Source organism: Acidovorax sp. K2F (assembly GCF_025246485.1).
In the GTDB taxonomy this organism is placed as follows: domain Bacteria; phylum Pseudomonadota; class Gammaproteobacteria; order Burkholderiales; family Burkholderiaceae_C; genus Acidovorax; species Acidovorax delafieldii.
This window is the reverse complement of the sequence record NZ_JAOBSQ010000048.1, coordinates 1-55,479: the sequence shown is the minus strand read 5'-3', so window position 1 is coordinate 55,479 and position 55,479 is coordinate 1. Positions and strand designations below refer to the sequence as shown.

Annotated in this window: 49 protein-coding genes and 1 pseudogene (1 of these 50 only partly in view); 21 read left to right on the top strand and 29 right to left on the bottom strand. The window is 65.9% G+C overall.

The annotated features are described in order from the left end of the window. Positions 1-762 carry the 5' portion of a sterol desaturase family protein gene (locus tag N4G42_RS17815; protein ID WP_056743951.1) on the bottom strand. Its footprint begins 372 nt before the window's first position, so the window shows 762 of its 1,134 coding nt (coding positions 1-762); its start codon is at positions 760-762; its stop codon lies beyond the left edge, outside the window. A 118-nt stretch (positions 763-880) separates the two neighbouring features. Between N4G42_RS17815 and N4G42_RS17810 the strand changes: the two genes are divergently transcribed. After that, positions 881-1,369, top strand: a complete 489-nt coding sequence (locus N4G42_RS17810; RefSeq protein ID WP_056058237.1) for an acyl-CoA thioesterase — start codon at positions 881-883, stop codon at positions 1,367-1,369. An 88-nt stretch (positions 1,370-1,457) separates the two neighbouring features. Here N4G42_RS17810 and N4G42_RS17805 read toward each other — a convergent pair whose 3' ends face one another. The 7 genes from N4G42_RS17805 to nirB form a co-directional block, all read right to left on the bottom strand. Beyond that, on the bottom strand, positions 1,458-2,162 hold the full coding sequence (locus N4G42_RS17805; protein ID WP_056743954.1) for a type IV pili methyl-accepting chemotaxis transducer N-terminal domain-containing protein: 705 nt from the start codon (positions 2,160-2,162) through the stop codon (positions 1,458-1,460). Between the two features lie 241 nt (positions 2,163-2,403). Next, on the bottom strand, positions 2,404-3,237 hold the full coding sequence (cobA, locus tag N4G42_RS17800; RefSeq protein WP_260668112.1) for a uroporphyrinogen-III C-methyltransferase: 834 nt from the start codon (positions 3,235-3,237) through the stop codon (positions 2,404-2,406). Continuing rightward, positions 3,234-4,157 (bottom strand): DNA-binding protein YbiB, encoded by a 924-nt coding sequence (gene ybiB / locus N4G42_RS17795; RefSeq protein WP_260668111.1) that lies wholly within the window; start codon positions 4,155-4,157, stop codon positions 3,234-3,236. Before ybiB ends, cobA begins: the two co-directional genes overlap by 4 nt. Positions 4,158-4,325: 168 nt before the next feature. Then, positions 4,326-7,172, bottom strand: coding sequence for a nitrate reductase (locus N4G42_RS17790; protein WP_260668110.1), 2,847 nt, complete (start codon positions 7,170-7,172; stop codon positions 4,326-4,328). A gap of 127 nt (positions 7,173-7,299) precedes the next feature. Further along, the gene (gene nirD, locus N4G42_RS17785) at positions 7,300-7,701 is read right to left on the bottom strand and encodes a nitrite reductase small subunit NirD (RefSeq protein ID WP_260668109.1); all 402 of its coding nucleotides are present in this window, start codon (positions 7,699-7,701) and stop codon (positions 7,300-7,302) included. Between the two features lie 69 nt (positions 7,702-7,770). Further along, positions 7,771-8,583, bottom strand: coding sequence for a type IV pili methyl-accepting chemotaxis transducer N-terminal domain-containing protein (locus tag N4G42_RS17780; protein ID WP_260668108.1), 813 nt, complete (start codon positions 8,581-8,583; stop codon positions 7,771-7,773). A gap of 20 nt (positions 8,584-8,603) precedes the next feature. Continuing rightward, positions 8,604-11,051: a nitrite reductase large subunit NirB gene (gene nirB, locus N4G42_RS17775; RefSeq protein ID WP_260668107.1), complete on the bottom strand. Its 2,448-nt coding sequence runs from the start codon at positions 11,049-11,051 to the stop codon at positions 8,604-8,606. Between the two features lie 332 nt (positions 11,052-11,383). On the opposite strand from nirB, the gene N4G42_RS17770 reads away from it, so the two are divergent. Continuing rightward, the gene (locus N4G42_RS17770; RefSeq protein ID WP_260668106.1) at positions 11,384-13,165 is read left to right on the top strand and encodes a bifunctional protein-serine/threonine kinase/phosphatase; all 1,782 of its coding nucleotides are present in this window, start codon (positions 11,384-11,386) and stop codon (positions 13,163-13,165) included. A gap of 170 nt (positions 13,166-13,335) precedes the next feature. Here the strand turns inward: N4G42_RS17770 and N4G42_RS17765 are convergent, their stop codons facing one another. Continuing rightward, entirely contained in the window at positions 13,336-14,550 is a 1,215-nt protein-coding gene (locus N4G42_RS17765) for an MFS transporter (protein ID WP_260668105.1), read from the bottom strand. Positions 14,551-15,038: 488 nt separating this feature from the next. On the opposite strand from N4G42_RS17765, the gene N4G42_RS17760 reads away from it, so the two are divergent. After that, on the top strand, positions 15,039-16,688 hold the full coding sequence (locus N4G42_RS17760; protein ID WP_260668104.1) for a methyl-accepting chemotaxis protein: 1,650 nt from the start codon (positions 15,039-15,041) through the stop codon (positions 16,686-16,688). A gap of 130 nt (positions 16,689-16,818) precedes the next feature. Here the strand turns inward: N4G42_RS17760 and N4G42_RS17755 are convergent, their stop codons facing one another. Next, entirely contained in the window at positions 16,819-17,856 is a 1,038-nt protein-coding gene (locus N4G42_RS17755; protein ID WP_260668103.1) for a LacI family DNA-binding transcriptional regulator, read from the bottom strand. A gap of 168 nt (positions 17,857-18,024) precedes the next feature. Between N4G42_RS17755 and N4G42_RS17750 the strand changes: the two genes are divergently transcribed. Genes N4G42_RS17750 through N4G42_RS17735 form a run of 4 tightly spaced genes read left to right on the top strand, consistent with a single transcriptional unit; the run spans position 18,025 to position 21,418 of the window. Further along, a complete protein-coding gene (locus tag N4G42_RS17750) occupies positions 18,025-18,546 on the top strand; it encodes a gluconokinase (protein WP_260668102.1) in 522 nt (173 codons plus the stop codon). Further along, positions 18,543-19,055 (top strand): TRAP transporter small permease, encoded by a 513-nt coding sequence (locus N4G42_RS17745; RefSeq protein WP_260668101.1) that lies wholly within the window; start codon positions 18,543-18,545, stop codon positions 19,053-19,055. Before N4G42_RS17750 ends, N4G42_RS17745 begins: the two co-directional genes overlap by 4 nt. Before the next feature lie 2 nt (positions 19,056-19,057). Further along, positions 19,058-20,350 carry a TRAP transporter large permease gene (locus N4G42_RS17740; RefSeq protein WP_260668100.1) on the top strand — a complete coding sequence of 431 codons (1,293 nt, stop codon included), beginning with the start codon at positions 19,058-19,060 and terminating at the stop codon, positions 20,348-20,350. A 48-nt stretch (positions 20,351-20,398) separates the two neighbouring features. Continuing rightward, entirely contained in the window at positions 20,399-21,418 is a 1,020-nt protein-coding gene (locus N4G42_RS17735) for a TRAP transporter substrate-binding protein (RefSeq protein ID WP_015015151.1), read from the top strand. A gap of 159 nt (positions 21,419-21,577) precedes the next feature. On the opposite strand, the gene N4G42_RS17730 is transcribed toward N4G42_RS17735, so the two are convergent. Both N4G42_RS17730 and N4G42_RS17725 read right to left on the bottom strand, forming a co-directional pair. Then, positions 21,578-21,871, bottom strand: a complete 294-nt coding sequence (locus N4G42_RS17730) for a DUF4148 domain-containing protein (RefSeq protein WP_260668099.1) — start codon at positions 21,869-21,871, stop codon at positions 21,578-21,580. An 83-nt stretch (positions 21,872-21,954) separates the two neighbouring features. Then, positions 21,955-22,245 (bottom strand): DUF4148 domain-containing protein, encoded by a 291-nt coding sequence (locus N4G42_RS17725; RefSeq protein WP_056058312.1) that lies wholly within the window; start codon positions 22,243-22,245, stop codon positions 21,955-21,957. 239 nt (positions 22,246-22,484) lie between these two features. Between N4G42_RS17725 and N4G42_RS17720 the strand changes: the two genes are divergently transcribed. Together N4G42_RS17720 and N4G42_RS17715 are read left to right on the top strand one after the other, a co-directional pair. Beyond that, positions 22,485-22,739: a hypothetical protein gene (locus tag N4G42_RS17720; protein WP_260668097.1), complete on the top strand. Its 255-nt coding sequence runs from the start codon at positions 22,485-22,487 to the stop codon at positions 22,737-22,739. A gap of 42 nt (positions 22,740-22,781) precedes the next feature. Further along, positions 22,782-23,219: a CBS domain-containing protein gene (locus tag N4G42_RS17715; RefSeq protein ID WP_015015148.1), complete on the top strand. Its 438-nt coding sequence runs from the start codon at positions 22,782-22,784 to the stop codon at positions 23,217-23,219. Positions 23,220-23,446: 227 nt separating this feature from the next. Here the strand turns inward: N4G42_RS17715 and N4G42_RS17710 are convergent, their stop codons facing one another. The 4 genes from N4G42_RS17710 to N4G42_RS17695 form a co-directional block, all read right to left on the bottom strand. Further along, entirely contained in the window at positions 23,447-24,280 is an 834-nt protein-coding gene (locus tag N4G42_RS17710; RefSeq protein ID WP_260668096.1) for an ABC transporter ATP-binding protein, read from the bottom strand. After that, a complete protein-coding gene (ntrB, locus tag N4G42_RS17705; protein WP_260668095.1) occupies positions 24,277-25,239 on the bottom strand; it encodes a nitrate ABC transporter permease in 963 nt (320 codons plus the stop codon). Before ntrB ends, N4G42_RS17710 begins: the two co-directional genes overlap by 4 nt. A gap of 63 nt (positions 25,240-25,302) precedes the next feature. Next, positions 25,303-26,547, bottom strand: coding sequence for a CmpA/NrtA family ABC transporter substrate-binding protein (locus N4G42_RS17700; protein WP_056743994.1), 1,245 nt, complete (start codon positions 26,545-26,547; stop codon positions 25,303-25,305). A gap of 518 nt (positions 26,548-27,065) precedes the next feature. Beyond that, entirely contained in the window at positions 27,066-27,692 is a 627-nt protein-coding gene (locus N4G42_RS17695) for an ANTAR domain-containing response regulator (RefSeq protein ID WP_056058325.1), read from the bottom strand. 257 nt (positions 27,693-27,949) lie between these two features. Here N4G42_RS17695 and N4G42_RS17690 point away from each other — a divergent pair, with 257 nt between their 5' ends. Together N4G42_RS17690 and tsaD are read left to right on the top strand one after the other, a co-directional pair. Further along, positions 27,950-29,110: a branched-chain amino acid ABC transporter substrate-binding protein gene (locus tag N4G42_RS17690; protein WP_056743995.1), complete on the top strand. Its 1,161-nt coding sequence runs from the start codon at positions 27,950-27,952 to the stop codon at positions 29,108-29,110. Positions 29,111-29,154: 44 nt separating this feature from the next. After that, the gene (tsaD, locus tag N4G42_RS17685) at positions 29,155-30,195 is read left to right on the top strand and encodes a tRNA (adenosine(37)-N6)-threonylcarbamoyltransferase complex transferase subunit TsaD (protein ID WP_099730818.1); all 1,041 of its coding nucleotides are present in this window, start codon (positions 29,155-29,157) and stop codon (positions 30,193-30,195) included. Between the two features lie 63 nt (positions 30,196-30,258). Here tsaD and N4G42_RS17680 read toward each other — a convergent pair whose 3' ends face one another. From N4G42_RS17680 to N4G42_RS17655, 6 genes are read right to left on the bottom strand one after another with little or no spacing between them, the layout of a single operon-like run. Further along, entirely contained in the window at positions 30,259-31,710 is a 1,452-nt protein-coding gene (locus N4G42_RS17680; protein WP_260668094.1) for an aldehyde dehydrogenase, read from the bottom strand. Positions 31,711-31,757: 47 nt separating this feature from the next. Then, positions 31,758-32,468 (bottom strand): ABC transporter ATP-binding protein, encoded by a 711-nt coding sequence (locus N4G42_RS17675; protein WP_260668093.1) that lies wholly within the window; start codon positions 32,466-32,468, stop codon positions 31,758-31,760. Next, entirely contained in the window at positions 32,465-33,223 is a 759-nt protein-coding gene (locus tag N4G42_RS17670) for an ABC transporter ATP-binding protein (RefSeq protein ID WP_260668092.1), read from the bottom strand. The genes N4G42_RS17675 and N4G42_RS17670 overlap by 4 nt, the downstream gene beginning before the upstream one ends. Then, positions 33,216-34,148 carry a branched-chain amino acid ABC transporter permease gene (locus tag N4G42_RS17665; RefSeq protein WP_260668091.1) on the bottom strand — a complete coding sequence of 311 codons (933 nt, stop codon included), beginning with the start codon at positions 34,146-34,148 and terminating at the stop codon, positions 33,216-33,218. The genes N4G42_RS17670 and N4G42_RS17665 overlap by 8 nt, the downstream gene beginning before the upstream one ends. After that, positions 34,145-35,023 (bottom strand): branched-chain amino acid ABC transporter permease, encoded by an 879-nt coding sequence (locus N4G42_RS17660; RefSeq protein WP_099730813.1) that lies wholly within the window; start codon positions 35,021-35,023, stop codon positions 34,145-34,147. The genes N4G42_RS17665 and N4G42_RS17660 overlap by 4 nt, the downstream gene beginning before the upstream one ends. Before the next feature lie 4 nt (positions 35,024-35,027). Continuing rightward, on the bottom strand, positions 35,028-36,236 hold the full coding sequence (locus tag N4G42_RS17655) for an amino acid ABC transporter substrate-binding protein (protein ID WP_260668090.1): 1,209 nt from the start codon (positions 36,234-36,236) through the stop codon (positions 35,028-35,030). Positions 36,237-36,455: 219 nt separating this feature from the next. On the opposite strand from N4G42_RS17655, the gene N4G42_RS17650 reads away from it, so the two are divergent. From N4G42_RS17650 to N4G42_RS17630, 5 genes are all read left to right on the top strand, one after another. After that, positions 36,456-37,451: a helix-turn-helix domain-containing protein gene (locus N4G42_RS17650; protein ID WP_260668089.1), complete on the top strand. Its 996-nt coding sequence runs from the start codon at positions 36,456-36,458 to the stop codon at positions 37,449-37,451. 296 nt (positions 37,452-37,747) lie between these two features. Continuing rightward, entirely contained in the window at positions 37,748-39,106 is a 1,359-nt protein-coding gene (locus N4G42_RS17645; protein WP_260668088.1) for an efflux transporter outer membrane subunit, read from the top strand. 68 nt (positions 39,107-39,174) lie between these two features. Beyond that, entirely contained in the window at positions 39,175-40,563 is a 1,389-nt protein-coding gene (locus N4G42_RS17640) for an efflux RND transporter periplasmic adaptor subunit (RefSeq protein ID WP_260668087.1), read from the top strand. Further along, positions 40,560-41,342, top strand: a complete 783-nt coding sequence (locus tag N4G42_RS17635) for an ABC transporter ATP-binding protein (protein WP_260668086.1) — start codon at positions 40,560-40,562, stop codon at positions 41,340-41,342. The genes N4G42_RS17640 and N4G42_RS17635 overlap by 4 nt, the downstream gene beginning before the upstream one ends. Continuing rightward, positions 41,342-42,547, top strand: a complete 1,206-nt coding sequence (locus N4G42_RS17630; protein ID WP_116747602.1) for an ABC transporter permease — start codon at positions 41,342-41,344, stop codon at positions 42,545-42,547. The genes N4G42_RS17635 and N4G42_RS17630 overlap by 1 nt, the downstream gene beginning before the upstream one ends. Positions 42,548-42,703: 156 nt before the next feature. Here the strand turns inward: N4G42_RS17630 and N4G42_RS17625 are convergent, their stop codons facing one another. Continuing rightward, entirely contained in the window at positions 42,704-43,093 is a 390-nt protein-coding gene (locus tag N4G42_RS17625; RefSeq protein WP_099730807.1) for an Hsp20/alpha crystallin family protein, read from the bottom strand. 92 nt (positions 43,094-43,185) lie between these two features. Here N4G42_RS17625 and N4G42_RS17620 point away from each other — a divergent pair, with 92 nt between their 5' ends. Then, positions 43,186-44,529, top strand: a complete 1,344-nt coding sequence (locus tag N4G42_RS17620) for a branched-chain amino acid ABC transporter substrate-binding protein (protein ID WP_099730806.1) — start codon at positions 43,186-43,188, stop codon at positions 44,527-44,529. Positions 44,530-44,575: 46 nt separating this feature from the next. Here N4G42_RS17620 and N4G42_RS17615 read toward each other — a convergent pair whose 3' ends face one another. From N4G42_RS17615 to N4G42_RS17590, 6 genes are all read right to left on the bottom strand, one after another. Further along, complete coding sequence (locus N4G42_RS17615; protein ID WP_056744038.1) at positions 44,576-45,337, bottom strand: ABC transporter permease; 762 nt, start codon at positions 45,335-45,337, stop codon at positions 44,576-44,578. Between the two features lie 5 nt (positions 45,338-45,342). Further along, positions 45,343-46,335 (bottom strand): ABC transporter ATP-binding protein, encoded by a 993-nt coding sequence (locus N4G42_RS17610; RefSeq protein WP_260668084.1) that lies wholly within the window; start codon positions 46,333-46,335, stop codon positions 45,343-45,345. Positions 46,336-46,510: 175 nt separating this feature from the next. After that, positions 46,511-47,623, bottom strand: coding sequence for a lytic murein transglycosylase B (gene mltB, locus N4G42_RS17605; RefSeq protein WP_260668083.1), 1,113 nt, complete (start codon positions 47,621-47,623; stop codon positions 46,511-46,513). 141 nt (positions 47,624-47,764) lie between these two features. After that, complete coding sequence (locus N4G42_RS17600) at positions 47,765-49,804, bottom strand: DUF3488 and transglutaminase-like domain-containing protein (protein WP_260668082.1); 2,040 nt, start codon at positions 49,802-49,804, stop codon at positions 47,765-47,767. A 125-nt stretch (positions 49,805-49,929) separates the two neighbouring features. Further along, positions 49,930-50,973: a DUF58 domain-containing protein gene (locus N4G42_RS17595; protein WP_056058379.1), complete on the bottom strand. Its 1,044-nt coding sequence runs from the start codon at positions 50,971-50,973 to the stop codon at positions 49,930-49,932. 3 nt (positions 50,974-50,976) lie between these two features. Then, positions 50,977-51,897 (bottom strand): AAA family ATPase, encoded by a 921-nt coding sequence (locus N4G42_RS17590; protein WP_260668081.1) that lies wholly within the window; start codon positions 51,895-51,897, stop codon positions 50,977-50,979. Positions 51,898-51,998: 101 nt separating this feature from the next. Here N4G42_RS17590 and N4G42_RS17585 point away from each other — a divergent pair, with 101 nt between their 5' ends. The 4 genes and pseudogenes from N4G42_RS17585 to N4G42_RS17570 form a co-directional block, all read left to right on the top strand. After that, positions 51,999-52,904: a histone deacetylase family protein gene (locus tag N4G42_RS17585; protein WP_056058384.1), complete on the top strand. Its 906-nt coding sequence runs from the start codon at positions 51,999-52,001 to the stop codon at positions 52,902-52,904. A 140-nt stretch (positions 52,905-53,044) separates the two neighbouring features. Beyond that, positions 53,045-53,836 (top strand): enoyl-CoA hydratase, encoded by a 792-nt coding sequence (locus N4G42_RS17580; protein ID WP_192419819.1) that lies wholly within the window; start codon positions 53,045-53,047, stop codon positions 53,834-53,836. A gap of 11 nt (positions 53,837-53,847) precedes the next feature. After that, positions 53,848-55,176 (top strand): mechanosensitive ion channel family protein, encoded by a 1,329-nt coding sequence (locus N4G42_RS17575; RefSeq protein WP_260668080.1) that lies wholly within the window; start codon positions 53,848-53,850, stop codon positions 55,174-55,176. 225 nt (positions 55,177-55,401) lie between these two features. Further along, positions 55,402-55,479: pseudogene (locus tag N4G42_RS17570) on the top strand (electron transfer flavoprotein subunit beta/FixA family protein); the annotation flags it as partial.

Below are 55,479 nucleotides of genomic sequence, written 5' to 3'. Positions count from 1 at the left end.
GTGCTGGCGCGAGCCCGCCATCCAGTCCATGCTTTTGACGCTGTGGTGCACGGCGTGCAGGCGCCACAGCAGGGGCACCTCGTGGTAGGCGCGGTGGGTCCAGTACTGCACCAGGTCGGCCACCAGGATGATGAGGAACAGTGCCACCCAGAAGTTCAGCCCCTGCACCCAGCCGCGGATGCCGTCGCTCGCCGCCCAGCCAAAGAACTTGTGCACGATGAGGTTGGTGGCCAGCAGCACAAAACCCACCACCATGTGGTTGACGATGAAGTGGTGAAAGTCCGTCTGCCACTCGGCGCGGAAGATGGGCTGGTCCTTGCGCAGCGCAAACAGCTTCTCGATGAAGATGAAGATCAGCGAGCTGCCCAGCAGGTCCAGGATGAACCAGTCGAGGCCGATGTAGGGTGTGTTGTCGGGGAAGTTGGGGTCCACCTCCACCTTGTGTCCGCCCAGCAGCGCGGCAATCGCCACGATGGCAAACGCGAAGGTGGCCAGCCAGCGGGCGCGGTTGAACAGGATGTTGACCAACGAGATGCCGCCCGCAATTGCCATGGCCACCAGCATGATGTTGCGTATCACCGCCACGTCGTAGCTCTTGCGCAGCTGCGGCGTGGTGAGGTACTCGGGAAAGTGAAAGGCCAACACGCCCAGAAGGCACAGGATGGCCAGCGTGAGTGCAATCACGCCCGACACCAGCCCCTTGCCGGTGCGCAATGCGCCGTGGCTTTCGGTGAATTCGTTGAGTTTTTCTAGTTCGATCATCGGTTCCTCCTCGCACCCGGTCAGCAGGTGCTGCGCGAGTGTAGCGAAGCCGCCACCCGCTGTGCACGGGGCTCAACTTGCACGCGACGCAGCACACGCAGCTTTCTAAAATCGCTGCATGAACATCCCTTCACACCAACTCAGCATGACCGTGCTCATGTCGCCCGACATGGCCAACTTTTCGGGCAACGTGCACGGCGGCGCCATTCTCAAGCTGCTGGACCAGGTGGCGTACTCGTGCGCCAGCCGCTATTCGGGCTGCTACACCGTGACGCTGAGCGTGGACCAAGTGATGTTTTTGCAGCCCATCCATGTGGGCGAGCTGGTGACCTTTCTGGCCAGCGTGAACTACACGGGCAGCTCGTCGATGGAAGTCGGCATCAAGGTCGTGGCCGAAGAGATCCGTTCGCAGGTGGTACGGCACGTCAACAGCTGCTTCTTCACCATGGTGGCCGTGGACGAGGCGCGCAAGCCCGTGCAGGTGCCGCCACTGTCGCCTTCCACCCCCGACGAACGCCGCCGCTGGGACGCTGCGGTGATCCGCAAGACGCTGCGCAAGGAACTGGCACAGCGGTTTCAGCAAGTGCGAGAAACCGCCGGGCAGTAAGCCGTTGAGTGGGCGCCTTGAATGGACGCCTTCGAAGGCCCTGGGCGCATCGCCCCGGGCCTTTTCTCTGTCCCTCACGCTGTGCTGCTCAGGCCGCGTTGCGGCTGCGTCCGGCCAATGACACCGCCTGCAGGGACAGGCCGTCAATTTCGTTGGTGATGCCTGACAGCACATTGGCCACCACCGCAAACTCGCGCCCGTGCTGCCCGGCACGCGCTGCCATCACCTGGGCGTTGAAGCTGACCACCTTGGCCTCGCGGGCCACGGTCTGGATCGAGGCCACGATGCCGGCCAGCTCTTTCATCAGGGTTTCGGACTGCGCCTTGCTCACCTGGTCGAACGCGGTGGTGGCTGTGTTGAGGGCGTCGAGCACACCGTCGGTGGTTTCCACCAAGCGGGCCAGCGCGTCTTCCACGCGCGGGCTCTGGCGCTCGGCCAGGTCCAGCGCTGTGCCGACCTGCTGCGCAAACGCGTCGATGGTGGCGCCCACGCCCTGGGGGCCGTGGTAGGCCTTGCGGATGATTTCGCCGCTGGCGGCATCGAGGTGGCGGGGCGTGTCGACCAGCCGGGCCTGGCTGTCGGTGAACAGCGTGAGCGAGCTGCGCGCGGCCTTCAGGTGCAGGTCGCTGCCGCGCGCGGCCAGCACGGTTTGCAGCACCATGCGCTGCGACAGCATGCGCTGGCGCGCTGCAAGATTGACGAGCGACATGCCCCCATCGCGCGATGGAGCCTGTGCAGGGGACGACAGCGTGGGCATGCTGGAAGTGCGTGCGGGGAGGGGGAAGGCTGCCATGGTGTTCCTTGTGCGTGTTGCATTCAGATGCATGTCTTCAAGCAATACCCGGGCCAATGTGTGTACAGCTGCATGACCCAATGCGGTGCTGTGGAGCGGGAGGCCAGGCTTGATGAAACACGCGGCTGCGCAGCGCGTGGGCGTGCCCTGAAGCACATTGGTTTGCGCTCGCGCACGGTGCATCCCCGACCTGCGCAGCGCGCACTCGGGCCTGTGGAATTGTGGGGGTCGTTGTGTGTGCTCAGCCCGCGCGCCGGGCCTGCAACGGCACTGCGCCAGCGTCCTGCACGGCCAGTGCGACACCGCGCACCACATCGCCCACCACAATCACCGAGGGGCTGGCCAGCCCTTCGCGGGTAATGGTGGCGTGCAGCGCTCCCAGGGTGGTGATGGCATGCCGCTGGTGGGGCAGGCTGGCGTGCTGGATGACGGCGACCGGTGTGTCTGCGGGCAGGCCGGTGAGCAGTTCTTGCTCGATGGTGGCGGCGCCGCTTACGCCCATGTAGATGACCAGCGTGAGCTTGGCGTCGCGCGCCGTGGCGGCCAGTTGGCGCCAGTCGGTGCCAGCGTCACCGGGCTTGGCGTGGCCGGTGACAAACACCACGCCGTGGGCATGCTCACGGTGCGTGAGCGGTGCGCCCAGCGAGGTCAGGCCCGCCAGGCCTGCGGTGATGCCGTTGATGACGGTGACCTGCACGCCGGCGGCACGCAGGTGCTCCACCTCTTCGCCACCCCGGCCGAAGATGAAGGGGTCGCCGCCCTTGAGGCGCACCACGTTCTCGCCTTCGTTCACCGCCATCAGCATCAGCTTTTCGATGAAGGCCTGTGGCGTGCTTTTGCAGCCGCCGCGCTTGCCCACGTAGACGATGCGCGCTGTGGGCGATGCGTGCTCCACGATGGCATCGCTCACCAGGTCATCCACCAGCAGCACGGTGGCCGCCTGGATGGCCTTGAGCGCCTTGAGGGTGAGCAACTCCGGGTCGCCCGGGCCTGCGCCCACCAACGTGCAGCTGCCGCCGGTGCCAAAGTGGGGTGGGGCTGTGGGCGATGTGGTGGAAGGCGTGGGGCGGCTCATGGGGATGTCTCCGAAACGGTTTGATCGACCAGTCGCAAGATATGTTCCACCTGCCGTTCGATGGCGTGTGGAATGGGCAAATCGCCCGCCAGCACCTGGCGCGTGTAGGTGGCTGTGGTGGCCACATCGATCTCGGCGGGCAGACCGGGCACCTCGCTGGCCGTGCCCGGTTGTTGTGCCTCCAGCACCGTATGCACGCCGTGCACAAAGCCGTCGTAGCGGGGTGTGCGGCGTGGGTCCGTGGCGACCTCGCCCTCCAGCCCGCGCGAGAGCAAGGCGTTCATCCCCAGGGTGCGGAAGGTGCTCTGCAGCATCTCGAAGTATTCGGGGTGTGTGTACGCCGTGACCACCACCGACGGCCCCGCGCACGGGCTCATCAGCTTGACCACACTGTGCCCTGGGTTGCGCAGGCCTACCACCTCGCGCACGGCCAGCAGGCGTGCCAGCCCTGCGTGCAGGTGCTGGGTGTGGATATGGCGGACCGTGCCATTTGCTATCTTTTCAGGAGCTGTTAGGGTAGGTACTTCTAGCGCATTGAGCACATCCGATGCCAAAACGCGCCGCGCCTCGGTGCGCATGCCGTGCAGCAGCACGGGCAACCCTTCACGGGCCAGCAGCAGCGCCAGCAGCGGCGTCAGCACCGGCAGCTTGCGCGCGCCGTTGTAGCTGGGCAGCACGATCAGCGGGCGGTCGGTGGCGGGCAGCAGCGCCAGGCGGCTGTGCGTGGCATCCAGAAAGCCGCACATCTCCTCGGACGTCTCGCCCTTGATACGCATGGCCAGGCAGAAGGCGCCAATCTCCAGGTCGGTCACGGCACCGTCCAGCACTTGGCCGAACAGGTCCGTCGCCTGCTCGCGCGTCAGCGGCTTGGCGCCGCGCGCGCCGCGGCCGATTTCCTTGATGTACTGGCTAATGCCCATGGCTTTTGTTGGCGGGACTTGTGAAACAGGGCGCCAGCGTCGTTGTTTCGGCTTGCCGTACAGGCGTACTGTCTGCGCCGAAAGCGCCTAGCTGGAGCCCTGTTGCACAAGTCCTGGTGGGGTTTGTTGGTTCGAGGGCTATTTTCCTGCAAGCAAGAGAACTTTTGGTTATATGACGGCCTGCGCGAGCGGTTTGGATGCCAGCGGTCCCGTATTGCGCACCATGCGCTTGAGTTCGGGCACGCACGAGCCGCAGTTGGTGCCGCAGCGCAGTTGGCCTTGCAGTTGCGCCAGGCGGTCGTCGTCGGTGCCATGGCAGTGCGCCAGTTGGGCGGTGATGGCGGCGTCTGTCACGTTGAAGCAGGTGCACACCGGTTTGCCGCGCGACTGCACGGCCACGGGGGCCTTGGCGCCGGGCACCAGCAGCAGGCGGCCGTAGGTCTGTGCAGGAAGCTCTTCCTGCAGCAGGGTCTTGAGCCAGCCTTCGGCGCTGGTGTCGCCAGCGAGCACGATGCCTTCGAGCGTGGTGTTGTCGCCCTGGCGGGCCAGCCGTGCGGCGCGGCGCTGGCCGCGTTTTTTGTCGGCATAACGCAGCGTGTCGGCGCCTGCCATGCCCAGCAGGGCTTCGATCTGTGCGATCAACGCATCGGGCGGTGCCTCGTGGGCGGCGGCGCGCAGCAGCACGCCAGTGCGCTCGCGGCCGGGCTCATCCAGCGGGGTGTTGTTGCTGAAGGGGACGCAACTCGTGTACTGAAAATAGGGAAACTGCGCCATCAGCGCAGACAAGGCTTCGCGCGCTGCCAGTGCACCTTCGGCAGGCAGCCAGGCCATGGCCAGCAGCGTCCACGGCAGTTCGGCCTTGAGCACCTTGACGGCCGCGTGTTTCAGCTCAGGCTGTTTGGAGGTGGGGCAGAACGCTGAGGTGGTGAGCGCATTCACACCCGCCAGCCGCTCGCCGGTGGAGGACACGCCGCTCAAAAATTCGCTGCCCCAGTGCATCGCCATGAACACCTGCGACAGGCCCAGCGTGGTGTCGGCCTGCACGGGCACCACGATGGAGCCGCGCTTGCTGGTCACATGCACCAGGTCGCCGCTGGCCAGCTTGCGCCGCACCATGTCCTGTGGGTGCATCTGCAGGCTGGGTTCGGCCACATGGCCAAACAGGCGGCCCAGCGTGCCGGTGCGGGTCATGCCGTGCCACTGGTCGCGCAGCCGGCCCGTGGTCAGGCTGAAGGGGTAGCGCGATTCGCGGGGCTCGGCGGTGGGTTGCCATGCATGCGCAGCAAAACGCGCGCGGCCGTCGGCGGTGGGGAAGACGCCATCTTCATACAGGCGGGCCTTGCCGGTGGTGGTGCCATCCTCCAGTGGCCACTGCTGCGGGCCTTGGGCTTCAAGCATCTCCCAGGACAGCCCCGTGATGTCCAGGTCACGCCCGCGTGTGCTCTCGCGGTGCTCCTTCCACACGGCTTCTGCGCCCATATCGGCAGCGTCTGTGGCGTAGGGGAACAGCGTGGGTGCACCAGGCCGCAGGCGTGCCTCCAGCTGGTGCGCAAACTGCACCGCAATGGCCCAGTCGTGGCGCGCCAGGCCGGGTGTGGGCACGGCAGTGCGCACGCGCGAGATGCGGCGCTCGCTGTTGGTCACCGTGCCGGTCTTTTCACCCCAGGTGGTGGCGGGCAGCAGCAGGTCGGCAAAGGCGCAGGTGGCGGCAGTGGCAAAGGCTTCTTGCACCACCACAAACTCGGCGCGCTGCAGGGCGCGGCGCACGGTGGCCTGGTCGGGCATGCTTTGCGCGGGGTTGGTGCAGGCAATCCACAGGGCCTTGATCTCGCCGTCGGCAGCGGCCTGGAACATCTCCACCGCCGTCTTACCGGGCTTGGATGGCACATCCGCCACGCCCCACAGCGCGGCGACTTCGGCGCGGTGCTGCGGGTTGGCCAGGTCGCGGTGGGCGCTGAGCAAATTGGCCAGCCCACCCACTTCGCGCCCGCCCATGGCGTTGGGCTGGCCCGTCAGGCTGAAGGGGCCCGCGCCGGGTTTGCCGATCTGCGCGGTGGCCAGGTGCAGGTTGATGAGTGTGGCGTTCTTGGCGGTGCCGCTGCTGCTCTGGTTCAGGCCCTGGCAGTAGAGGCTCAGGGTCGCTTTGGAGGTGGCGAACCATTTGGCGGCGGTGGTCAGGTCGGCCACGCTGATGCCGCAGGTCTGCGCCACGCGCTCGGGCGTGGCGTCGCGCACCAGGGCCTTGAGGTCGTCAAAGCCCGTGGTGTGGGCGGCGATGTAGGCGGTGTCGACCCAGCCCTCCCACAGCATGATGTGCAGCATGCCGTTGAACAGCATCACGTCGCTGCCGGGCTGGATGGGCAGGAACAGGTCGGCCATGCCCGCCGTGTCGGTGCGGCGCGGGTCGGCCACGATGACCTTCATGCCCGGGTTGGCGGCGCGTGCGTCTTCGATGCGGCGGAACAGGATGGGGTGGGCCCAGGCCGCATTGCTGCCCACGATGAACAGGCACTGCGCGTGGTTCACGTCGTCGTAGCAGGCGGGCGGCGCGTCGGCACCCAGCGTTTGCTTGTAGCCGGCCACAGCGCTGCTCATGCACAGGCGCGAGTTGGTGTCGATGTTGTTGGTGCCGATCAGGCCCTTGGCGAGCTTGTTGAAGACGTAGTAGTCCTCGGTGAGCAACTGGCCGCTGACGTAGAAGCCCACGGCATCAGGGCCGTGCTGGGCGATGGTGTGGGCGAACCGGTCGGCCGCCAGCGTCAGTGCGGCATCCCAGGTCACGGGCAGGGCGGCTTCGTTGCGCTGTGCGCGTTGCAGGGGGTGCAGCAGGCGGGTTTGCAGGGTGACCGGGCTGGTGGCTGTGAGGTGCAGGGTCGAGCCCTTGGTGCACAGGCGGCCAAAGTTGGCGGGGTGGGTGGGGTCGCCGCGCACACCGGTGATCTGGGTGCCTGTGCTTTCGATGATCACGCCGCAGCCTACGCCGCAGTAGGGGCAGGTGGATTTGGTTTCTTGCATGGCGTGGTTGGGGTTGTTTTGGCCTCAGGCGCTAGTGCATGTTGCGCTGTCAGCTATTGTTTTGATAGTGTTGTCGTGTCCTCGCCGGGTACGCATGCGGCGCCTGGGGCGCAACACCCTGCCCGGCTCACACGCCCACCGCCCTGCGCGCAGGCCCTGCGATGGGGCGCGTCAAATCCGTGGCCACCGTCGCCAGCTCGCTCGCGTCCAGGTACACCGCGCCGTCTTCCACCTTCACGGCAAACTTCGGCGTGCAGCCCTCATCGGGCGCCGAGGCCTGGCCGTCGCACAGGCCAATGGTCCAGTTGTGCAGGGGACACGCCACATGGGTGCCAAACACGATGCCCTGGCTCAGCGGGCCGCCCTTGTGCGGGCAGCGGTCCAGCAGCGCGAACACGCCACCGGCGTCGTTGCGGAAGATGGCCACGTCCAGGCCCTGGGGGCGCGCCACGCGGCGTGAGCCCAGCACGGGGATGTCGTCCACCCGGCAGATCAGCTTCCATTCAGGGGTTGGGTTGTTGGTGGTCATGGGAATCGTCCTTGGTGTTGTTCGGTGGGATGTCGGGGGCGTGCAGGGGGGCCGTTGCAGGGCAGGCCTTCAGCTGCTGCCCAGCGCTGCATACAGGCCGGTCACGCGGTCCATGCTGGCGAGCAGGTTTTCGCTGCTCACAAACACTTCAGACACCTGGCGGAAGGTGTTGTTGCTGGTGCCCAGGCGTTGCAACGCGGCGTCAAAAAACACCCACTGGCCATCGGCCAGCAGCAGCTCTTGCCGGATGCGTGCGGTGGCTTGCGGTGCATTGCGCAGCAGCTCGGTGGCGCTGATGAACTCGTCACGCGCCTTGGCGATCTCGGTGGTGGCGGTGGAGGTGTCCACCCCCAGCATGGCCGACAGGCAGAACTTGGCCATGCGCTGGCTCAGCATGCGCTGGCGGCCTGCCACGTTGACCAGCTTGCCCACGGGCTTGCCCGAGGCGGCTTCGTACTGCACGGTGCCCTGGTGGGCCAGGGCCAGCACCTTGGCGTCGGCCTGCAGCAAGGCGGCAGCGCCGTCGCGCGACGGGCTGGTGCCCAGCAGCGTGGCCTTGTGGTCGGTCCAGGCCGATTCCAGCTTGGTGTAGGTGTCGCGGATGGTGGGCGAGGGCGCGTAGGCCTTGAGTTCGCCCAGCTGGCGCTCGAACAGCGCCAGCGACTGGTCCAGCACGGCGCGTGCAGCCGGCGTGTCGGATTTGTGCGCCAACGCCAGCCAGGCCTTGCCCAGGCGCTGGCTCAGCATGCGCTGGCGACCTGCCTTGTTGATGGCGTCGTTCAGGTCAGTGACCTGGGCCTGGGCGGTGCCCAGCGACATGATGCCCAGGGTGCTCCAGGCCGTCGTGTAGCCGGCGGCGGTCAGCAAGGTGCGGCGTTGCATGGTGTGCGGCTCCGGGCGCTTCAGGCGGCGGTCAGCGGGGCAAACTGGCGCGTGTCCACCGCTGCCTTGTCGAACTCGAACCAGGGGTCAGGCTCGCCGTCCAGCGCAAACTGCAGCTGCTCCCACAGCGCCTTGCGGCCTTCGTGGTCTTCCAGAATGCGCTTTTTCACATAGTCCAGGCCCACGCGGCTCACGTAGTGCACGGTGCGCTCCAGGTACCAGCCTTCCTGGCGGTACAGCTCGCAGAACGCGCCGGTGTACTCCAGCACTTCCTCGGCCGTTTTCAGCTTGGTGAAGAAGTGCGCCACCTCGGTCTTGATGCCGCCGTTGCCGGCCACGTACATCTCCCAGCCGCTGTCCACGCCGATGATGCCCACGTCCTTGATGCCGGCTTCTGCGCAGTTGCGCGGGCAGCCCGACACGGCGAACTTGACCTTGTGCGGTGCGTACATGCGCCACATGGCGCGCTCCAGGTCCTTGCCCATCTGGGTGCTGTCCTGGGTGCCCATGCGGCACCACTCGCTGCCCACGCAGGTCTTCACGGTGCGCAGTGCCTTGGCATAGGCATGGCCGCTGGGCATGCCGATGTCCTTCCACACGTTAACCAGGTCTTCCTTCTTCACGCCCAGCAAATCGATGCGCTGGCCCCCTGTGACCTTGATGGTGGGGATGTTGTACTTGTCGGCCGCATCGGCAATGCGGCGCAGCTCGTCGGCCGTGGTTTCGCCGCCCCACATGCGGGGGATGACGCTGTAGGTGCCGTCTTTCTGGATGTTGGCGTGGCTGCGCTCGTTGATGGCGCGGCTTTGCGGGTCGTCCTTCGCGTCCTTGGGCCAGGTGCTGATGAGGTAGTAGTTGACGGCGGGGCGGCAGGATGCACAGCCGTTGGGCGTCTTCCACTCCATGAACTTGAACACATCGCCAATGCTCAGCAGCTTGTTGGCGCGGATCGCGTCGCGCACCGCCTGGTGGCCGTGGTCGGTGCAGCCGCACATGGCCTTGGTCTTGGGCGTGGCGCTGTAGTCGCCACCGGCAGTGAACATGATGATCTGCTCGACTAGGCCCGTGCACGATCCGCACGATGCGCTGGCCTTGGTGTGCTTGCGCACTTCATCCAGCGTGAACAGGCCCTTGTCCTTGATGGCCTTGCAGATGGCGCCCTTGGTCACGCCGTTGCAGCCGCAGACCTCGTCGCTGTCCTGCATGGCGGCGGCCTTGCTCTGGCCCTGGTGGCCGGTGTCGCCCAGGTGCGATTCGCCAAACATCAGCTTGTCGCGAATGTCGGTCACGCTGCGGCCATCGCGCAGCAGCTTGAAGTACCAGCTGCCGTCCACCGTATCGCCATAGAGGCAGGCGCCCACCAGCTTGTCGTCCTTGATGACCAGCTTTTTGTACACGCCGCCAAAGGGGTCGCTCATCACGATCTCTTCGGTGTTGTCGCCACCCTGGAAGTCGCCCGCGCTGAACAGGTCGATGCCCGTGACCTTGAGCTTGGTGGAGGTGAGCGAGCCCTGGTAGCGGCCGATGCCGAACTCGGCCAGGTGGTTGGCCAGCACTTTGCCCTGCTCGAACAGCGGGGCCACCAGGCCATAGGCAATGCCCCGGTGTGCCGCGCATTCGCCCACGGCATAGATGCGGGCGTCGGTGGTGGTCTGCAGCGTGTCGCTCACGACAATGCCGCGGTTCACGTGCAGGCGCATCTTTTCGGCGAGCTGCGTGTTGGGGCGGATGCCCACGGCCATTACCACCAGGTCGGCAGGCACTTCGGTGCCGTCCTTGAACTTGACGCTGGCCACCCGGCCTTCGGTATTGCCCACCAGCTCCTGGGTCTGCGCACCCATCAAAAAGCGCATGCCACGGTCTTCCAGCGACTTCTGCAGCATCTTGCCCGCCACGTCATCGAGCTGGCGCTCCATCAGCGAGGGCATCACGTGCACCACGCTCACGGTCATGCCTCGCTTCATGAGGCCATTGGCGGCTTCCAGGCCCAGCAGGCCGCCGCCGATGACCACCGCGTGCTTGTACGTGGCGGCTGCGTCGATCATGGCCTGTGTGTCGGCGATGTCGCGGTAGGCCAGCACGCCTTTCAGGTCCTTGCCGGGCACGGGCAGGATGAAGGGGTTGGAGCCCGTGGCCATGATGAGGCGGTCGTACTCGGCGGTGATCACATCGCCGTCCTTGCTGCTTGCACTCACCACACGGCGCACGCGGTCCACATCGGTCACGGTGAAACCAGTGTGCAGCGTGATGTGGTTGTCGGCGTACCACTGCCAGTCGTTGAGGATGATCTCGTCGATGGTCTGCTCGCCAGCCAGCACCGGCGACAGCAGAATGCGGTTGTAGTTGGGGTGCGGCTCGGCCCCGAAGACCGTGATGTCATACAGATCGGGGGCAATCTTGAGCAGCTCTTCCAGCGTGCGCACACCGGCCATGCCGTTCCCCACCATCACCAGTTTGAGCTTTTTCATCGTGACTCCGTCGGTTCCATCGCCTGGGCGATGCAAAAAACAAAAAAGGCGTCCACACGATGCAGCTCCGACATTCCATCGAAACCGCATGTGGGGACGCCTTCGTCCATACAACCCCTTGGTGCGCCGTTGCACCGCTGAATTGCGTGGCCCAGCTGGGCCGTTGCTTCGGGTAAGCAATGCCCGTGCCAGAGTTTGTGCACTGATGTGGGGTGATCCGGTGTTGTCCGCCCTGCAGAGGGCGGAGTTTCGGGTGTTGACGGGTGGCTCGGCTGCGCGGTGCGGTGCGTGTATGCACCACCTTGGGCATGGAACCTGCATGGAGGTGGTGCATGAGTTTTGAACTGGACATCGGCCACACCTCGCAGGCCGGGCGCAACGAAGTCAATGAAGACTTTGCCGCCCTGGTGCAGGGGCAGGGGCGCGACCGCGAACGCGGCGCCATCGCTGCCATTGCCGATGGTGTAAGCACCGGAGGCAAGGGCCGCGAAGCCGCACAGACCACGGTGAACACGCTGGTGAACGACTACTTCGCCACACCCGACACCTGGGACACCACCGTGGCGCTGGACCGCATCCTGAGCGCGCACAACGGCTGGCTTGCGTCGATGAACCGGCGCCGCCAGCCCGCCGTGGGCCTGACCACGCTCACCGCTGTGGTGCTGCGCGGCCAGTCGTACACGCTGGCCCATGTGGGCGATACGCGCGCCTATCTGCTGCGGGGCGGCCGGCTGCAACTGCTGACGACCGACCATGTGATGGCGCAGCGTGACCTAGCGCACCAGCTCACCCGCGCCATGGGCCTGGACGACCATGTGGTGGTGGATTACAGCCAGGGCGAACTGCACAGCGGCGACCTGCTGGTGCTGCTGTCCGATGGCGTGCACGGCAGCCTGCCCGAGCGTGAACTGCGCCAGTTGCTGCTGCAGCCGCAGGATGCCAACATCGCCAGTGCCGCCAGCGCCCAGGCGCTGAGCGAGGAGATCACGCGCGCAGCCTTGCGCCGGGGCAGCACCGACAACGTGACCGCGCTGGTGGTGCGGGTGCAGGGGGCGCTGGAAGCCACCTTGCAGGATGAGTCCCGCCGGGCGCAGCACTTGCCAGTGTTACCGTTGCTCAAGGTGGGCGAGCCGGTGGATGGCCTGGTGGTGACCGCGCTGGTGGCCGACAGCGGCGTGCACCGCATCTACCAGGCGCGCGACCCGGCCACGCAGCGGCTGTACGCGCTCAAGACACTGGTGCCCGCCCGCGGGCACGATGCGCAGGAGCGCGCCACTTTGGCGCATGAGGCCTGGGTGGCCCGGCGCATGCAGTCCGGCCATGCGGCGGTGCACCTTGCGCGCCTGAACACCTGGCCGCCAGAGCAGGGCGGTGCAAGCCCTGGCGCCAGTGCGTTTTATCTGCTCTATGACTGGCATGCCGGCCAGACCCTGGGCCAGCGCCTGCGCGGCCGCCAGCACCTGGGCGTGCCGCAGGCCGTGTCGGTGGTGATGCAGGCGGCGCAGGTGCTGGGCTGGCTGCATCGGCAAGGGGTGGTGCACCGCGACATCAAGCCCGACAACCTGCACCTGGGCGACGACGGTGTGCTGCGGGTGCTGGACCTGGGCGTGGCCCTGTCGGGCCGCGAGCCCGAGGCCACGCGCCGCCTGCACGCAGGTACCCCCAGCTACATGAACCCCGAGCAGTGGCCGGGCTATGAAAAGAACGGAGACCCGGCCGGCCAGTTGCCCGATGCGGGCAGCGATCTGTTTGCCCTGGGCGTCACGCTGTACCAGCTGCTGAGCCATGGGCGCCTGCCCTATGGCGAGGTGGTGCAGTACCAGCTGGGCCGCTACCACCGCGACCCCCTGGCCCCCAGCCGCCACAACCCCAGCGTCCCCATCTGGCTCGACCAGATCGCCTTGAAGGCCGTGGCCCGCCAGCGCACACAACGCTTTGAAACCGCCGAGGAACTGCTGCTGGCCCTGGAGCGGGGGGCTTCGCGCCCCTTGTCCGCCCCTGGCCCGCAGCCGCTGATGCAGCGCGATGCCACGGCACTGTGGAAGATCGCGCTGGCGGTGAGTGTGCTGGTGAACCTGTTGCTGGTGTATTGGCTGCTGTTTTTGCCGCGATGAGATCGATGGATTTGCTATTGACGCATATGAGAAATGCGCTTGGTGGGGATTGGGCTTGAAATGTGGGGTGGTCGGCGCGTTGACTGACTACGGACGTTCACGCGCCCCTGGAGCGGCCACCCTTCTGGCGAAAACGCGGGCAATGCTGCGCATTGGCTGGCTACGCCAGCTCAGGCACTGCGTGCCCGACCGCCCTTTTCCGCCCACGTACGGGTCCAGCGGATCTGCATGACCCGCAACAGCACCAGCATGGCACCGGCGCACACCGCAATGCCCACAAAGCCCCACAGGTAGGTGCCGGTGTACTGGCGCGAAAAGCCCATGCCGTTGGGGATGAGGCCGCCACCCAGCGCGCCGATCTCGCCAATCATCGAGCCGGCGACGGCCGTGGACAGCGGCCAGCGCAGCGGCACCAGCTGGAACAGCGCGCCGTTGCCCGCGCCCAGTGCCGCAAAACACACCAGGAACAGCAGCATCGTCACCGGCAGCGAGTTCTCGGCCAGGCCGCACAGCACCATGCTCACGGCGGTGATGGCCAGCACACCCGTGAGCGTGTTGACGCCACCCCAATGGTCGGACAGCCAGCCGCCCATCACCCGCAGTGCCGCACCCAGAAAGGCGGCCAGCATGGTCAGTTGCCCTGCCTGCACCTTGCTCACGCCAAACTGGTCGTAGAAGTAGCTGGGCAGGAAGGCCGTCAGACCGATGAAGCCGCCAAAGGTCACGGCGTAGATCAGGCTGAACGCCCAGCCATCTTTTTCAAAGAGACAGGCAATGTGTTCGCGAAACGTGGCGTGGGGCGCGAGGTCCGGCGGTTCCTTCGCATACACCGCCATCACCACGGCGGGCACGGCCACGCTCACGGCGGCAAAGCCATACACCGCCTGCCAGCCAAACTTCTGCGCCAGGGCAGGCGCCAGCAGCGCTGCCACGGCAGTGCCCACATTGCCTGCGCCCACGATGCCCATGGCCAGGCCCTTGTAGCGCGGTGGAAACGAGCCCGAGCCCAGCGACAGCGCCACGCCAAAGCTCGCCCCCGCCACGCCCAGCAGGATGCCGAGCGCCAGCAGGTCGTTGAAGGTGTGCACGAACAGGTAGCCATAGCCCATGGCCAAAAAGATGCCGGCCATCTCGACCAGGGTGGCGCGCTTGCGGCCGATGTACTGCGCCAGGATGCCCAGCGGAAACCGCATCAGCGCTCCCGCAAAAATCGGGATGGACAGCATCATGCCCATCTGGGTGGGTGAGAGCTGGAAGCTCTCGCGGATGAACGGCGCCATCGCACCGTTGATGACCCACACCGCGCAGGAAAAGCCGAAGTACAGAAACGACGCCCACAGCGTGGGTGCGTGGCCGGATTTGAGGAACTCTCTGAAGTAATGCATGGGTGTGAGTGCAAAGGGCTGAGGGGGTGACCCCTTCGCCCGGCCAGAAAACAAAAAGGCGTCCACACGGACCGCGCGGGCTGACAAGCCCCAACGCACTCCATGAAGACGCCAACGTCCTGTTCGCCCAATCCGCCATTGCACCGGGCTGACACGCGGCCAGCGTTGGCCGCGCCTTATGGCAAGCAATGGCTATGCCAGTGTCGGTATGGGGGAGGGATTGTGAGGAAAATGCCAGAAAGCGCTTGTGAGTTAAGCACTGCCAGCTATCAAAAATGAAGCGTATTTTCTGCCGGATGCTCACTTTGGTGCATTGCAGCGGAGTGCGACGCACAGTGTTGGTGTTGCGCACTGAGTTGGTGAGTTGGCGATAGAGGCGCTATTTATCTGTTTCAAATCCATGGCCTTCGTCATAGGATGTGTTCGGCTTTTCCACTGCCGTGTTGCCCGGTCAGGGAGCGACAAGGCGTCTACGAAATGGGGTTCCCATGCGCGTCAATCTGCCGGTCAGCCAGCACGAATATGCGTTTCCCAAGGGCCAGACTCTGGTGTCCACCACGGACCTCAAGGGCCGCATCCTGTACTGCAACCCGATGTTCATCGAGGTCAGCGGCTACGAAAAGGAAGAGTTGCTGGGCCAGCCCCACAACATCGTGCGACACCCCGACATGCCCGAGGAGGCCTACCGCGACATGTGGGAGACCATCGCCAAAGGCATCCCCTGGTCGGCCCCGGTCAAGAACCGGCGCAAGGACGGTACGTTTTACTGGGTGATGGCCAATGTCACCCCGCTCATGCAGGGCGACCAGCCCACGGGTTATATGTCGGTGCGCACTGAAGCCACGCGCGAACAGATCCAGGCGGCCGAGTCGCTGTACAAGCAGATGCAGGCCGAAAAGCAGGCGGGCACGCTGGTGCACCGGCTGTCGGCCGGGCAACTGGTCAAAGACACCTTGTGGGGCCGTGTGGCCCGGGCTCTGGCGCTGGGGCCCATGGGCAAGATGATGGTGTGTACCTTGCTGCTGGTGGTGGCCTCGTGGTGCGCCGCCTTGCTGGGCGGGCACACGCTGTCGCTGGCCTCGGGGGCGGCGTGGCTGGGGGTGGTGATGTTGGCGCTGGGCATGGCGGTCTACCTGCACCAGGTCACGGTGGCGCCGTTGTCGCAGATGCTGCTGTGGGCCAACCGCATGGCCGCGGGCGACCTTACCCAGAAGATATCGGCGTCGCGCAGCGACACGGTGGGCCAGCTGCAAAAGGCGCTGGCGCAGCTCAACGTGAACCTGCTGTCCATCGTGCGCGACGCGCGGCAGGAGAGCGAGCACATGCAGGTCTCCACCCGCGAGATTGCCCAGGGCAACCAGGACCTGTCGTCGCGCACCGAGGCGCAGGCCAGCAACCTGCAGCAGACAGCCGCGTCGATGGAGGAAATCACCGGCACCGTCAAGCAAACCGCCGAATCCGCGCGCCAGGCCACGGTGTTGGCGACCCAGGCCACCCAGGTCACCGAGCGCAGCAGTGCCGCTGTGGACGGTGTGGCCAGCACCATGAAGCAGATCCAGGTTGCATCCGGCCGCATCAGCGAGATCACGCAGCTGATCGACTCCATTGCCTTCCAGACCAACATCCTTGCCCTCAACGCCGCAGTGGAGGCTGCGCGCGCCGGGGACCAGGGGCGGGGCTTTGCGGTGGTGGCCTCCGAGGTGCGCAGCCTGTCGCACCGCACGCTCTCGGCCGCCAAGGAGATCCGTCAGCTCATCGACGACTCGGCCACCAAGGTGACCGAGGGCCATGAAAAAACCGACGCTGCGCAGAAAACCATGACCGAGTCGCTGGAGCTGGTGCGTCGGGTCAACACCCTGATCGGCGAGATCCACAGCGCCTCCAACGAGCAGCTCAGCGGCATCTCGCAGGTCAACTCGGCCGTGGCGCAGCTCGATACCATCACGCAGCAAAACGCCGCGCTGGTGGAAGAGAACGCCGCATCGGCCATGCAGCTCAACGGCCAGGCGCAGACCATGACCGAGACGGTGCAGGTGTTCCGCATCGACGCGTCGGCACCCACCCAGTCGCGCGATGCGGTGGCGCTGCGCAAGGAGATGAAGGCCTCATCCAGCAGCAGGGCGCTGGCGGCGGCCTGAGTTCCTGCGGAGCCGCGCCGCACGGTGCTGCCCCGAGCCGGCACGGTGCCTCAGTGCCCCCCTGCAACGGATGTCGCCAAGCCGGAGCCAGCGTGTTGCCGGGGGCGGGCGCGCAGCGCACCAGGAGGTATCAGGTGCTCTCGCGCACTGTCAGCTCAAACCCCAGATTCACCGAGTTGTGCTCGGGCACCTCGCCGCGCATCAGCGCAAGCAGCATGCGTGCGCTGGCCTCGCCCACGGCGGCGCGGGGTGTACGCACCGTGGTCAGCGGCGGCAGCATCTGGTCGCTGCCTGCCAGGTCGTTGAAGCCCGCAATGGCCACCTGGCCGGGCACCGAAAGACCCAGGCGCTGCGCTGCCAGCAAGCCGCCCTGGGCCAAGTCGTCATTGCAGAAGAACACGGCATTGACACCCGGGCGTGTGCGCAGCAGCTCTTCCAGCAGTTCGCCACCCAGGCGCATCGACGAGGGCTGAGGGCTCAGCAGTTCCAGCTTGGGGTCGTACAGGCCTGCGTCGCGCAGACAGCGGCGGTAGCCCTCGGCGCGCTGCATGGTGCGTGGGTCCAGCTGGGCGGCCACAAAAGCGATCTTTCGGTAGCCTCGCGCCAGCAGGTGGTCCGTCATGCTGTGGCCTGCATCCTGCTGCGAAAACCCCACGCAGAAAACGCCCGGCGCCGTGGTCATTTCCATCAGGTGCACGCAGGGCACGCCGCTGGCGGCAATCAGGTGGCGCGAGGCCTCGGTGCGGTCAAAGCCGGTGACCAGCAGCCCGGCCGGACGGTGCGCGAGGTAGGTGCGCAGCAGCTGCTCCTCCTCTTGCGGGTCGTAGTGCGTGACGCCGATCAGCGCCTGGTAGCCCTGCGGGAACAGCGTGCGGTGCACGGCCTCCAGCACGTCCACAAACAGCGCGTTGGACAGCAGCGGCACCAGCACCGGCACCTGCACGCTGCGCTGTGACGCGAGTGCCCGGGCGGCAGGGTCGGGCACATAGCCCAGTCGCTCTGCGGCGGCCTTCACGCGCTGCACCAGTTCTTGCGCCACGCCGCGTTCTCCCCGCAGGGCGCGGGAGGCAGTGATGGGGCTGACCTCAGCGGCCTTGGCCACGTCGCTCAGCGTGATGCGGCCGCTGGAACGGCGTTTGGCGTCGGGTTTTGTCTCGGGTTTGTTCAAGGGTTAACCCTCATGGGGCTGGGGATCGATCTGGTTAGGATAGCGCTGTCCAAACTCTTGGGCAAGGCAACGCCAGCCATTTTGAATCAAGTTGCCCAGCTTGCCAAAGTTTGTGCGGCATCCAGACCGGGTGCCTTTTTTATGGATTGTTTGGATAGCGCTACCAATATGAGTTTTCAAGCGTCACCCGCTTTTGTGGTCGTCATGGGCGTGGCGGGCTGCGGCAAGTCCAGCCTGGGTTCTGCCCTGGCACAGGCCGAGGGCCTGCCCCTGATCGAAGGGGACGACCACCACAGCCCTGCCAGCCGCGAAAAGATGCGCCAGGGCATTGCACTGACCGATGCAGACCGGGAAGGCTGGCTGACCACCTTGGGGCAACTGCTGCAAGCCAAGCCCCAGGGCGCGGTGCTGACCTGCTCGGCGCTCAAGAAGGTCTACCGGGACCGCTTGCGCAACGCCTGCCCCGGGCTGCGGTTCGTCTTTCTGGAGATCGACCGCGCGAGCGCAGGCCAACGCGTGGCCGCCCGTGCAGGCACCCATTTTTTCTCCAGTGCCTTGGTGGACAGCCAGTTCGCCACGCTGGAATCCCCCGTGGGCGAAACGGGCGTGCTGCGCCTGGATGCATTGCTGGACCTGCCCACGCTGCAACAACAGGCCTCGGCCTGGCTGGCAACGAAGGAGACCGCATGAGTTCCCCTGCACAACATGCCGTGCCACAGAGCCGCTTTGCGCGGATCTCCCAGGTGCTCATGGCCAGCTGCCTGGGCGTGATGGCCGTGGCCGTGTTCATCAACGTGGTGCTGCGTTACGGCTTTGGCAGCGGCGTGGCAGCCAGTGAAGAACTGTCGCGCCTGTTGTTCGTCTGGATGGTGTTCATCGGTGCCGCAGCGGCCTATCCGGCAGGCGAACACATGGCCTTCACCAGCCTGGCAGGCCTGCTGGCTAAGCGCCCGGTGGCCTTTGGCCTGCTGACCGCCGTGATCCGGCTGCTGGTGATCACCGCCAGCGCGATGCTGGCCTGGGGTGCCTGGCAGCAGGTGGTGGTGGGCATGGGCAGCCGCTCGGTCGTCATGGCCTACCCCGCTGCGCTGCTGCCGCTGCCGGCCTTTTTGTGCGCGGTGGCCATTGGTGTGATGGCAACCGTCGAATTGATTCAACGCAAGCCGCTGGACCTCGGTCATGGCGCTGAGGTGGAGTGACCATGGGACCCGAAGCGCAGGCTTTTCTTGTTTTTTCGCTGGGCATGCTGGTGCTGATGGGCACCGGCATGAACATGGGCCTCGCCCTGGTGCTCACGGGCGCAGGCATGGCCTGGGTGCTCGACTTCTGGGATGCGCAGTTGCTCGCACAGAACCTGGTGGCCGGGGTGGACAGCTTTCCGCTCCTGGCCGTGCCCTTCTTCATCCTGGCGGGTGAGTTGATGAACTCAGGCGGCATCAGCCGCCGCATCATCGACATGGCGCAGGCCTGGGTGGGGCACATCCGGGGTGGGCTGGGCTATGTGGCCATTGGCGCTGCGGTGCTGATGGCGAGCATGAGCGGGTCGGCCCTGGCCGACACCGCCGCGCTGGCCACCATCCTGCTGCCCATGATGCGCCAGCAGGGCTACCCCATGAACACATCCGCCGGGCTGATTGCCTCGGGCGGCATCATCGCGCCGATCATTCCGCCGTCCATGCCCTTTGTGATCTACGGTGTGACGACCAACACCTCGATCTCGGCGCTGTTCGTGTCGGGCATCGTGCCGGGACTGATGATGGGCGTGGGCCTCATCTTTGCCTGGCGCTGGGTGCTGCGCGGCATGGACCTGCCCCAGGGCGAGCCCTTGCCTGTCAAAGATCGTCTGCGCGCCACGGTGCGCGCCTTCTGGGCCATGCTGATGCCGCTCATCATCATCGGCGGCATGAAGACCGGCGTGTTCACGCCCACTGAGGCCGCCGTGGTGGCCGCGTTCTACGCGCTGGTGGTAGCGCTGTTCGTGCACCGCGAGATGAAGCTGGCCGACATCTATGGCGTGCTGGTGCGCGCCGCCAAGACGACCTCCATCGTGATGTTCTTGTGTGCTGGCGCCCAGGTGGCCAGCTACATGATCACGCTGGCCGACTTGCCCAACGTGCTGACCAGCTGGCTGGGCCCGCTGGTGGAGAACCCGCGCCTCTTGATGGCCGTGATGATGATTGTGCTGGTGCTCATCGGCACGGCGCTGGACCTCACGCCCACCATCCTGATCTTTGCGCCCGTGATGCTGCCCATCGCCGTCAAGGCGGGAATTGACCCGGTGTATTTCGGCCTGATGTTCGTGCTCAACGGCGCCATCGGCCTCATCACCCCGCCGGTGGGCACGGTGCTCAACGTGGTGGCCGGGGTGGGGCGCATCTCGATGCACAGCGTCATCAAGGGCGTGAACCCGTTTCTTATCACCTACGTGCTGATCCTGGCGCTGCTGGTGGTCTTCCCGCAGATCGTGACTGCGCCCGTCGTCTGGCTGCGCTAGCCGTTTGCCTGCTCCTCTTCCCCGTTTTTCTTGCCAATGGAGACAACCATGAAAACTTTCCGTCGCACCCTGCTGGCCGCCCTGTCGGTCGCTGCCATCACCTGCTCGTTCCAGGCCGCAGCCCAAGACTTCAAGCCGCGCATCATCCGTTTTGGCTACGGCCTCAACGAGGACTCCAACCAGGGCCGGGCCACCAAACTGTTTGCCCAGGAAGTGGAAAAGGCCTCGGGCGGCAAGATGAAGATTCGCGCCATCGGTGCTGCTGCGCTGGGCTCTGACGTGCAGATGCAGCAGGCCCTGATCGGCGGCGCGCAGGAGATGATGGTGGGATCCACGGCCACGCTGGTGGGCATCACCAAGGAAATGGCGATCTGGGACACGCCGTTCCTGTTCAACAACGCCAAGGAAGCCGACGTGGTGCTGGATGGCCCCGTGGGCCAGAAGGTGATGGACAAGCTGCAGGAAAAAGGCCTGGTGGGCCTGGTGTACTGGGAGAACGGCTTTCGCAACCTCACCAACAGCAAGCGCCCCGTCAACAAGCTGGAAGACATGGACGGCATCAAGCTGCGCGTGATGCAGAACAACGTGTTCCTCGACAGCTTCAAGACCCTGGGCGCCAATGCGGTGCCGCTGCCGTTCTCGGAACTCTTCACTGCCCTCGAAACCAAGACGGTGGACGGCCAGGAGAACCCCTACAACACCATCCTGTCGAGCAAGTTCTATGAGGTGCAGAAGTACCTCACGGTGACGAACCACGTCTACAGCCCCTGGATCGTGCTGGTCAGCAAGAAGTACTGGGATGGCCTGTCGAAGGCTGAGCAGAAGGTGCTGCTCGACGCCGCCAAGAAGAGCCGCGACTTCGAGCGCCAGGACACGCGTGCCGAGGCCGACAAGGCGCTGGCCGACCTCAAGGGCAAGGGCATGCAGGTCAACGAACTGCCCGCCGCCGAAGCCAACCGCATGCGCGAAAAGCTCAGCGCCGTGAACGCCAGCATTGCCGCCAACGTGGGCGAGGGCTTGTGGAAGGAAGTGCAAGGGGCCGTGGCCCAGGCGCGCGCTGGCAAGTAAATCGGGGTGGACGCCATTGGCAGCCTTTGAGCTGTCGATGGCAGGCTTCGAACCTCTCCGTGTCGCGAAGCGCCATGAAAAAGGCCGAGGCCCCTGTTGGGGCCTCGGCCTTTTGGCATTTGCAATCTTTCATCTGCACCGAAGTGCAGGCCGGTCCAATTACAGGGAGCCGATTTCGCCGGAAGAGATCTGGCCAGTGCGCACAGCTTCAGCAGCCTGGGCACGCACAGCAGCACGGTCAGCGGTGGACTTGTAGGTCACCACACGCGAACCAGCGGGTTCAATGCTGCGTGTTTGAGCCACGGTAGCGGCTTCGGCAGCCACTTCAGCGCGGGTGCGGTTGGTTTCGAACTTGGTGGCGAACTGAGAAGCATCGGCTTCGTCAGCCTGGGCACCAAAAGAAGCGAAAGCAGCAACAGCAGCGATAGAGAGGAAACGGGCAGTCTTGTTCATGATGAAACTCCTGTGAAATCGAAAAATGGGGACGAGGTATCTGGAATACGCGGTGGGTGAAGCTGTGGATTCAAAAAATTGAATCAACCGCCTTCAGCAGGGCCCACGCGGCCAGTGCGCATGGCTTGTGCGGCAGCTTCGGCACGCACGGCAGCGCGGTCAGCCGTGGACTTGTAGGTCACCACGCGGGAGCCTGCGGGCTCTTGGCTGCGCATTTGCACAGCCGTAGCGGCTTCGGCGATCACTTCGGCGCGGGTGCGGCTGGTTTCGAACTGGGTGGCGAACTGCGAAGCGTCGGCTTCGTCGGCCTGGGCACCGAAAGAAGCGAAAGCAGCAACAGCGGCGATAGACAGGAAACGTGCGGTGTTGTTCATGATGGAAATCCTTGAAGTTAAAAAAGCGTCTCAAAAAACCGGGTGAAGATCAGAAACGACTCGCTTCGCACCGGGTTCGGTGAGTCGCCTTGCGGGTTCGGCTCATCGATGGGATGAACTGTACGCCGGTGCTGTTCAGAGAAAAACCACTGAGTCGCGAACTAACTGTTCCAGTATTGGAAACAATCTTCCGTGCTGGCTGCCGTGTCTGCCTGCCCTCGGAACCCTGGCGGTTTGCCATGGAAACCGCCGGGCGCTGGCAGGCAACAGATGCCGCTGAGGTGAGCGTGGTCGGTGCGGTGAACATGGGCTCCATCGTGCCGGGGCAGGCGGGGGGCGTCGTCTCGCCGCGGTTTCGCTTCTTTTCAGTTTGTTTCGCGCAAGGCGGTATGCAACGGCGCAGAAACATCCATTGCATTCGCCGTGCAACAGATGATCAAAAAGCGCTGCACATGGGGCTTGCGTGGGTTGCGCGCACGGGCCTTATGGGCTGAAATCTCCCTGTGCCCGTTTCCGTTTTCACGAGGGAGGTTTCCATGACCGCAGTCGCCAAGATTCTTCAGTCCAAACCCGATGCCACCGTCCATACCATCAGCCCTGCTGCTTCCGTGCTGGACGCCCTCCAGCTCATGGCCGACAAGGGCATTGGCGCGCTCATCGTGACCGAGGGCGCGTCCATCGTCGGCATCTTTACCGAGCGGGACTACGCCCGAAAAATCGCCCTCATGGGGCGCACTTCGGCCGTCACCCAGGTCAAGGATGTGATGACCTCGGCCGTGATGTTTGTGCGCCCGGATCAGACCAGCGAGCAGTGCATGCAGCTCATGAGCAACAACCGCCTGCGCCACCTGCCCGTGGTGGATGGCGGCAAGCTGGTGGGCATGATTTCCATTGGCGACCTGGTCAAGGACATCATCTCCGAGCAGAAATTCATCATTGAACAGTTGGAGAACTACATCACCGGGAGTCACTAGGAGCAACCCCCTGAGGCGCTGCGCGCCTTCCCCCTACGCTCGAAGGTCTGCGCCATGCGGGAAGGGGGACGCACCCAGAGCGGCGGGGCAGCCCTTGCGCGGGTGCGCTGGTCTGGAGCTGCGCGCGTGCGGCACCTCTGCCACGGGGACACAACGAAAAAGAGCTCTGACCGATCTGGTCAGAGCCCTTTTGTTTTGGGTGGCCGGGTGCGCTGCCGACCGGCCGCTCAAGCGGCTTTTTCGACGTGCCCCTGACGCGTGTACAGAAAGTCGATCACCGCCTTGCGGTAGTGCACATACTGCGGGTCCTCGGCCAGCTCCACGCGCTTGCGGGGGCGGGGCAAGTCCACGGTCAGCACCTCGCCAATCGTGGCGGCCGGGCCGTTGGTCATCATCACGATCTTGTCGGACAGCAGCACGGCTTCGTCCACGTCGTGGGTCACCATCACCACGGTGCTTTGGGTGCGCGCCACGATCTCCAGCAGCTCATCCTGCAGCTTGGCGCGGGTCAGGGCGTCGAGCGCGCCGAAGGGCTCGTCCATCAGCAGTACCTGGGGCTCCATGCTCAGGGCCCGGGCGATGCCCACGCGCTGTTTCATGCCGCCCGAGATCTCACCCGGACGTTTTTGCCCCGCGTGGGTCAGGCCCACCAGCGCCAATGCGGCGTCGGTGCGGGCTTTGAGCTGGGCTTTGGTTTCCTTGGCGCCAAACACGCGCTCCACGGCCAGGTAGATGTTGTCAAAGCAGGTGAGCCAGGGCAGCAGCGAGTGGTTCTGGAACACCACCGCGCGCTCCGGCCCCGGGCCCTTGATCTCCTTGTTGGCGCACAGCAGCGCGCCGTTGGTGGGCGTGGTCAGGCCGGCAATCAGGTTGAGCAAGGTGGACTTGCCGCAGCCCGAGTGGCCGATGAGCGCCACGAACTCGCCCTTGGCAATCGTCAGGTGAATGTCGCGCAGCGCCGGGAACAGGCCCTTGGCCGTCTTGAAGGTCTGCTCGACACCGTGGATCTCGATGAACTTGGTGCTCATGGAAGGGTGGGTGGATGGAGCTGTCGTGTTCATGCTTTCACCTCTTCAAACGTAAATGCGGTGGCCAGCTTGATGAGTGCAAACTCCAGCAGCAGCCCGACGATGCCGATCACGAAGATCGCGATGATGATGTTCTTGACGTTGAGGTTGTTCCACTCGTCCCACACCCAAAAGCCGATGCCCACGCCGCCGGTCAGCATCTCGGCCGCCACGATCACCAGCCACGCGGTGCCCACGGCCAGGCGCACGCCGGTCAGCATGTAGGGCAGCACGGCGGGGAACAGGATCTTGGTGGCGATCTTCCACTCGCTCAGGTTGAGCACGCGGGCCACGTTCATGTAGTCCTGCGGTACGCGCTGCACACCCACGGCGGTGTTGATGATCATGGGCCAGATGGAGCAGATGAAGATGGTCCAGATGGCCGCCGGGTTGGCGCCCTTGAAGACCAGCAGACCGATCGGCAGCCATGCCAGGGGCGACACGGGGCGCAGCAGGCTGATGAGCGGATTGAACATGCGCGACAGGAAGTTGAAGCGTCCGATCACAAACCCCGCCGGAATGCCCACCAGCGCCGCCATGCCGAAGCCGATGGCCACGCGCTGCAGGCTCATCAGCACGTTCCAGCCCACGCCCTGGTCGTTGGGGCCGTTGCGGTAGAAGGGGTTGCTGAACACTTCCAGCGCCTGCAGCCAGGTGTCCTTGGGGCTGGGGATGCTTCCGCCCGTGGTGGTGGAGACCACCGCCCACAGGCCGATGAGCAGGCCCAGGCCACACAGCGGCGGCAGCACGGCCAGCCAGAAGCTGCGCGAGAGCGCGGACCAGTCGCGGCCAGTGGCCACGCTGGAGGGCGTTGCAGGTGCCTTGGGGGCAGATATCGCAGCCTTTTGGCTTCTTGCGCTAGTGGATGTTGCGCTTGCAGCTACAGTATTCATAGCATTCTGTGCGGCCACGGGGGCTGCATCCAACGGGGAATGAAAGACGGCACTGACCATGGTGTTCTCCTGTGCAGGGCTTGCTTGCGGGGTGGCCGGGAGGGCGCTGGGGCAGGGTTGCCGTCAGGCCTTGATCTTGAAGCCGTCGGCGTACTTGGCGGGGTCCTTGCCATCCCACACCACGCCGTCGATGAACTTGCTGGTGCGCAGCACATCCTTGGGCACGCTGATCTTCATGGCGCTGGCGACCGACTTGTACAGGTCCACCTGGTTCACTTCCTTGGCCACGGCCAGGTAGTCGGGGTGGCTCTTGAGCAGGCCCCAGCGCTTGTGCTGGGTCAGGAACCACATGCCGTCCGACAGGTAGGGGAAGTTCACCGCGCCGTCGTTGAAGAACTTCATGTGGTTGGGGTCGTCCCAGGTCTTGCCCAGACCGTTCTGGTAGCGGCCCAGAATGCGCTGGTTGATGGCATCCACGCCTGTGTTCACATACGCCTTGCCGGCCACGGTCTCGGCCATCTTCATCTTGTTGGACAGGCTGGCGTCGATCCACTGGCTGGCTTCGAGCACGGCCATCATCACGGCGCGCGTGGTGTTGGGGTACTTCTTGACGAACTCGGCCGTGGTGCCCAGCACCTTCTCGGGGTGGTCCTTCCAGATGTCCTGCGTGGTGTTGGCCGTGATGCCGATGCCATCCATGATGGCGCGGTGGTTCCAGGGCTCGCCCACACAAAAGCCGTCCATGTTGCCCACGCGCATGTTGGCCACCATCTGCGGCGGGGGCACGGTGATGAGCTTGGCACCCGACAGCGGGTTGATGCCCGCCGCTGCCAGCCAGTAGTGCATCCACATCGCGTGGGTGCCTGTGGGGAAGGTGCCCGCAAATGTGTATTCCCGCTTCTCGCTGGCCATGAGCTTGGCCAGGGACGGACCATCCACCGCACCCTTGTCGGCCAGGGCCTTGGAGAGGGTGATGGCCTGACCGTTGTTGTTCAGGTTCATGAGCACGGCCATGTCCTTCTTGGGGCCAGCGGTGCCCAGGTGCACGCCATAGACCAGGCCGTAGAGCACATGGGCAAAGTCCAGTTCGCCGTTCACCAGCTTGTCACGCACGCCGGCCCAACTGGCTTCCTTGTTGGGGACGATGGTCACGCCATATTTCTTGTCAAAGCCCAGCACCGAAGCCATGACCACGCTGGCGCAGTCGGTCAGCGGGATGAAGCCGATCTTGACCTCCTTCTTCTCGGGGGCGTCGGAGCCCGCTGCGTGGACGAGTGCGCGCAGCGCGGGGCTCACACCCACAGCGCCCACGGTGGCGGCCTGCAGCACGGTGCGGCGGTTGAGGCTGGTTTTCAACAGATCGGTCATAGGGCATCCCTGGTGGCGTGAAAAACAAAAAAGGCGTCCTCACACCGCGCCCGGCTGCATCAAAGCAACGCCGGGAGCGGGTGGGGACGCCTTTGTCCTGGGTGGAGCCTGGAACGGGTCCGGGGCTCCTTGCCAGCACCGGCCCGCCGTTGGGTCAGTGCTGTCAGTGGTCAGACCTGCATTGGTCTTGCACTGTGCAATGCAAAGCGCGTGCCAGCGTGCGCTGCGCCATGTTGGAGCGTTGGTTGCTATGGAATAGATAGCTGTCTGCGCTTGATCAATAAGCGCTACACGCCTGCGGGGCTTGCAGCAGGGATGTTCTTGTGGTGATCAGTGTGTTCGCACTGCCTTTGTGCGGCGCACCATTTGGGAGGGGCCTTGGAATTGGGCGCGGCCCAGGCGAGGGATGCCAAGCAAGGGCCGCACCGCAGCGAGGGCATCGTCCCCCTTCCCGAATGACGCAATCATTCGAGAGAAGGGGGAAGCGGCGCAGCCGCTCAGGGGGTTGTTCTCTGGTTTTACCCCAGCAGATCCATCACGTCCAGCATGCGCTGAGCCACGTCCACGAGCTTCAGGCCCTTGTCCATGGCGGTCTTGCGCAGCTTTTCGTAGGCGGCCTGTTCGGTCAGGCCCTGGCGCTGCATCAACAGGCCCTTGGCGCGGTCGATGGTCTTGCGGTCTTTGAGCTCGGTCTTGGCGTCGGCCAGCTCGGCGCGCAAAGCCTGTTCGTGCTGGAAGCGGGCCATGGCCACGTCCAGAATGGGGCGGATGCGCTGCGGTGCCAGGCCCGCCACGATGTAGGCAGACACACCGGCCGCCACCGCGTCCTTCACGTGCGAGGTGTCTTCATCGTTGGTGAACATCACGATGGGGCGGCGTTCGTCGCGTGTGGCCATCACCACATGCTCTAGCGCGTCGCGGGCCTCGCTCTCGGCGTCCACGATGATCAGGTCGGGCTGCAGCTGGGCAATGCGCTCGCTCAGAAACACGTCGGCGGGCAGCGTGGCCACCAGGTTGAAGTTGTTCTCCAGCAGCCCGATGCGCAGCGCCCGCGATCGCTCCGCCTGCTCCACGGCGTGTTCGTCGTCAGGGTCGGCGACTGCCAGATCCGGGGCAACCACCACGATGCGCAAAGCCTCATTCATACCCGTAAGCATAAGCAATTTTTACGCCACAAATTGGTGCGCCGGGGTGGTGCACGGCCCCAGAGCGCCGTTGCGATGGGCTTTCACGCAAGGCCCATACCGGCCCCAGGCCCGCCAGGCCTGGGTGCCCTGGCCCCCGTTGTGGGGCCTGAAAGTTGCTAATACTGACACCGTGGGAGGGCATACCCGGTAGCTCACCCAGCAGGGCGTCGCATATACATCTGGTCACACAGACACACTGAAATGGAGTTTTTTGCATGAACAAGCACATGAACCGGCGCCGCTTCTCGGCCAGCCTGGCCTTGACCGCAGTGGCGACTGCTGCACTCCTGACCGGATGCGGCAAGGTGCCGGACACCATCAAAATTGGTGTTGCACAGCCTTTGAGCGGCCCGCTGGGTGCCTTGGGGCAGGATCTGCTCAATGGCGTGAAGCTGGCGGTTGAGGAACTCAACAAGTCCGGCTACACCGTGGACGGCAAGCGCGTGACCTTGGAGGTCGTGTCCGTGGATGACAAGGCCGACGCCACCACCGGCAAGGCGGTCGCCCAGCAGCTGGTGGATGCGGGTGTGGTAGCCGTGGTGGGCCACCTCAACTCGGGCGTGAGCATTGAGACCGCCCCCATCTACGCCGCCAAGGACATTCCACAGATCGCCATCTCCACCAATCCCAAGTTCACGCAGCTCGGGTTCCCCACCACGTTCCGTATGGTGGCCAACGACACCTTGCAGGCGCGCGCCATCGGCTCCTTTGCGGCCACGCAGCTGGGCGCCAACCGCTACGCCGCGCTGGACGACGGCACCCCCTACGGCAAGGGCCTGGCCGATGGCGCGGCCGAACAGCTCAAGGCCGAGAAAAAGGAAGTCGTGGTGCGCAAGTCGTTCGACGACAAGACCGTGGCCTTCGACGAGCTGGCCGGTGAACTCAAGGCCGCCAACGTGGAAGTGATTGTTTCTACCCTCAACGACTTCCAGGCCCTGGCGCTGCTCGAAGCGCTCAAGAAGGTAGACCACACCAAGGTCAGCCTGCTGGGTGGCGACACCATCAAGACCACCGACATGACCAAGGGCGCAGGCATCGTGCAGGGGCTGTACGCCACCTCGCCAGTGCTGGAAGCCAAGGAGTTCACCACCGGCAAGCCCTTCCTTGAAAAGTACATCGCCGCCTTCAAGAAGCCTCCGGCCTACGGTGGTCACTACAGCTACGACAGCACGTATGTGCTCTCTGCAGCCATCCAGAAAGCCAAGTCCGCCGACCCCAAGGAAATCACCAAGGCCCTGCACAGCATCAACGGCTATGCCCCGGTGATTGGCACCATGACCTGGGATGAGAAGGGAGAGCAACGCTACGGTGCCGTGGGTGTGTACGAGCTGCGCAGCGGCAACTGGGAGTTGCGCATGCGGTCAGACCGCTGGTAAACAGCCCTCCGGGACGGATCGGCCCCGGGTTTTACACTCGGGGCATGAGCTTGCTGATCCTGGGTATTGAATCTTCGTGCGACGAGACGGGCGTGGCATTGGTCCGTTCCACGGGCAATGCCGTGCCTACGCTGCTGTCGCATGCGCTGCACAGCCAGATCGAGATGCACCAGGCCTATGGCGGCGTGGTCCCCGAACTGGCCAGCCGTGACCACATCCGCCGCGTGCTGCCGCTGGCCACGCAGGTGCTTACCGAGTCTGGCCAGTCGCTGGCCGATGTGGACGTGGTGGCCTACACGCGCGGCCCGGGCCTGGCGGGTGCGCTGCTGGTAGGCGCTGGCGTGGCCTGCGCGCTGGGCGCAGCGCTCAACAAGCCGGTGCTGGGCGTGCACCACCTGGAGGGGCACCTGCTGTCGCCCTTCCTCAGCGCCGACCCGCCAGAGTTCCCCTTTGTGGCCCTGCTCGTCTCGGGCGGCCACACGCAGCTGATGCGGGTGGATGGCGTGGGTCGCTACGAGATCCTGGGTGAGACCATTGACGATGCGGCTGGCGAGGCGTTCGACAAGTCCGCCAAACTCATGGGCCTGGGCTACCCCGGTGGCCCTGCGCTGTCGCGCTTGGCTGAGCAGGGCGATGCCACGGCCTTCAAGCTGCCACGCCCGCTGCTGCACAGCGGCAATCTCGACTTCTCTTTTGCCGGGCTCAAGACGGCCGTGCTCACGCAGGCCAAGAAGTTGGGCGATGAGCTGGAAGCACGCAAGGCCGACCTGGCGGCGAGCACCGAGGCTGCGATTGTCGAAGTGCTGGTGAAGAAGACGCTGGCCGCGCTCAAGCAGACCGGCCTGAAACGTGTGGTGGTCGCCGGTGGCGTAGGGGCCAACCGGCACCTGCGTGCGCAACTCAATGCGGCCTGCGCTGCGGCCAAGGTGCGCGTGCACTACCCTGAGCTGCACCTGTGCACCGACAACGGCGCCATGATTGCCATGGCAGCGGCCATGCGGCTGCAGGTAGGGCAGCAGCAGGCCAACACCGACTACGCCTTTGACGTGAAGCCGCGCTGGCCGTTGGATGCCATCACCGTGTGATTTTGAAGAAAAGTGGCACTTGGCGCAGGTAAATCATGCGCTAGGTGCTATCTTTTTTGATGCTCAGAACGGATAGTGGCGTGGCGTGGTCTGCACCGTGATCCAGCGCAGTTCGGTGAATTCACGTACACCGGCCATGCCGCCAAAGCGGCCATAGCCCGAACTTTTCACGCCGCCAAAAGGCATCTGGCCTTCGTCATGCACCGTGGGGCCGTTCACATGGCAAATGCCCGACTCGATGCGTGCGGCCACATTCCACGCCTTGGCTACATCGCGGCTGAACACGGCGGATGACAGGCCGAACTCGTTGTCATTGGCGCAGGCAATGGCTTCTTCCACGCCATTCACGCGCACCACGGGCTTGACAGGGCCGAACGATTCTTCGCGGTAGATGTCCATCTCTGCCGTCACATGGTCGAGCACGGTGGCCTGCATCAACGTGCTGTCGCTCTTGCCGCCGCAAATCAGCTTGGCGCCCTTGGCCAGTGCGTCGTCGATGAGGGCGTTGCAGCGGTGCACGGTGGTCATGTCCACCACCGATCCCAGCACCACTGGGCCCTTGCGTGGGTCGCCCAGGGGCAGGGCCTTGGCACGCGCGCCGAGCTTCGCCACGAACTCGTCGGCCACGGCGTTGTCCACGATGATGCGTTCGGTGGACATGCAGATCTGGCCCGAGTTGGCGAACGCGCCAAACACGGTGCCCGCCACGGCGGCGTCGATATCGGCGTCATCCAGCACCAGCAGCGGGGCCTTGCCGCCCAGTTCCAGCACCACGGGCTTGAGGTACTTGGCGCAGGTCTGCGCAATGATGCGGCCCACCTTGGTGGAGCCGGTGAAGTTGATGCGGCGCACTGCCGGGTGGGCCACGATGGCCTCGACCACGGCGCCCGCATCGACGGGTGCATTGGTCACGAAGTTCACCACACCGGGGGGCAAACCGGCCTCCTGCAGCGCCTCGATGATGAGGCCGTGTGTGGCGGGGCACAGCTCCGACCCCTTCAGGATCACCGTGTTGCCGCACGCCAGCGGCGTGGCGATGGCGCGCACGCCCAGGATGACCGGTGCATTCCAGGGCGCAATGCCCAGCACCACGCCCGCCGCCTGGCGCACGCCCATGGCCAGGCTGCCGGGCACGTCGGACGGAATCACTTCTCCTGCAATCTGCGTGGTCAGGGCGGCGGCTTCTTGCAGCAGTCCGGCAGCCAGGTGCACGTTAAAGCCCGCCCACATGCCCGAGGCGCCGGTCTCGGCCGCCATGGCCACCGCAAAGTCGGCCGTGCGGGCCTCCAGCGCATGTGCTGCCTTGAGCAGCAGCGCGCGGCGCGCGTTGGGCCCCAGGGCCGACCAGGCCGGGAAGGCCTTGGCGGCTGCGTCGGCAGCGGCCTTGGCGTCGGCCACGCTGGCAGCGGGTGCCGTGGTGGCGACCGAACCATCGAGCGGGTTGCGACGCTCAAACGTGGCGCCGCCGGTGGCTTGCACGCGCTCGCCGTTGATCAACATGGCAATGGCAGTCATGGATGAAAGCTCCTGAAAAAGAACAGATGAAAAAAGGGGGAAGGTATTCAGGCCACGCCGAGGTAGGCCTGGCGCACCACGTCGGACTGCAGCAGGGTCGATGCCTCGCCAGACGCCACGATGCGTCCTCGCTCCAGCACATAGCCGCGCTGCGCGATCTGCAGTGCCTTGCGCACGTTTTGCTCCACCATGAGCACGGTGACGCCCTGTGCGGCAATGCGCTGCACGATGGCGAGCAGCTCATCGACCATGCGCGGCGCCAGGCCCAGCGAGGGCTCGTCCAGCATCAACAGGCGCGGCCCGCTCATCATGGCGCGGGCCACGGCCACCATCTGCTGCTCGCCACCGCTCATGGTGCCGGCGAGCTGTGTGGCGCGTTCCTTGAGGCGGGGAAAGTCTTCAAACGCTTGGTGCAACCGCTCGGCGCGCACCCGCGACGGCACCAGCCAGCCGCCCAGCTCCAGGTTCTCGGTCACCGTCATCTGTGGGAAGAGCTGGCGGCCCTCGGCGACCAGCGCCAGGCCGCGTTGCACGCAGGCCGTGGCGTTCATCGCAGGCACGGCCTGGCCGTCGAGCGTCACCGCGCCCTGGCGCGGCAGCAGGCCCGCCAGGGCCTTGAGCAGCGTGGTCTTGCCCGCGCCGTTGGGGCCCACGATGACGGTGATGCCGGGCGCGGCTTCCAGTGTCAGGTCCTGCAGCACCTGAAAGCCGTGGTAGCCCGTGGTCAGGTTCTGCACGGTGAGGTGTGCGCCGCTCATGCCGTGGCTCCTTCGCTGGTGGCTGTCATTTCGTCACCCAGATAGGCCTCGATCACATGGGGGTCGCGCACCACTTCGGCGGGCGTGCCGTCGGCAATCTTGCGGCCCTGGTGCAGCACCAGCACGCGCTCCACGTATTGGAGCAGCGTGGTCACCGCATGCTCGATCCACACCACCGTCAGACCCCAGTCATCGCGCAGACGGCGGATGCGCTGGGCCATGGCGTCCACCTCGGATTCGGTCAGGCCCGCGGCCACCTCGTCGAGCAGCAGCAGGCGCGGGCGTGTGCCCAGGGCCATGCCGATCTCCAGCAGGCGCTGCTGCGATGGCGTCACATCGGCGGCAGGGCGTTGCGCCAGCGCCGTGAGGCCCAGCATCGCCAGGATCTCGTCTTCATTGCGCAGGCCCACCGGGCCCTGGCGGTGGCGGCCTGCGAACTGCATGCCAAAGCGCACGTTGTCGCGCACCGTCATGTCGGGGAACACGCGGGGCGTCTGGAAGGTGCGCGCAATGCCGTGGGCCGCGTAGTGGTGCGGGCCCTTGCCGGTCAGGTCATCCGCCCCGCAGTGCAGCGTGCCTGACGTGGGTGGCTGTACGCCGGAGATGGCGTTGAAGAACGTGGTCTTGCCCGCGCCGTTGGGGCCGATGATGCCGATCAGCTCGCCCGCGTGCAGCGTGGCGCTCACGCCGTCCACGGCGGTCAGGCCGCCAAAACGCACGGTCACGCTGTCGATGGTCAGCAGTGCCTCAGCCATGGTGCGCCTCCGCAGCGGGCTTGCGCCGTTGCCACAGCGTGGCCAGGCCATTGGGCAGATACATCACGCACAGGATCAGCAGCAGCCCCAGCACCATCATGTAGCCGTAGGGCAGCTGCAGGCGCAACGTTTCGGCCAGCAGGCTGAACACGATGGCCGCGAGCACCGGGCCGCCAATGCTGGTCGCGCCGCCGATCAGTGCGATCAGCACCGTCTGGAAGCCGATGAACGGGCTGAACACCGCGGCCGGCTCGATGTACGTCCAGCGCACCGCCATGGCAGCGCCCACAGCACCGGCAAACGCGGCAGTGATGCCAAAGCCCATGATTTTGGCCAGGCGCGTGTCCACGCCCAGCGTCTGCGCACGCTGCTCGTCGGCACCGATGCCCGACAGTGCCAGGCCAAAGCGGCTGCGCTGGATGGCGATGGAGGTGGCAATGGCACCAGCGGCGATCAGCAGCACCGTGAGGTACACCGTCTCGTTGCTGGGCACCACGGTGAGCACGCGGCCCACCGTGCCCGAGACCTGCTTTTCGACAAAGGTCACCGCATGGCGGATCAGCTCGGTCATGCCGAAGGTGAGCACGGCAAAGTAGGTGCCGCGCAGGTGCAGCACGGCGGCGCCCATCACCACGGCCACGAGGGTGGCGATCAGGGCGCCGCTCAGAATCACCAGCGGCCAGGGAAGCACCCCCAGCAGCGTGGCGCTGGTGTACGCACCAATGCCGAAGAAGGCCGACGTGGCGAGTGAGAGGTAGCGGGTGGCACCGCAGAACAGCGACCAGCTGGTGGCCAGCGCGATGTACATCAGGCAGCTGAGCAGCACCGAGGTGGCGAACTCGGACACCAGCCAGGGCAGGGTGGCGACCACCGCCACCCCCGCTGCCAAGGCCAGCCAAGGCTTGTTGGAATGAAGGGAAGTCATTTTTTGGAGAACAGTCCGTTGGGGCGCCAGATGAGCACGCCGATGAACACTGCATAGCTCAGCAGCATCTTGAGAGACGGGCTGCTGAAGTGCATGCCCAGCGCCTCGACCACGCCGAGCAGCAAGCCGCCGGCCAGACTGCCCGCCAGGCTGCCAAAGCCGCCCAGCGTGATGACGATGAGCGCCGTCACGGTGTAGGGCTCCCCCATCGACGGGGAAATCTCATACGTCATCGACAGCAGCGCTCCCGCCACGCCCGACAGGCCCAGGCCGATGCCGAACATCATGGGATGCAGTCGCCGGGTGTTGATGCCCACCAACTGCGCGCCCGTGGGCGACTGCATCAGTGCCCGCACGGCCTTGCCCAGCAGCGTGAGCTTGAGCAGCGCGATCAGCGCGGCCGACAGCGCCAGTGCCACGCCAAACAGCACCAGCTTGTTTTCAGTGAAACGCATGCCCGCAATCTGCACCGGGTCGGCCAGGTATTCATAGCCACGCAGGTCACCGCCCCAGATCAGCAGGGCAGTGTTCTGCACCAGGAACATCAGGCCAAAGCCCACCATCAGGCTGCGCGCCTCGAACACGTCCACATTGGGCGCGCGCGCTGCCAGGCGCTTGAAGCACAGCGCGTGCACCACCACCCCCAAAACAAACAATGCGATGAAAGCCAGCGGCATGAGCAGCAGCGGCGAGATGCCCCATAGGGTGTGCGCGGACCAGGTGAGGAAGGCGCCCAGCATCAGGAACTCGCCATGCGAGATGTTCATGATGCGCATTAGCCCGTACTGCAGGTTCAGGCCCATGGCCACCAGCGCATAGATGCCGCCGGTAATGAGGCCACTGGCTACCAGTTCGGCCCAGGAAGTCAGAGACACTTTGTTATTTCCAGGCTGGTTTCGCGGTGTTCAACTGCGCGGTGGCGCGGTCCTTGGGCCACACGACTTCGAAGTCGCTGCCCTGCCACTGGCTCACGGTGCCGGGGATGGACGCGTTCTCGCTGCCCTGGAAGCGGATGCCGCCCAGGATGGTCTGGAACTCGTTCTTGGCGATGTGCTCGCGCAGGGCCTTGCGGTCCAGGCCCGCCTTCTCCACGGCCTGCTGCAGGATCTGCAGGCTTGCCCAGGCATGGCCGCTGGCCCAGCGGTCGGGCTCCTTGTTGAACTTCTTCACGTGCGCGTCGAAGTACGCCTTGGCCTCGGGGCTGGTTTTCACGCTCCACGAGCCCATGCCGATCACGCCTTCGGTGTTGGCCTGCATCACGTTCTTGTACAGCTGGAAGGCCGTGCCCACCGATGCGTAAAAGAACTTGGGGTTCAGGCCCACCTCGCGCGCCTGGCGGCTGGCCAGGATGGTGTCGGGCGGGTAGGTGATGCCGATGAAGGCGTCGGGGTTCTGGTCCTTGATGCCGCGCAGCACGGGCGCCAGGTCCTTCACGCCCAGCGGGTAGCTCTTGCGCTCCAGCACCTGGATGCTGGTCTTCTTGAGCGCGTTGTTCAGCGCGGCGAAGTTCTCCAGGCCAAACAGGTCGTCCATGTAGACGATGGCAATGGTCTTGACGTTGTTGGCCACCAGCATGTCCACCAGCGCACCCATCATCTTGTCGGGCTGCTGCAGCAGCGAGAAGAAGTACGGCAGGTTCATGTCGATCAGCTTGCGCGACAACGCCGTGGGTGCCAGCAGCGGGTAGCCGAAGCGGTTGGCCAGCGGCGCGATGGCGAAGTTGGCGCCCGAGCCCCAGGGCGGCAGGATCAGGTCCACCTTGTCGCTGCCCATCAGCTTTTCGTAGGTGCGCACGCAGGTCTCGGTCTCGCTGCGGTCGTCGTAGCCAATGAGTTCGATGGGGCGCTTGGTGCCCTTCACGCTCAGGCCACCCGCTGCGTTCACCTGTTCGGCCCACAGCAGGTAGTTGGGCTCCTGGCTCACCTGGGCACCGGCCGCCCAGGGGCCGGTGCGGGCGATGGCGTAGCCGATGCGCACGGATGCCGCGCTGCTGCCCTGGGCCCACAGCTGGGGTGCCACGGCCAGGGTGCCGACCGTGGCGGCGGCGCCCTTGATCCACTGGCGCTTGGAGGGTTGGTGTGCTGTCATTGTGTGTCTCCTCGGATGGGGCCTGCGTGGTGCACGCCGTGCCGGGAATCGTAGGGAGACCAGCCCCTGCGCGCTGCGCTCAGCGTGCACAAAACGCTTGCCTCAGCGTGCAGACGGCAGCGGGTTTACCCGGATTTCCCTCGGTGGCACGGGGTAACGGGGCGTCCGATAATTCAGCCGCATAACCATCAGGCTTGCGCAACCCGCACTGGAGACACCATGGCCCATCCCCTGACCGAGGTATCCACCGACGCCGTGCCTGCGCGCGACCGCCTGCACCTGTGGGGCGATGCGGTGTGGCGCCTGATTGGCGGGCTGGAGTCCGACGCGTTTGGTGACGATGCCTTTGCAGGCCACATCACCTCGGGCCAGGCGGGCTATGTGAACCTGTGCCAGCTGGACGTGAGCCGCCACCGCGTAGTGCGCACCCCCAGCCTCATTCGGGGCAGCGACCGGGCCTACATCAAGGTGGTGGCCCAGCTCGAAGGGCGCGCGTGCTTCGAGCAGAACGGTCGCCAGGTATGGTTGTCGCCGGGTGAGTGGAGCGTGTACGACACCACGCGCGCCTATGCCGTGAGCAACCCCGAGGCCGTGCGCCAGATGGTGCTGATGATCCCGAAGGAACAACTGCCCGAGCGCAAGCTCAAGCTCGATGATCTGATGGTGCAGCGGTTCTCGGGCACCAGCGGCGTGTCGCGGCTGGCATGGGACACCATGCGCGCCGCGTTTGCCGAGCTGCCCACCATGTCCGACGCCGCCGCCGATGGCGTGGCCGATGTGATCACGCACCTGGTGCAGCTGTCGCTGCTGGAGCGCAACGGGCAGCAAAGCCTGCTGTCGCAGCGTGAAGCCCTGCGTGACCGCATCAGCCAATACATCGACCGGCACCTGGGCGACCCCGACCTCACCATCGACCGCATGGCCCAGGCGCTCAACTGCAGCAAGCGGCACCTGTACAACGCGGTGGCCGATGACGAGGAAACCCTGGCCGCCATGATCCAGCGCCGGCGGCTGGAGGCCTGTCTGCGCGACCTGCGCCACCCGGCGCATGCGCAGCGCTCGGTCACTGACATTGCGTTGTCCTGGGGCTTCAGCAACAGCGCGCATTTCAGCCGGGCGTTCCGCTCGCATGTGGGGTGCAGCCCCAGCGAATACCGGGCCCGCGCGTTGGCGCCGGTGGTGCTGTTCCGGGACGAGTCGCGGCTCGCGCACTGAGCGGCACCCCGGCCCCTTGCGTGTGGGGCCGTCTGCGCGGTAAAGCACGCTCACCCGCTCTACGCATGCGTATGCGTCGGCATGCAGTTGCGTGACCTTTGCCTTGCATCAATTCTTTACGCGGGCTTGACCCAGTGGGTACGTTGTTGGCGCAATCGCTGCTCACAATGGGGTTTTCCCCTGCGTAGCCATCGCCCATGCGTTTTCTCCCACTTGCCTCTACCGGCACACCCACTGCCCGCGCAGCGCAACCTTTGCGTGCTGTGCCGTGGAGGCAAACGGCTTTGTTTTTGTGCGTGCTAGCCACCGCCGGGTGTGCCAGCCTGGCTCCCACGGATCGCGCATTGCCCGCAGTGGCCGTTCCCCCGGCCTGGTCTGCGGGGGGCAACGGCACAGCGCAAGGGGCTACGGCTACATCCCTGGCCCAGTGGTGGCAGCGGTTTGACGATGCGGTGCTTACCTCGCTGGTCGAGCAAGCCTTGCGCGCCAACAGCAGCGTGCGCACCGCCCAGGCCGCGCTGCAGCAGGCGCGTGCGCAGGTGGATGTGCAGTCGGCCGGCCTGCTGCCCAGCGTGGGTGCATCGGCTTCGGCGCAGCGCAGCCGGGCCAGCAACAGCACCGGTAACACGTTCCAGGCCGGTTTTGATGCGAGCTGGGAGCCCGATGTGTTTGGCCGCCTGCGTAGCGGCGTGAGCGCCAGCGAGGCTGACGCCCGCGCGGCCGAGGCCAGCCTGGCTGACGTTCAGGTATCGCTGGCCGCCGAGGTGGCCGTCAACTACATCGAGCTGCGCGGGCTGCAGCAGCGCCTGGCCATTGCGCGCAGCAACCTGGCCAGCCAGCAAGAGACCCTGCAGCTCACCCAGTGGCGCCTGCAGGCCGGGCTCACCACCTCGCTCGTCACCGAGCAGGCCCGTGCAGCGGCCGAGCAGACCGCCGCGCAGATTCCCAGCCTGGAAGCCAGCCTGGCGCAGTCGCGCTACAGCCTGGCCGTGCTGACAGGCCAGGTGCCAGGTGCCCTGGATGCCAAGCTGGCCGCCAGCGCGCCCGTGCCGCAGCCCACCGCAGAACTGGCGCTGGCAATCCCGGCCGAGACGCTGCGCCAACGCCCCGATGTGCGTGCGGCCGAGCAGCGCATTGCAGCCGCCCTGGCGCGCGTGTCGCAGGCCGATGCGGCGCGCTACCCCAGCTTCTCCCTCGGTGGCTCGTTGGGCCTGCGTGCCCTCACGCTGGGCGCGTTGTCGGGGGGCAGTGCGGTAACCAGTGCCTTGCTGGGCAGCGTGTCTATCCCGCTGCTGGATGGTGGCGCCGCCCGCGCCCAGGTGCGCGTGCAGTCTGCCGCGCTGGAGCAGGCCCGCGTGGCCTACGAAGCCACCGTGCTCACGGCGCTGCAGGATGTGGAGAACGCGCTGGTGGCCTTGCGTGGCGACCGGGAAAAACTGGAGCGTCTCACGGCAGCTGCAGACGCCGCCCGCAATGCCGCGCTGCTGGCGCAGCAGCGCTATAGCAGTGGGCTGATCGACTTTCAGGCGGTGCTGGAGACCCAGCGCACGCTGCTGTCCACGCAAGAGAGCGTGGCCACCACTACCGCTGCGGTCGCGGCAGACCATGTGCGCCTCTACAAGGCGCTGGGCGGCGGCTGGGCGGTAGCCGAATGAACAGCTGACAAGCCCTTCCACACGCCCACTCCATTGCCTGCCAGCCCCCATTTTCTGATTCACGTCCCATGCCAAATTCCGACACCTCAGCTTCTTCTGCACCCGCCAAATCCGCCCCTGCCGACCTGAGCGCCTTGCTGGGTGCCGACCGGCCCCGCCGCTGGTGGCAGCGCACTACCGTGTGGCTGGGGGTGGCCGCGCTCGTGGTGGTGGGCGGTGGCTTGTATGCCTGGCAGTCGCGCCAGAGTGCCAGCACTGCACCCACCTATGTCACCGAAGAGCTGCGCCGGGGCAATCTCACACTCACCGTGTCGGCCAATGGCACGCTGCAGCCCACGCGCTCGGTCACCATTGGCAGCGAGTTGTCGGGCACTGTGCGCAACGTGTTGGTGGATGTGAACGACAAGGTCAAGAAGGGGCAGCTGCTGGTGGAGCTGGACACCGCCAAGCTCGAATCGCAGGTGCTGCGCTCGCGCGCCTCGCTGGCGTCGGCGCAGGCCCGCCTGGCCCAGGCCGTGGCCACCACCAAGGAGGCCATTGCCAACTTTGGCCGGCTCGAAGAAGTGGCCCGCCTGTCCGGCGGCAAGGTGCCCTCGGCCTCCGAGCTGGACGCAGGTCGCGCCACGCTGGACCGCGCCCGCGCCGATGAAACCAGCGCCCGCGCCACGGTCGAGGACGCACGCGCCGCGCTGTCCACCGACGAGATCAACCTGTCCAAGGCCTCCATCCGCTCGCCCATCGACGGCGTGGTGCTGACCCGCACGGTGGAGCCTGGCAACGCCGTGGCCGCTTCGCTGCAAGCGGTGACGCTGTTCACCGTGGCCGAAGACCTCACGCGGCTGCGGCTGGATGTGAGCGTGGACGAGGCCGATGTGGGCTCGGTCAAAGTGGGGCAGGACGCGAGCTTCACGGTCAGTGCCTATCCCTCGCGCCGCTACCCGGCCCAGGTCACGCGCGTCTCGTTTGGCTCCACCAAGACGGACAACGTGGTCACCTACATCACCTGGCTGGAGGTGAACAACAGCGACATGAGCCTGCGCCCCGGCATGACGGCCGCTGCCACCATCACTTCCACTGAACGCAAGGACGTGCTGCTGGTGCCCAACACGGCGCTGCGCTTCACGCCTGCGCAGGCCGCAGGGGCCGATGCGAAGCCCGGAGCGGGTGGTGCCAAGCCCGGCGCGTCGGGCAGCGGCAGTGGTGGCGGCATCATGTCGCAGCTCATGCCGCGCATGCCACGGTCTGGCTCGGGCCCACGCAAACCGGGTGCGGGGGGCGAGGCGGGCGATGGCGCGGGCAAGACGCGGCAGGTGTGGGTGCTGCAGGACGGCGCCGCCAAGCCCATCGATGTGCAGGTGGGCATCAGCGATGGCCGCCATACCGAGGTCACGGGCGAGGGCCTCACGCCCGGCATGGCCGTGATCACCGACCAGCGCGCGGCCGGGGCCAAGCCATGAGCGTGGCGGGCGACACCCCCATCATCCGCCTGCGTGGCGTGACCAAGGTCTATGGCGAAGGGGCGCTGGCCTTTCAGGCGCTCAAGGGCGTTCATCTCGACATTGCGCAGGGCGACTTTGTGGCCATCATGGGCCCCAGCGGCTCAGGCAAGTCCACCGCCATGAATACGCTGGGCTGCCTGGACCGGCCCACCACGGGCGAATACCTGTTCAAGGGTGTGCATGTGGAGTCGCTCTCGCGCGACGAGCGGGCACGGCTGCGGCGGCGCTACTTTGGCTTTGTGTTCCAGGGCTTCAACCTGCTGGCGCGCACTTCGGCGCAAGAGAATGTGGAGCTGCCTCTGCTATACCGGGGTGAGTCGGCCACCGCGCGCCACGCAGCGGCCGCGCGTGCGCTGGAAGCGGTGGGCCTCAAGGGCTGGGAACACCACACGCCCGCCGAGCTGTCGGGCGGGCAGCAGCAGCGCGTGGCCATTGCGCGCGCCATCGTCACCGAGCCCGATGTGCTGCTGGCCGACGAGCCCACCGGCAACCTCGACACCCAGCGCAGTGTCGAGATCATGGAGCTGCTGTGGCGCCTGAACGCCGATCACGGCATCACCGTGCTGATGGTCACGCACGAGCCCGACATGGCGCAGTACGCGCGGCGCATCGTGCGGTTTGTCGATGGCGTGGTGGACAGCGATGCGGCCAACCCACACCCCAAGGGCCTGGACGCTGATGCTGTAGCTGTATCGAACATATCGAACGTGGTCACTGCGGATTCAGGGGGCCACTGATGTTGCTCAACACCCTGCTGCTGGCGCTGCGCTCCATCCGGCGCAATCTCATGCGCTCCTTCCTCACCATCCTGGGCATCGTGATCGGCGTGAGCGCGGTGATCACCATGGTCACGCTGGGCAATGGCGCCACGCTGGCCATCCAGAACCAGATCTCGGGCCTGGGCACCAACCTGCTGCAGGTGCGTCCCGGCCAGCGCATGGGGCCCGGCGGCGGCACCGGCGCCCCGGCCTTCAAGGACACCGATGCCGACATGATCGCGCAGCAGATCGGCGGCATCCTGGCCGTGGCGCCCGAGGCGCGTGCCGCCGCCACGGCGGTGGTGGGCGGGCGCAACTGGACGACCAGTGTGATCGGCAGCACCAACGCCTGGCTGGAGACCGGCAACTGGACCGTGCGCACGGGCCGCGTCTTTACCGACGCTGAATTGCGCGCGGGCGCTGCCGTGTGCCTGATCGGCGAGACCGTGCGGCGCGAGCTGTTTGGCACCGCCGATGCCGTGGGCGGCCAGCTGCGCGTGAAGGCGTTTTCGTGCGAGGTGGTGGGCGTGCTGGCGTCCAAAGGGCAGGGTGCGTTTGGCAACGACCAGGACGACACCGTGTTGGTGCCGCTGCGCACGCTGCAGCGCCGCGTGACGGGCAACACGCGAGTGAACACGCTGCTGGTGTCGATGAAGGACGGCAGCGACCCCGAGCGGGTGAAGGCCAGCCTCACGCAACTGCTGCGCGAGCTGCGCAAGCTGTCGGACTCGGACGAAGACAATTTCAATGTGCTCGACACCAAGCAGCTGGCGGACACGCTCTCGGGCACCACCAAGGTGCTGACCACGCTGCTGGGCGCCGTGGCAGCCGTGAGCCTGCTGGTGGGCGGCATCGGCATCATGAACATCATGCTGGTGAGCGTGACCGAGCGCACGCGCGAGATTGGCCTGCGCCTGGCCATTGGCGCGCTGGAGCGCGAGGTGTTGCTGCAGTTCCTGATCGAGGCCGTGGTGCTGGCCGCGCTGGGTGGGCTCATCGGCATCGTGCTGGCCACGGGCGCGTCCCTGGCGCTATCGGGGCTGATGGGGGTGCCCTACCTGTTCAACCCTGGCGTGAACCTGCTGTCGTTTGTGTTTTCGGCCGGGATCGGTGTGGTGTTTGGCTACTTCCCGGCGCGGCGCGCGGCACGCATGGACCCCATCGATGCGCTACGGCACGAGTGAGCAAGGCCGTGGGCTGGCTGCCGAATGGCGTCTGACCGGGTGCCCTGGAAGAAAAAACAAGCAAAAAAGGCATGAAGCGCTAGTGCATCATGCCTTGATTGCTATTGAAAATATAGCGATGGCCGTCATGCGCCATCGCCTTGGGAGCGGCTGGCTTCAGTGAATGGTCAGCGTGGTGGCCTTGCTCACGGGCTCCAGGCGGACCAGCGTCAGGGTCAGCACGCCGTTTTCCAGCTTGGCGGTGCTGGCGCTGGCATCGATCTCGGTGGGCAGCTCCCACGCGCGCTGCACCTTGCGCGGTGCGCCTTCCACGCTTTGCACCTGCACCACCTGGCCTTCAATGCTGATCGAGAGCTGTTCGCGGGCCAGGCCGGGTACGTCCAGCTGCAAGGTGGTGGCCTTTTCGTCCTGCGTCACGGTGCAGCCCGCAGCGGGTGCTGCGGCAGGCTGTGCCAGCGCGCCCATCAGAAAACGTTGCAGCGCCAGGTCGGCGGAACGGGGGGCTTGGGCATAAGCTGCGCGGCGGATCACGGGGGCGAAGATCATGGGTAACTCCTATACACTGCGCGGCTCTCGACGTGGTCGCCGCATGGCAGAGAGGTGTGTGCGGCCACGCCGCATTTCAAGGGAAAAATGCCATGAATAAATTGCAATCTGTGGGCTTGAAATCAGGCGCTGCGGCATTACGTCACACCGTTTGGGCAGCCGCAGTGGCCCTTGCAGGCGCCGTGGCGTTGGCGCCTGCCGCGCAAGCGCAGACCCCGCCCTCGGCAGCCGTGGCCCAGGCCAGGCCGGTCAAGCTGGCGCTCATCGAAAGCCTGTCGGGCCCTTTTGCCAACACGGGCGAGGCTGTGTACCGCAATATCTACTGGGCCATGGAGCGCGTGAACGCACGCGGCGGCGTGCAGCTGCCTGCCAGCAGCGGCGGCCCCCGCCCGCTGGTGCTGGAGCGCTACGACAGCAAGGGCCAGAACGAAGAAGCCCTGTCTGCCCTGCGCGCCGCGATTGACGATGGTGCGCAGGTCATCCTGCAGGGCAATTCGTCGTCCACGGCCGCCGTGCTGATCGAGGCCATCAACAAGCACAACGAGCGCGAGCCGAACAAGCGCGTGCTGTTCCTCAACTACTCGGCGGTGGACCCCATCCTCACCAACGAGAAGTGCAGCTTCTGGCACTTCCGTTTTGATGCCCATGCCGACATGCGCATGGCCGCGCTGATGGAGGTGATGCGCGAGGACAAGGCCTTGAAGAGCGTCTACCTCATCGGCCAGGACTACAGCTTTGGCCAGGCCGTGCTGCGCGAGGCCAAGAAGCAGCTGGCTGCCCAGCGCCCCGATGTGGCGGTGGTGGGCGAAGAGCTGCACCCCATCGGCCGCGTGAAGGACTTTGCGCCTTATGCCGTCAAGATCAAGACCAGCGGCGCGCAGGCCGTGGTCACCGGCAACTGGGGCAATGACCTCACGCTGCTGGTCAAGGCCGCGCGGGATGTGGGCTACGAGGGCAGCTTCTACACCTTCTATGGCAACGCGCTGGGCGCTCCCGCCGCGATTGGCGACGCGGGCATCGGCAAGGTGGTGGCCGTGGCCGACTGGCTGCCCAACGTGCCGGGCGCGCAAAGCGAGGCGTTCTACCAATCCTTCCGCACACGCTTTCCCAAGCCGCAGGACGACTACGTGCACATGCGCATGCAGCTGATGGTGGAGGCCCTCGCCCAGTCCATCGAGCGCGCGGGCAGCACCGATGTGGTGGCCGTTGCGCGCCAGATGGAGTCGGCCAACGTGCAACTGGCCGGCCAGGGCGGCACCATGCGCGCGGCCGACCACCAGTTCCAGCAGGCCTTGGCGGTGGGCGTGATGGACAAGAAAGGCGCCCCCGGCGTGAAGTTCGACGTGGAAGGCTCGGGCTACGGCTTCCGCGTGGTGCGGCAGATTGCGGCGGCCAAGGCGCAGCAACCGCACAGCTGCCAGATGCAGCGTTACTGATGCGTGGGTCCGCCCCGGGCGGCCGGGGCGGCCGGGGTGATCGCGCTCAGCGCCGGATGCGGTGGCCCGTCTTGAACACCCACCGCACCACGGCGAGGCACAGGGCCATGAACACCAAGGTCATGCTGGTGCTCACCGCGATGTGCACGTCGGCATGGCCATAGAACGCCCACCGCAGCCCGCTGATGAGATAGACCACCGGGTTGAACAACGAGACGGTCTGCCAGAACGGTGGCAGCATGCTGATGCTGTAAAACGCCCCACCCAGAAAGGTGAGCGGCGTGATCACCAGCAGCGGGATGACCTGCAGCTTTTGAAAGCTGTCCGCCCACAGGCCAATGAGGAAGCCGAACAGGCAGAACGTGACGGCCGTGAGCACCAAAAAGCCCACCATCCACACGGGGTGCGCCACCTCGTACGGAACAAACACCCGGGCGGTGGACAGGATGAGCACCGACACCAGCAGCGACTTGCTGGCTGCCGCACCCACGTAGCCCAGCAGCACCTCCACCCAGTTGACCGGCGCGCTCAGCAGTTCGTAGATGGTGCCCGACCATTTGGGCATGTAGATGCCAAAGGCCGAGTTGGAGATGCTTTCGGAGAGCAGCGACAGCATGAGCAGGCCGGGGATGATGTAGGCGCCATAGCTCACCCCGCCGATGTCGCCCATGCGCGAGCCAATGGCGGAGCCGAAGACGATGAAGTACAGCGCGGTGGTGAGCACGGGCGCAATGAGGCTTTGCATCCAGGTGCGGAAGGCGCGGTTCATTTCGAAGCGGTAGATGGCGCGCACGCCATGCAGGTTCACACCGGTCATGCTGGGATCGCTTTCTGGGGCGAAGGGGTGGGGACCTTGTCCTGGTGCACCAGGCTGACGAAGATGTCTTCGAGCGAGCTTTCGCTGGAGTGCAGGTCCTTGAAGTCGATGCCGTGCTCGGTCAGGGCGCGCAGCAGGGCGGCGATGCCGGTGTCTTCCTGCTGCGTGTCGAAGGTGTACGTCAGGACGGTGCCGTCCTGGCTCAGGGCCAGAGGCCAGCGGGCGAGCGGTGCGGGCACTTGCGCCATGGGCTGCTGCAGCGTGATGGCCAGCGCTTTCTTGCCCAGCTTGCGCATCAGCACGGCCTTGTCTTCCACCACGATCAACTCGCCCTTGCGGATCACGCCGATGCGGTCGGCCATGTCCTCGGCTTCTTCCAGGTAGTGGGTGGTCAGGATGATGGTGGTGCCCGCGTCACGCAGTTCCCGCACCAGGCGCCACATGTCGTGGCGCAGCTCCACATCCACGCCGGCGCTGGGCTCGTCCAGAAACAAAATCTTGGGCTCGTGCGACAGTGCCTTGGCGATCAGCACGCGGCGTTTCATGCCGCCCGACAGCGCGAGGATCTTGTTGTCCTTCTTGTCCCACAGCGACAGGTCCTTGAGGATTTTCTCGATGTACGCGGGGTTGGGGGCCTTGCCGAAAAGCCCACGGCTGAAGTTCACCGTGGCCCACACCGTCTCGAACGAGTCGGTGTGCAGCTCCTGGGGCACCAGGCCAATGGCAGCGCGGGCTGCGCGGTAGTCGCGCACCGTGTCGTGCCCATCGGCCGTGACGGACCCCGCCGTGGCATTGCTCATGCCACAAATCACGCTGATCAGCGTGGTCTTGCCCGCGCCATTGGGCCCCAGCAGGGCAAAGATCTCGCCGCGCCGGATGTCCAGGTCGATGTTCTTGAGTGCCTGAAAGCCGCCGGCGTAGGTTTTGCTCAGGCCGCGTACACGGACGATGGCGTCCGTGTCGGGTGCTGGAGAAGGTGATGCAGGCATTGGGAGGGTTCTCTGGGAGGGCCAGGGCGCGCCGCCGTGGCCGGGCCGCTGTACAAGCGGTCAAAGCCGGGCATTGTGGACTGACTTGCACAAGTGTGCTGGGCGGGGGCTTCGAGCCCGCAGAAACCCCCGGGTTGCGCCGTTCAGCGAGTGGCTCGCAGCGGTGGGGCAGCGGTCAGCGCGCCGCCGCCACCTCGCGCCCCAGCTCGATGACGGCCATGGCGTAGTAGCTCGACCAGTTGTAGCGCGTGATGGCGTAGAAGTTTTCGGTGCCTGCCACGTAGCTGGGTGCATCGTTGCCGTTTTGCAGTTCCACCAGCGCCAGCGGGCCCGTGTGCTGCACGCCCTGGGCATCGAGCACAGCGCCCTTGGCCAACATGCTGGCGGCACTGAAGGTGGGCAGGATGTCGGGGGCGAGCAGGTCGTCCAGCTGCAGGCGCGCATTGTCGAACTGCACCCCAAAGTGCGTGGGCATGCCGGGCGTCCAGCCGTGGCCGCGGAAGTAGTTGGCCACCGAGCCAATGGCGTCGGCCGGGCTCTTGAACAGGTCCACGCGGCCGTCGCTATCAAAGTCCACCGCGTAGCGCACCCAGCTCGATGGCATGAACTGGCCCAGGCCCATGGCGCCGGCATAGCTGCCGCGTGGCTCAAACGGGTCGGTGTTGCTGCGGTTGGTGAGGCTCAGGAACTGCTCCAGCTCGCGGCGGAAGAACTCGGTGCGCTCCTTGGCGCGCGGGTGGGCGGAGGGAAAGTCGAACGCCAGCGTGGCCAGCGCGTCCATCACACGGAAGGTGCCCATCTGCTGGCCGTAGATAGTCTCTACCCCGATGATGCCCACAATGATCTCGGCAGGCACGCCAAACTCGCGCTCGGCACGCTCCAGCGTGGCCTGGTTCTCCTGCCAGAACCGCACGCCTGCACGGATGCGGATGGGGTCGATGAAGCGGCTTCGGTACACGCGCCAGTTCTTGGCCGTGCCCTTGGCGGGCGGCAGCATGAGGCGGGGCACCTGCGGCAAGAAATGCGCCTGCCCGATGGCCTGCCGCACCCACTCGCGGTCCAGGTCCCGCCGTGTGGCCAGGTCGTCGGCAAAGTCCATGGCCTCAGGGCGCGATGCGTAGAGCACCGGGGCCTTGGCACTGGCCCGCCCCTGGTGGGCCTGGCCGGCTTTGGCATGCGCTTTCTGGGTCGCCGGTTTGGGTTGATTTTCGGGCTTTGCGCTAGCGGGTAATGCACAGGCAGCTATCAAAAATATAGCTGCTGCGGTCCATGGTGCTGTCTTCTTCATGTCAATGGTTCGTCATGTTGTGGCACCCTGCAGCGTCTGATACGGGCGCGCTCCAAGACCAGGGATGCCAAGCAAGGGCCGCCCCGCAGCGAGGGCATCGTCCTCCTGGGGGGAAGCGGCGCAGCCGCTCAGGGGGATGATTCACTGTTTCGGCCAGGCGAGGCTGCGGAACTCCCGCCGCAAATCGCCCAGCGCGGCCTCCGGGTGGGGGGCATAGCGCACGCGTTCCAGCCGCAGCAGCCAGTCGGCCACCGCCGCAGCGGGTGCGCCGAATTGTGCCTGCACGCGTTCGGCCATGGCCCGGGGCGGCAAGGTGTCGGGCACCACCAGCCCGGCGCGGGCCAGGCGCTGGCGCGCGCGGGCCAGCAGGCGCAGCCAGGGGTCGTGCTGGCTGCGCTCCCACAGGCTCCAGCCCATGCCCCCGAGGGCCGCCACGATGATCAGGATGCCCAGCACCATGGTCAGGTCCTGCCAGCTGGGCGACTCAAAGCCCAGGGACTTGAGCAGGTCCAGCTGGCGGCTTTGCGTGTAGTTGAGCACCCACTGGTTCCAGCTGTTGTTGACGGCCTCCCACACGGCGCGCAGGTTCTGCGCGAGACCCGGGCTGATGACCGTGCCCATGGCGGTGGCAAACGCCCCTTGGGGCGCGCGCAGCCGCTGAAAGGCCCCCGTGCGGCCGGGCGACACGGCGCCCGTGGGGTCCACCCGCACCCAGCCCCGGCCGGAGAGCCAGACTTCGGCCCAGGCATGGGCGTCGCTCTGGCGCACGGTCCAGAGCTTGTCCACGGGGTTGCGGTCGCCGCCCTGGTAACCGGTGACGATGCGGGCCGGAATGTCGAGCGCACGCATCAGCAACACAAAGGCCGAGGAGATGTGTTCACAAAACCCTTCCTTGCGGTCAAACCAGAACTCGTCGGCCGTGTGCTGGCCGTACACGCCGGGCTCCAGCGTGTACACATATCCGCCGGTGCGCAGGCGGTTCAGGGCGGCATTGACGAGGGCCTCGGCGTTGTCTTGCGCGGGGTTGGGGTTGAGCTGGGGGTCGTTGCGCAGTTGCTGGGCCAGCGCCAGCGTGCGGGGATTGAAGCCGGTGGGCAGCTCGGTATAGGTGCGCAGGGCGGCGTTGGGGGCGCTGGGGCCATGGGCAAACTGTGGGTAGCTCTCTGCCTTGTAGCGCACCACATCGGTCACTGCGCGGGTGGTCAGCCACTGCAGGTCCTGCGTCATGAAGGTGTCCATGCCCGCGACGGCGGGCTTGTCCACCGCAGCGTCCAGCAGCAGCAGCCAGGGGCGCTGGTGGGGCTCCAGCGTCACTTCGTAGCGCACAGGCTGGCCTTGCACGCGCAGGTTGGCGACGGTGCTGGCACGTGCCTGCGAGTAATCGCCGGGGCGGGGCGACACCGGATGCCATTCGACACCGTCAAAGGTGCCGAACACCGGGCCGCGGAAGTACAGGTCGCTCTGCGGTGGCGCGGCGCCGTCAGGGGTGTCAAACCGCACGCGCATGGCCACCGTGTCGTCCAGCGCCAGCTCGGCAATGTTGCCCACCTTCATCACGCCGGACAGGCCGCTGCGCCCGCTCATGGTGTCGCTGGGCATGCCCCACAGCGGCGCCATGCGCGGGAACAGCATGAACAGCGCCGCCATGATGGGCGCGCCCAGCAGCGCCATGGTGCCTGCTGTGCGCAGTGCCTGCGACAGCGGTGGCCGCCCCACAGGCATGTGGGCGTTGACCAGGGCCGTGAGCAGCCCCAGCAGCGCCACCAGCATGGCAGCGGCCGTGAACAGCGACTGCGAGAAGAAGAAGTTGCTGAGCATCGTGAAGAAGCCCAGGAAGAAGACCACCAGCGCGTCGCGCCGCGCGCGCAGTTCCAGCATCTTGAGCGCCAGCAGCATCACGATCAGCGTAACCCCTGCATCACGGCCCAGGATGGTGCGGTGGGTGTACAGCGTGCCCGCCACCGCGATCACCAGCGGAACGGCCAGCACCCAGCGCGTCGGCAGCGGGCGGCCCTTGAAGGCCAGCCAGCCGCGCCACAGCATCAGTCCGGCCGCCAGCAGGCTCGCCCATACAGGCAACACGTTGACCTGCGGGGCGATGACCCACGCAATCACGACGAGCAGGAACAGCGTGTCGCGCGCATCGCGCGGCAGTGCGTTGAGCGTCTGACGCAGGGTCATGGCTGTGCGGTGGAACGGGGGTGAATGGATTTCATGACGCTATTTATTTGATAGCTATTCGGGCAATAAGAATATGCGCTTGGAGCCGATAGGGGCCAAAATCGGCAGGAATGGGCAGTGGCAGGTCAACACAGGGCCAACGCCTCCAGGCAGCGGCGGCGGTGGGCGGCCCCCGTGTCGGGCGCGATCTCGGTGCCGGGCAGGCGCAGGCCATAGTCCAGGCCCAGGCGGTCGGCTTGCAGCACCCAGGCCGTCAGGCGCGACACGCGTGCCTCATGGTTGGGCAAGGCGGCGTGGGCCAGGTCCAGCCACAGCTCGTGCCGCTGGGCCTGTTGCGCGTCACGGCTCACCAGGTCATCGGTGCCGGTGGCCAGCGACTTCGCCGCTTTCTTCCAGACCACCAGTTTGAGCGGGTCGCCCCGCCGGTAGGCCCGCACGCCGTCGAATTCGCCAATGCCCTGCGACGGCGCGTTGCCCGTGCCCCCTGCGCGGGGCTCGCCCGGCGGCAGGGGTTGTGGCGGCACCTCCGGCGCGGGGTACACCAGCACCTCGGCAGCGGGCCGCCAGTAGGTCCACACGCGGAAGGTGCCCAGCGGAAACCGCGTTTCGGCCGTCAGGGTGGGCACACGGTGCAGCCCCCGGCGCCCGGGCTGGAAGGCCACCTGCACGCTGGCCTGACCCTGGGCGGGCACGTCGGTCCAGGCCCAGTGGTGTTCGGCCTTGCCGGTGCCGTGCACGGCCAGGGCAATGCCATAACGCGGCGACTTGCGATCACTGGACAGCTGGATCTCAAACGCCGTGCTGGTGCCCAGAAAATGTGGCTCGGGTGCCTTCAGGTGCAGCGTCAGCCCGCGCAGGTTGGCGTGGCAGATGTGCATGCCCACCACCGCGCTGCCAGCCAGCAAAAAGGTCAGCAGGTAGCCCAGGTTGAGCTGGTAGTTGATGGAGGCCACCAGCAGCACCACGAGCGTGAGCGCCAGCATCCAGCCCGAGCTGGTGGGCAGGATGTAGACATTGCGCTGGGTGAGCTGCAGCGTGTCGGACAGCGGCAGGCGTGCCTGCCACCAGCGCTGGAAGCGCCTGCGAAGGCGCGCCACGGGGCTGAGCCGCGCGGCCAGGCCGCGCCAGCCCGTGGTCGTCGTGAGGGAAGGGTGGGCGGCGGATTCCATCGATCAGGGCAGCGGCACGGCGTCGACCATGGCGCGGACCTGCTCGACCGCGCCGCGCCCGGCGTCGCCCACGGGCACCAGGCGGTGGGCAATGGTTTGCGGCAGCACGGCCTGCACATCGTCCGGCGCCACATAGTCGCGCCCGCTGATGAGCGCCTGGGCCTTGGCGGCGCGCAGCATGGCAATGCCCGCGCGGGGCGACAGGCCCTGCAGGAACCAGCGGCCCGAGCGGGTGGCGGCGATCAGGTCCTGCACGTAGTTGAGCAGGGGCTCTGCGGTGTGCACGGCCTGCACCTGGCGCTGCAGCTCGGCCAGTTCGTCAGCGGACAGCAGGGGCAGCAGGCTGCTCACCATGTCGCGCCGGTCGGCGCCCGACAGCAGCAGGCGCTCGGCGGCGCGGTCGGGGTAGCCGATGGAGATGCGCATCAAGAAGCGGTCAAGTTGCGACTCGGGCAGCGCAAAGGTGCCCAGCTGGTCGTGTGGGTTCTGGGTGGCGATCACGAAGAAGGGGTGGGGCAGGGCGCGGGTTTCGCCCTCGACCGACACCTGCTTTTCTTCCATGGCTTCCAGCAGGGCGCTTTGCGTCTTGGGGCTGGCGCGGTTGATTTCGTCGGCCAGCAGCACCTGGGCAAACACCGGGCCGGGGTGGAACACAAAGGCTTCCTTGCCACGTTCGTATACCGACACGCCGGTCAGGTCGCTGGGCATGAGGTCGGCAGTGAACTGGACGCGCGAAAACTGCAGCCCAAAGGTGTGGGACAACGCGTGCGCCAATGTGGTCTTGCCCACACCCGGCACGTCTTCAATGAGCAGATGCCCCCCCGCCAGCAGGCAGGCCACGCAGTCCTGAACCTGGGCCTTTTTGCCCACGATCACCGTGTTAAGCTGATCCAGAAGCGATTTGATCTTGTGCTGTGCATTCATGGCACGACGTTATCCGAAAAACGGCAAAAAATGCGAGACGCGGGGACAAGACTGTGAGCAAGACGGGCTATTTCACCCATCGGGATTGTTGGAAGCACGAGATGGGCCCGGGCCACCCCGAATGCCCCGAGCGGCTGGATGCGATTGAAGACCGTTTACTGGTCACCGGCGTAGGGGATGCGCTGGAGCGCTACGAAGCCCCGGAAGCCTCGCTGGCCGACATCGAACTGGCCCATGGCCGCATGCACATCGCGGCCTTGCGCGGGATGTCTGACCGGCTCAACGAAGAGCTGATGGCCGGCGGCCCCAGCTATGCGCAGATTGACACCGACACCTCCATCAACGCCCACACCTGGAAGGCCTCGCTGCGCGCCGCGGGTGCTGCGCTGGCCGCCACCGACGCGGTGATGGCGGGCGAGGTCGAAAATGCCTTCTGCTCCGTGCGCCCCCCGGGGCACCATGCCTGCCGCGACAAAGCGATGGGCTTTTGCTTTTTCAACAACGTGGCGGTTGCGGTGAAATATGCGCTGCAGCGCTACAACCTGCAGCGCGTGGCGGTGGTGGACTTTGATGTGCACCACGGCAACGGCACCGAGGACATCCTGGCCAATGACCCGCGGGCGCTGATGGTCAGCATCTTCCAGCATCCGTTCTATCCCTACAGCGGCGACCACGATCCCGCCCCCAACATGGTCAACGTGCCGGTGCCCGCGTACACACGCGGCATGGACATCCGCGAGATCATCGAGATGATGTGGATGCCCCGGCTGGAGGCCTTCAAGCCCGAGATGATTTTTGTGAGCGCGGGCTTTGACGGCCACCGCGAGGACGACATGGGCCAGCTGGGCCTGACCGAGCAGGACTACACCTGGATCACCCAGCGCGTGAAGGACGTGGCCCGGCGCTACTCCAAGGGCCGCATCGTGTCGTGCCTGGAGGGTGGCTACGTGATGGGGCCGCTGGCGCGCAGCGTCGAGGCGCATCTGCGGGTCCTGGCTGATCTTTGACTCCCCCTGAGCCGCCTGCGGCGTCTCCCCCCTGAGGGGGACGCCACCCGTGGCCTGGCGGAGCCAGCTCCACGGTAGCACTGGCCTCATGCGCGCCTGTTTCAAACGCCCCTCGCATTGCTGTGCACAGGAGAAACAACATGACGATTCCAAATTCTGACGAGCTGCTGCTGATCACCCGTGATACGCGCGGTGTGATCACCCTCACCTTGAACGACCCTGCACGCTTCAATGCGTTGGGCTCTGAAATGCTGACAGCCCTGCAACAGGCGCTGGACGAAGCGGGCCGCGACGAGGCTGTGCGCGTGGTCGTGCTGGCCGCAGCAGGCAAGGCCTTCTGTGCCGGGCACAACCTCAAGGACATGGCGGCGAACCCGAACCTGGCGTACTACCAAAAGCTGTTTGCGCAATGCAGCCGCATGATGCTGACCATCCACAAGCTGCCAGTACCCGTGATCGCCAGGGTTCAGGGCATGGCGACGGCCGCAGGCTGCCAGCTGGTGGCGCAGTGTGACCTGGCCGCGGCGGCCGACAGCGCGAGTTTTGCCACCAGTGGCATCCACTACGGCCTGTTCTGCGCAACGCCGAGCGTGCCGTTGGTGCGCAATGTGCCCGCCAAGCGGGCGATGGAAATGTTGCTCACCGGCGACTTCATGGATGCGCCCACGGCACTCGCGCAAGGGCTGGTGAACCGGGTGGTGCCCGCCGATGCGCTGGATGCCGAGGTCGAGCAACTGGTGCAATCCATCCTGCAAAAGCCCCGTGTGGCCGTGGCCATGGGCAAGGCGCTGGTGTACCAGCAGCGCGAGCTGGGCATTGATGCCGCCTACCAGCTGGCAGGCCAGACCATGGCCACCAACATGATGGACCCGGCCGCCCAGGAGGGCGCCCGTGCGTTTGCCGAAAAACGCCAGCCCGCCTGGAAGCGTTGAGGCACAGCACGATGGACAAGCCGATGCTCGACGATGTGGGCCTGTGGGTGCAGGCCTTTCTCAGCCCCACGGTGCTGGTGGAGCTGGCTGTTTTGGCAGTCTGCGTGGGCCTGGCCTGGGGGCTGGTGGCGCTGCTCCAGCGCGGCCTGCGCCGGGGCGACCCGCGCTCCATCCTGTTTGGTGTGCGGATCGTGGATGGCGCGCTGTTCCCGCTGGTGCTGCTGAGTCTGGCCTACATCGCGCGCACCCTGCTGCACCATTGGGTGGCGCTGGCGGCTTTCAAGATTGCGATCCCGGTGCTGGTGGCGCTGGTGGTCATTCGCATTGGCGTGAAGGTGCTGCAGGTGGCCTATCCGGACGCTGCCTGGGTGCGGCCCATCGAGCGCTCCATCTCCTGGATGGCGTGGCTGGGCATGGTGCTGTGGGTCACCGGACTGCTGTCGCTGGTGCTGGACGAGCTGGACCAGATCCACTGGAAAGTGGGCGGGGCGACGCTGTCGGTGCGCACCATCATCGAAGGGGCGGTCACCGCAGCGGCAGTGCTGCTGATTGCCCTGTGGATCTCGGCGGCCATCGAGTCGCGGCTGCTGCGCTCGGCCACAGGTGCCGAGCTATCGCTGCGCAAGGCGGTGAGCAACGCGGTGCGGGCGCTGCTGGTGTTTGTGGGGTTGCTGGTGGCCTTGTCGTCGGTGGGCATCGACCTGACTGCGCTGTCGGTACTGGGCGGTGCGGTCGGCGTGGGCATTGGCTTTGGCCTGCAGAAGCTCGCGGCCAACTATGTGAGCGGTTTTGTGATCCTGGCCGAGCGCAGCATGCGCATCGGCGACAACGTCAAGCTCGATACGTTCGAGGGGCGCATCACGCAAATCAATGCCCGCTACACCGTCATACGCTCGCCCTCGGGGCGCGAATCCATCGTGCCCAACGAACTCTTGATCACCCAGCGGGTGGAAAACCTGTCGCTGTCAGACCCGCGCGTGTGGATGTCCACCGTGGTCAGCGTGGCCTATGAGAGCGATGTGGACAAGGTGGCCCAGTTGCTCACCGATGCCGCCCTGGTCAGCCCGCGCGTGCTGCGCGACCCCGCCCCCAGCGCCGCGCTGTCGGCCTTTGGGGCCGATGGGCTGGAGTTCACCGTGGGCTTCTGGATTGCAGACCCTGAAAACGGATCCCTGGGACTGCGCTCGGACATCAACCGGGCCATCCTGAGTGCGCTGCGGGCCCACCAGATCGAAATCCCTTACCCCCAGCGGGTCATGCATGTGCAGGTCGATGGCGCAGTCCCTGCAGCGATGTCGCCGGGCGGGGCGCCCGCGCCAGCACCGGCTTCGGCGGGTTGATCCGGTTGCAGGGTGATACCCCGGCGGGCGCCCGGTAGCGCAGGCGACAGCAAACTCTAGACACTGGCCTGGTTCACTCGCCTATAATTCACAAAAAGCACGATCGTTCTTTTTTATGATTGTGCAGTCTGTGTGGTGGCTCCGTAGCGCTTTCGCTGCAGTGCGACATAGAATGTTCTAGTTTACGTAAACGTCAATTCAACCAACTCTCTAGGAGCCGCAGCAATGAAGGTCTTGGTCCCTGTCAAGCGCGTGGTGGACTACAACGTGAAGGTCCGCGTGAAGTCGGACAACACGGGTGTA

Bases quoted from the DNA above. Each gene is read 5' to 3' on its own strand.
- N4G42_RS17810 (WP_056058237.1), top strand. From the start codon at position 881: ATGAACATCCCTTCACACCAACTCAGCATGACCGTGCTCATGTCGCCC.
- N4G42_RS17805 (WP_056743954.1), bottom strand. From the start codon at position 2,162: ATGGCAGCCTTCCCCCTCCCCGCACGCACTTCCAGCATGCCCACGCTG.
- cobA (WP_260668112.1), bottom strand. From the start codon at position 3,237: ATGAGCCGCCCCACGCCTTCCACCACATCGCCCACAGCCCCACCCCAC.
- ybiB (WP_260668111.1), bottom strand. From the start codon at position 4,157: ATGGGCATTAGCCAGTACATCAAGGAAATCGGCCGCGGCGCGCGCGGC.
- N4G42_RS17790 (WP_260668110.1), bottom strand. From the start codon at position 7,172: ATGCAAGAAACCAAATCCACCTGCCCCTACTGCGGCGTAGGCTGCGGC.
- nirD (WP_260668109.1), bottom strand. From the start codon at position 7,701: ATGACCACCAACAACCCAACCCCTGAATGGAAGCTGATCTGCCGGGTG.
- N4G42_RS17780 (WP_260668108.1), bottom strand. From the start codon at position 8,583: ATGCAACGCCGCACCTTGCTGACCGCCGCCGGCTACACGACGGCCTGG.
- nirB (WP_260668107.1), bottom strand. From the start codon at position 11,051: ATGAAAAAGCTCAAACTGGTGATGGTGGGGAACGGCATGGCCGGTGTG.
- N4G42_RS17770 (WP_260668106.1), top strand. From the start codon at position 11,384: ATGAGTTTTGAACTGGACATCGGCCACACCTCGCAGGCCGGGCGCAAC.
- N4G42_RS17765 (WP_260668105.1), bottom strand. From the start codon at position 14,550: ATGCATTACTTCAGAGAGTTCCTCAAATCCGGCCACGCACCCACGCTG.
- N4G42_RS17760 (WP_260668104.1), top strand. From the start codon at position 15,039: ATGCGCGTCAATCTGCCGGTCAGCCAGCACGAATATGCGTTTCCCAAG.
- N4G42_RS17750 (WP_260668102.1), top strand. From the start codon at position 18,025: ATGAGTTTTCAAGCGTCACCCGCTTTTGTGGTCGTCATGGGCGTGGCG.
- N4G42_RS17745 (WP_260668101.1), top strand. From the start codon at position 18,543: ATGAGTTCCCCTGCACAACATGCCGTGCCACAGAGCCGCTTTGCGCGG.
- N4G42_RS17740 (WP_260668100.1), top strand. From the start codon at position 19,058: ATGGGACCCGAAGCGCAGGCTTTTCTTGTTTTTTCGCTGGGCATGCTG.
- N4G42_RS17735 (WP_015015151.1), top strand. From the start codon at position 20,399: ATGAAAACTTTCCGTCGCACCCTGCTGGCCGCCCTGTCGGTCGCTGCC.
- N4G42_RS17730 (WP_260668099.1), bottom strand. From the start codon at position 21,871: ATGAACAAGACTGCCCGTTTCCTCTCTATCGCTGCTGTTGCTGCTTTC.
- N4G42_RS17725 (WP_056058312.1), bottom strand. From the start codon at position 22,245: ATGAACAACACCGCACGTTTCCTGTCTATCGCCGCTGTTGCTGCTTTC.
- N4G42_RS17720 (WP_260668097.1), top strand. From the start codon at position 22,485: ATGGAAACCGCCGGGCGCTGGCAGGCAACAGATGCCGCTGAGGTGAGC.
- N4G42_RS17715 (WP_015015148.1), top strand. From the start codon at position 22,782: ATGACCGCAGTCGCCAAGATTCTTCAGTCCAAACCCGATGCCACCGTC.
- N4G42_RS17710 (WP_260668096.1), bottom strand. From the start codon at position 24,280: ATGAACACGACAGCTCCATCCACCCACCCTTCCATGAGCACCAAGTTC.
- ntrB (WP_260668095.1), bottom strand. From the start codon at position 25,239: ATGGTCAGTGCCGTCTTTCATTCCCCGTTGGATGCAGCCCCCGTGGCC.
- N4G42_RS17700 (WP_056743994.1), bottom strand. From the start codon at position 26,547: ATGACCGATCTGTTGAAAACCAGCCTCAACCGCCGCACCGTGCTGCAG.
- N4G42_RS17695 (WP_056058325.1), bottom strand. From the start codon at position 27,692: ATGAATGAGGCTTTGCGCATCGTGGTGGTTGCCCCGGATCTGGCAGTC.
- N4G42_RS17690 (WP_056743995.1), top strand. From the start codon at position 27,950: ATGAACAAGCACATGAACCGGCGCCGCTTCTCGGCCAGCCTGGCCTTG.
- tsaD (WP_099730818.1), top strand. From the start codon at position 29,155: ATGAGCTTGCTGATCCTGGGTATTGAATCTTCGTGCGACGAGACGGGC.
- N4G42_RS17680 (WP_260668094.1), bottom strand. From the start codon at position 31,710: ATGACTGCCATTGCCATGTTGATCAACGGCGAGCGCGTGCAAGCCACC.
- N4G42_RS17675 (WP_260668093.1), bottom strand. From the start codon at position 32,468: ATGAGCGGCGCACACCTCACCGTGCAGAACCTGACCACGGGCTACCAC.
- N4G42_RS17670 (WP_260668092.1), bottom strand. From the start codon at position 33,223: ATGGCTGAGGCACTGCTGACCATCGACAGCGTGACCGTGCGTTTTGGC.
- N4G42_RS17665 (WP_260668091.1), bottom strand. From the start codon at position 34,148: ATGACTTCCCTTCATTCCAACAAGCCTTGGCTGGCCTTGGCAGCGGGG.
- N4G42_RS17655 (WP_260668090.1), bottom strand. From the start codon at position 36,236: ATGACAGCACACCAACCCTCCAAGCGCCAGTGGATCAAGGGCGCCGCC.
- N4G42_RS17650 (WP_260668089.1), top strand. From the start codon at position 36,456: ATGGCCCATCCCCTGACCGAGGTATCCACCGACGCCGTGCCTGCGCGC.
- N4G42_RS17640 (WP_260668087.1), top strand. From the start codon at position 39,175: ATGCCAAATTCCGACACCTCAGCTTCTTCTGCACCCGCCAAATCCGCC.
- N4G42_RS17635 (WP_260668086.1), top strand. From the start codon at position 40,560: ATGAGCGTGGCGGGCGACACCCCCATCATCCGCCTGCGTGGCGTGACC.
- N4G42_RS17630 (WP_116747602.1), top strand. From the start codon at position 41,342: ATGTTGCTCAACACCCTGCTGCTGGCGCTGCGCTCCATCCGGCGCAAT.
- N4G42_RS17625 (WP_099730807.1), bottom strand. From the start codon at position 43,093: ATGATCTTCGCCCCCGTGATCCGCCGCGCAGCTTATGCCCAAGCCCCC.
- N4G42_RS17620 (WP_099730806.1), top strand. From the start codon at position 43,186: ATGAATAAATTGCAATCTGTGGGCTTGAAATCAGGCGCTGCGGCATTA.
- N4G42_RS17610 (WP_260668084.1), bottom strand. From the start codon at position 46,335: ATGCCTGCATCACCTTCTCCAGCACCCGACACGGACGCCATCGTCCGT.
- mltB (WP_260668083.1), bottom strand. From the start codon at position 47,623: ATGAAGAAGACAGCACCATGGACCGCAGCAGCTATATTTTTGATAGCT.
- N4G42_RS17600 (WP_260668082.1), bottom strand. From the start codon at position 49,804: ATGACCCTGCGTCAGACGCTCAACGCACTGCCGCGCGATGCGCGCGAC.
- N4G42_RS17595 (WP_056058379.1), bottom strand. From the start codon at position 50,973: ATGGAATCCGCCGCCCACCCTTCCCTCACGACGACCACGGGCTGGCGC.
- N4G42_RS17590 (WP_260668081.1), bottom strand. From the start codon at position 51,897: ATGAATGCACAGCACAAGATCAAATCGCTTCTGGATCAGCTTAACACG.
- N4G42_RS17585 (WP_056058384.1), top strand. From the start codon at position 51,999: ATGGGCCCGGGCCACCCCGAATGCCCCGAGCGGCTGGATGCGATTGAA.
- N4G42_RS17580 (WP_192419819.1), top strand. From the start codon at position 53,045: ATGACGATTCCAAATTCTGACGAGCTGCTGCTGATCACCCGTGATACG.
- N4G42_RS17575 (WP_260668080.1), top strand. From the start codon at position 53,848: ATGGACAAGCCGATGCTCGACGATGTGGGCCTGTGGGTGCAGGCCTTT.